The following is a 57,671-nucleotide window of genomic DNA, read 5'->3' as shown; positions in this document are numbered from 1 at the left end:
TCATTCAAGCCGATGCATTGTTTATACACTTGAACCCAATGCAAGAAGCTTTGCAGCAAAATGGTGACTACAACTGGATTGGCGTGCTTAAGTCGATTGAGCAGTTAAAGCAACGCATTGATGTGCCGATGATCGTCAAAGAGGTCGGTTTTGGTATCAGCGGAGCGGTTGCCACACAATTGGTCGACGTTGGTGTGGATGCGATTGATGTCGCGGGGGCTGGTGGTACAAGCTGGTCTGCCGTCGAGGGTTATTGCCAGACTGACAGTAAAATGCAGCATGCAGCAGAACTCTTCCGTGATTGGGGTATGCCTACCGCACGATGTTTAGCGCAAATTCGAGGTCAATACTCAGAGTTACCATTGATTGCTTCTGGTGGGATATACAATGGACTTGAAGCAGCAAAAGCCATTCATCTAGGTGCAAACCTTGTTGGTCAGGCAGGCGCAGTATTGAGAGCTGGCACAATCAGCACACAAGCAGTAGTTGAACACTTAGAGCAAATGGCACTTGAGTTGCGTTTATCTTGCTTTGGCACCGGTTCGGTGGACCTTAAAGCATTAGTTCAAGCTCGACGGATGCACAAACAAACGCTCTATTAACGCATCGAAGTTGACTGAATTAAAATTGTCGATTTTTTAACACTGGCAGTGATAATTTCGGTATATTTCATTCACTGTTTGTAACTGGGCACTTAATTTTATGAAAAATCTGGTACTGCTACTGTTGGCATCTTCCGCTCTTACCGCGTGTTCTGATGAAGTTGGCACCGAAGGCTGGTGTAACGATATGAGCGACAAAGCAAAGACAGAGTGGACCACTGACAATGCTTTGGATTTCGCTAAGTATTGTGTCCTTCAAGATGGCATTGGCAGTGAGCAGTGGTGTAAAAACCTGAAAGACAAACCAAAAGGTGAATGGACGGCGAATGAAGCGACAAGCTATACCAAGCACTGCATTTTCTAAATAAGCTATTCCTATGCGCTATAGCACAGGATGAATCATTACCACGCCGAGCATCACGCTCGGTTTTTTTTCAACTATACCTATGTATGTTGAGGTTGCTTGGGTATTTGGCTTTGTGCTGACGGACATGAACGCAATGCGTTGCTGCTGAGCCCAAGTTTGAAATAAGGATGATCAGCTATAGTTAGAACGTGTCGATCTTTTGAGTGGTGTGATGCATGAAGACAGAAACGACAGTAGTAATTCGAGCGAGTTTTCTCCACTTTATTGAAAACCCTTGTGACGTCGATGATGAATCTGCAAGTTATGAGTATCTAGCTGATGGTCTATTAGTTGTAGAACATGGTCATATTAAGCAGCTCAAGGCGTTTGACGAATCTGACTATAAACAGTACGAACACATTGAGGACTTACAAGGCAAGCTCATTATGCCTGGTTTTATCGATACCCATGTCCATTATCCTCAGACACAAATGATTGCTGCTTATGGCGAGCAGTTACTGGAATGGCTCGAGACTTACACTTTTCCAACAGAGAAGCAGTTTGAAAACAAAGCGCATGCCAAAGCAATGGCAGAGTTTTTTATCAAAGAACTACTCAAAAACGGAACCACAACCGCCCTTGTGTTTTGTACTGTGCATCCGCAGTCGGTTGATGCTTTGTTTGAAGAGGCGATGCGTTTTAACCTGAGGCTTATTGCAGGCAAAGTCATGATGGACAGAAACGCACCTGATTATTTGCTCGATACCGCGGAATCCAGTTATTCGCAAGTCAAAACATTGATTGAAAAGTGGCACAACCATCATCGATTACAGTATGCGATCTCCCCGCGTTTTGCCCCAACGTCGACACCTGAGCAACTCGCTGTCGCGGGACGATTGAAAAAGGAGTACCCCGATGTTTATGTTCATACACATCTATCTGAAAATAAAAATGAAGTGGAATGGGTAAAGTCACTTTTTCCTGAGTACGTCGACTATTTCGATGTGTACAAATATTATGGTTTGGCCGGGAATAAATCCGTTTTTGCTCATGCGATACACCTGTCAGAGCCTGAATGGCATGTGATCAAACAAACGAACTCTGTCGTCGCGTTCTGCCCAACGTCGAATTTATTCCTTGGCAGTGGCCTGTTTGATTTGGAAAAGGCCGAAAAATTGGCGATTCGCTTTGGTCTGGGTACAGATGTTGGTGCGGGCACGAGTTTTTCGCTGCTCCAAACACTAGGTGAAGCCTATAAGGTGGCTCAATTACAGGGTGAAAAGCTCTCCGCGTACATGGGTTTTTACCTCGCGACGCTCGGAGGCGCTAAAGCATTAAGCCTTGATGACAAACTTGGAAATTTTGAGACAGGAAAAGAGGCGGACTTTGTCGTACTCAACTGGTCTGCTACCGATTTACAGAAATTGCACGCTCGTTACTCACAAGGCTTGTCCGATCGATTATTCGCGCTAATGATGCTTGGTGATGAGCGCAATATCCACTCCACTTTCGTCGCCGGGGAATTGGCGTATGTAAATGGTGAATGATTCATTTCTTGTGCCTACAATAATAATTCCATGGCCAGCTCGTACTGTACGTTGACAAACATGTGAGGTTCGAAATGAAAAAGATCGTCTTAACAATGATAACGGCTATTGCACTCTTTGGTTGTGAAGATGTGACAAAGAAGATGGAACAAACACAAGAAGCCGCCAATAAGAGCATTGATGCTGCTCAACAACAAATGGTGGACATACAGGAGCAGGTTGAAGATGTCGATTTTAACCTCGGCTTATATGGGGATGCGGCAATTTCAGCCGAAGGGTTAGCGGCATCGGTGGAAGAAGCTCTGGATGTCGACTTTAGTGATGCCCAAGCAGTTAAGGAAGTAAAAGAGCATATTGCCGTCGCATATCACTGCTTCGTTAAAGATACTTCCGCTTCTACGGCCGAAGACTTGATTAAAAAAATTGTTGCGACTATCAACAGTGAGCAGTCTAAAACGTTAATTGAAGAAGGGGTTGAAAGCGCCAAATTAGTAAAAGAGTGTGAAATGTAAGCGCCAAGAAAAGAGGAGTGGCCTTCAGCGTTTGCTAAGCGGAATTACTTACTTCCACTAACTAGAAGTGATGGTTTAGTATTGCATGGTATCCCCATGATTGTTAAGGCTCAAAATGAAAAAGATTATCTCAACAATGATAATGGCGATGGCGCTGTTTGGTTGTGAAGACGCGACAAAGGCGATCGATCAGGCACAAGAGGCGGCTAACAAAGCGGTAGACTCGGTTCAAGAACAAATTGATATCATTCAAGATCATGTCGATTCAGTTGACTTTAACCTTGAGCAATTTGGTGAAGCGACGGAATCTGTCCAAGCGTTAGCGGCGTCGGTGGAGGAAGCATTGGATGCGGACTTCAGTGATCCAGAAGCGCTTGTTGAGGCAAAAGACGATATTGCCAATGCCTATCGTTGTTTGGTAGAGGCATCTTCCGAGTCAACCGTAGAAAAAATGATGGATAACATTCTGGCGTCTATCAGTAATGATGAAGCTAAATCTCTGATTGAAAAGGGGATTGATAAAGCTAAGGCCGCGAGTGAGTGTGTGATGTAAGCATCACCAGATCAGCAAAAGGAGGATACGATGATCCTCCTTTTTTCATTTATGTCGTTCTGAATGACCATTGATTGTCACCTATCTTCGAGTGATGAACTAAAATTTCATAGTGTTTATAAAAATGGATAAAGGTTCAAAATGAAAAAGACATTTTTTGCAGTGATGATGGCCATGGCGTTGATTGGTTGTGACGACGCTAATAAAGCCGTGGATAATGTACAAGAGGCGGCAACTGAAACCATGGATAAAGTCCAGGAGACCGCCAATGAGGCTACGGAAGTGGTTCAAGAGCAAATGGAAAAGACCCAAGAACAAGTTGATTCAGTCGGGTTTGACTTCGAGCAATTTGCATCCACATCGGAAACGGCTAAGACACTGTCTAATACGGTAAAAGACGCGATGAATGTGGACTTCAGTGACCCACAAGCTATCGAAGAAATGAAAGATCGCATTGCCAACGCCTATCAATGCTATGTTGAATCAACCTCCGAATCGGAAGCCGCAGATGCGATAAATAGCATGATGGCATCAGTGAACAGTGATGAGGTGAAGTCATTGATAGAAAAAGGCATTGAGAAAGCCAAAGCGGTAAAAGAGTGCGTGATGTAAACGGCACGCTAATCGGAAAGAGGGGATGAGGTTATCCCCTTTTTTGTGTTCAATAGCATGCTGTTGTATTGATTGGTCTATGCGCTTGGAGGCCACCCCCTCGCTGCATGGCACTTTAAACTAAGAAGAAAAAATAGAGAAAACAAACGAAGGCCAGCAATGTGGCGGACAGCACTGGATAGAGAATGTAAGAGTCTTGATGGCTAGTGCGCTGGTAGCATAGCGAAACTAGCAAAATGTTATACACCACAAGCAACAGGCTTATCATGGTGCCACTATTGAGATTGAGGCTCGAAAGTTGGGTGAGAAAAAATGCTAACAAAAGGTAGTCGAAAATGATCAGCCAAAGAAAGGCTTTTTTTAAAGCATCATTTTTGTTTTTAATAGGCGCAGGTACGGGCATATTGAACTCAACTAAACAGTCACAGCAACATCGGTTAATTGGTAGAAAAGGTCACGCAGTATCAAAGCCCTGGTGACCTTCTAGGGGGTTAGAGGTTTTGAATTTCCGTTTTTGGTGAGTCCGAATCCACCGAATAACGAATGATTTCCTGGCGAAAAACAGGCTGATTAAACTCTGCTTTTTGTTTTGCTTTTTGTAATTCGCTGTCTTGCTGATTACCAAATAACGTTGCCAACACCTGTGAGGCGGGGGTCGTTAAAACAAATAATTCAATACGACGGTTTTCGCTAGAATCCGGCTCTTCTGGATTAAGCAGGGCACGATCCGACATCCCAGTCACTTGCAAGACACGATCATCTGGCATGCCACCTTCCACCAAGGTGTTTCTTGCCACATCGGCACGAGAAGCGGATAACGCCCAGTTTGATTGTCGACCAAAACGCTTTTTGAACGGTGTCGAGTCAGTATGGCCACTGATGATCAATGGATTGCTGATGCGTTCGAACACGGGGGCAAGCGCCAGTAACAAATCCTCAAAGAAAGGGGTTAATTCTGCGCCTCCACGGCTGAACATGTGTTGCTTGTAATCATCTTGCAGCACAATGCGCAGACCTTGCGGGGTAATGGTGACATTAACGTTACCCTGCGCGCTGATTTGTCCCACGACTTCATCAATTACCTTAGCGAGCAGAGCGAGTTGCTCTTGGGTATCGAAATTGCCTGGGATAAGCGAGTCAATCTCTGGGCCATCGCCGTCACCTTGGAAGAAAGAGCTGACGACGTGGTTAGAGTTGTGCTTACTTGGCACAGAAGAGTCCTGTGCCAGGTCGATAGGAGAGATACTTTGCGAGGTATCGAAAGGGTTACCGTAGCTCTTATCAAAAACACTCGAACTATGAAGGTGCGCCACAATGGCTTTACGCTCTTCCTTGTCGACCACTTGCATGACCCAAAGGACAAGAAACAGCGCCATTAACGCGATCATGAAGTCGGCAAATGCGACTTTCCACGCACCACCATGAAACTCATCATGGTTATTTGCTTTTGCGCGTTTGAACACCACATGCTCTTGTTTTTGCATTATCCCTCCTGCTCAGTTAGCCACTTCTCCATTTGGTTGAAAGTTGGTTTGATGTCTAACTGAATGTGTTTACGACCAGCGTCGATAGCAAGCAATGTTGGCTTTTTCGCTACGTAAGCAACCAGAGTGGCGCGTACACATTCGAAAGCCGTCATGTTTCGTCTAACGCGTTGAGCCATAGCGTTACTGAGTGGATCTAAACAACAGTAACAACCGAAAATACCAATGAATGTACCAACGAGGGCGGCGGCAACATGATAACCAACCAACGCAATTGAGCCGTCAATGGCTTGCATGGTGATAATGATGCCACCGACTGCCGCAAGAATACCGAACCCAGGAAGTGCCTCTGCCGTGCGCTGCATAGAGCGTGAAGGTAAAAGCATCTCGGTTTGAATCGCTTCGATTTCTTGTTCTAATAGTCCCTCTAATTCATGAGGCGACATTTGTCCCATTGCCATTAAACGTAAATTGTCGGTAATGAAAGAAATGAGACGATGATCGTTACTGATTTTCGGATAAGCGAGGAAAATTGAGCTCTGTTCTGGTGATTCAATGTGCGAATCCAGAAACTTAAAGCCACGGCTGCGAGCGGTTTCGAGCAGGTTGTTGAGTAGCGCCATTAGCTGCATGTAGTACTCATACTCTTGACGCGGGCCAGAGATGGTCGCACGTACTTGCTGGCGCATTTCTTTTAACACTTGTGGCGGGTTACCAATGATCAGTGAGCCTGCTGCCGCACCTATGATGATCAAAAACTCGGCTGGCTGCCAAATAGCGCTGAGTTTACCGCCTGCCCACATGTATCCGCCGAAGACACACATCAGGACGGTAATGGCTCCAAAAAACTTTTGCATCTTGTGACTCCTAAGAAGACATTAATTGGTTGAGTTGTTTTAGCGCTTGTTTGTGCAACTGACAGATGCGAGGTGGCGTCAGATCGAGCACGAGCGCGATTTCATGGAGGTTGAGCTCATGTTGATAGAACAAAGTGAGCAATAGTTGATCGCGTTTCGACATTTTTCCCAGCGCAGTGTCTAAGCTACGCCGGATGTGCTCATGTTCCATACCGTCATACTGACCACCAAAGTGGCTGTCGCTGCCGGTTTCCATTAATTGATCAAGGCTTTGCATTTCCCCTGCAAGAGCTGCATTTTGACGGTTGTAATAGTCTTGCTCATCAGTGCCGAGTGCTTTGATGATTTCAGCGTCGGTTGGCATTCTGCCTAGCGCTCGAGTGAGGTCTCGTGTCACGTCGTTAAGCTCATGTGCTTGCTGTCGGGTCTTGCGTGAGCGCCAATCCAAACGGCGAAGCTCGTCCAAAATAGCCCCTCGAACACGACAAACGGCAAAGGCGGGGAAGTGCGGATCATCCACATCCCCATAACGACGTCCGACTTCGACAAGTGCAATCAAGCCAATTTGCTGCATGTCTTCAATACTGCAATGTGAGGTCGCATGAACGCGCAGTTGGTTTACGACGCGCTTAACCATGACTTGATGACGCTGCAGCAGTGCATTTTCATCAATCGGGCGCGACGGCGTATTCACTTCCTCCGTCGCGGTATAACTTTCCTGTAAGTTCATCTCCAACATAGCTGTGCTCCGTTATTGCACAACGTACTTGGTCAGCAAAACATCATCGATATCACGTACGATGTCGGTTTTTGCGAACGAAAGCAGTAGGTTCTCTTTGATTTCGCTTTGCAGGATATCAATGGCACCTGCTTGCTGAAGCTCATCAAAAGTTTTGTCGCTGAACAGTTTTAGCAGTGAGTTTTGAACCATCGGCATGTAGGCATCAATGTCCTTAATGCGCTCTGGGCGGCGTGTTTCCACCGCAAGTTCCAGCATCACAAAGTGAGTTTGCTTTTTGCCTTTGATGGTCAGCACCACTTTATCTAATGGATGAAAGCTTGGGCCTTTTGTCGTTGGTTGCTCAGAAGTTAAGAATGCCAACGGTGAATCTTCCAATAAGGCGCTAACGCTAGAGTCTGATGATGAAGACTCTGAACTTTTGTTGAGGTACCAAATACCGCCGACCACAGTGGCAGCGGAAACGAGGGCACTGGTGATGATCATGGTGATAAACAGGGCGATCATTTGTTGTTTGGTCATAACCTTTTTCCTCGATGATGCATTAGGCTTGAGTGTTCAGCCAATGCTCTGAATCGTTTGTTGTATTAGATTTGAAGGCGTTGGTTTCACGCGCGGTAAAGACGTTTGCTTCTTCTTGAGTGCCGTCATGAGAGTGTCGCTCTTGACCTTGATCCGAGCCAACGTTGACGTCTACGTGAACGAAGTTCTGCTCTTGCAGTTCAGTTCGAAGGCGCTCAGACACTTGCATCAGTGCCTCACGGGTTGCGGCGGTATTGGCGTTGATTTGTACGCTCAAGCGGTCGCCTTCAACACGCACCAACAAATCCAATTTGCCAAGCTCTGGCGGGTCGAGACGAATCTTGGCTTCTTGCAGGTTTTGCTGAGCTTGTAAAGTCACGCGATCTTGCAGCACTTGCATCATCTGCTCGCCCCATTTACCGGAACTGGTATCCACGCGAACGGCCGCCCACTCCGCACCTTGAGCTTGAGTTGCTGCAAGCGGTGAGGTTGGATTTGAATGTTGCGCTGTTGTTGTCTGCGATTGCGTGTTGGCTGCGAATATTTGCCCGTGAGCAGATTGATTCAGCAACGGTTGCAAATCAGAAGCAGAAACTTTAAGCGAATTTGCCGCGCTCGCTTGAACACCACTTTGGTTTTCTTGCGTAGGGGAGGTAAGCATTGAATTGGCTTGGGCGCCCATGTTTGCACTGTGCGAGGTGCTATTTGCCGACACTTGTGCAAGCTGGTTGGTTTCGCCTTGCTTAATCGCCGCCTTACTTATCCCTTGCATGAGAACTTGCGCTTGCGTGGCCAGATTCACCTCTGATGAAGCATTACCTAGTAACGTTTCATCAGAGGTGTCTTCTGTGTGGAGCTCTGGTGAACTGACGTCAGGTTGCATCGCTTCCGCTGGTGAGGCTTGCGTATTTAAGCGAAATCCGGCAACGGTGATAGACGCGTTGGTTTGACCCTGTTGAGTGACCGTGGCTGAATTTGCTAGCGAAACGCCTTGCTCTGAACGCGAGTGAGAGATCTTCCCTACGGCGGTAGATTGAGAAGGTAAACTCGCAGGCATTGAGTTGGTGACCATCATTGCGTTAGCTCCATCGTCATTGCAAGTTGATACGCCATGGCTCGTTCCTGTTGGTCGTTAACCATATTCATCTCTTGCTGTAGTTCGCTGGTGGCTTTCTCGAGTGCAGCAAACGCAGTTGCATGCACCGTTTTTGCTCGCTGGATTTCCGGTGCGAGTTTCATATCGTTCAAGAAAGGCTTATGACTGATAAGCAGTTCGCGCAACTGTAAATCGTAGCGTTTTAGTGCTTGCCAATCGGCTGTTTTAGTAGCGATTTGGATCAGTTTTGATAAGTGGCGAAATCGCTCCGGCGACACTTTATGCTTGCTGTCCAAAGTTCATCCATCCTTCTCGAACGTTACCCATCACACGCTCTACGTTGTCCAAACGCTCTGCGTCATTTTGAGTGCTGCCGTAATACAACTCGACTTGGCAGAAATCGTAGAGTTGACGCAAGTTCTCGGCGATCTCTCCGCCATTCTCTTCATCCAATGCGCTGCTTAAGCCGATAAGGATGTTCATGCACTTGTTAATGCCAATTCCTTTTTCTTCGAGGCGATTCGCAGCAAGGTGACCGCGAATACGTTCAATTTCATCGAGTAACCCATCGATCAGCATGACGACGAGTTGGTGTGGATTAGCGGATGCTGCTTGAGCATCCAGATCGACCTGTTGGTATGAGTCGTAGCCGGAATCCATGAGCATAAGTATTTCTCCTAAAGCGTTAACCAAACAGCGACATGGTTTGGTTCATTTGCGTCATTAAGGTGTTCATTTGAGTAAATTGGGTGAGGTAGCGGTTGTACGACATCTCGTACTTGCGCTCTAAAGAGACTTGTTTGTCTTCAATGCGGTCCATATTGGCTTGCAGCGCATCTTTACGAGAATTGAACGTGCCAGACGAGAACTTCAAAAACGGTTCTGCCATATCATCGAGTGAGTCGAGCAGGGCACCATCACCGTTAAACATTGCTTCAAGCGCAGCGCTGTTACTCTTCTGTGCTTCGGCGAATTTGTCTTGGTCGACTTTCATTTTTCCATCGCGATCGATAGTGATGCCGACTTCGCTCAAACGCATGCCGCCATGTTCGCCACGAACAAGCGCATTTAATTGGCTTTCAATCGAACGTAGCGTTGGGTCACTGGCTAGAACGCCACGCGCTTGGTCTTCGCTACCAATTTGTGTGTACTCATCTAGCGTAGAAATAAGGGCGTTGTAGGTGTCGACAAACTTAGTGACTTGCTCATTCGTGCCTTCAAGGTCTGCACCGACTTCCATCGAGATAGGGGCTTCACCTGAGTTTTGTGCTTTGGTGACCGTGATGTCGACACCATCGATCACACCTTCAAAGGTATTGCTTGAGTTAGTCAGTTGCAGCCCTGTACCTTCCGCGCCAAGCCAGATAACAGCATCTTGAGGTTTACTGATTTCTGTTGTGTTGGTGAACGCATCTTCAAACCACGCTTGTCCTGTGCCAGTGGCACTGACATTGATGCTGTTCGCAACGCCTGTCTCGGTACTGGAGAGCATGAAGTGTGTTTGGCCATTTGAACGCACAAGCGTGGCATTCACGCCTGGGTTATCAGGGTTGTTGTTGATCGCGCTGACTAGGTCCGTCACGGTCGCTTTACCATCGCCGTCAGTATCCACCGTCGACATATCTAACGTCATGGTTTCACCATTGATGGTGAACTCTAACGTACCGGTAGTTGGGACCTCGGTAGTGGCCTCCAAGTCTGCAGGCATACCGGTAGAAATCTGATGTGAAGTAGCCACTTGCTCAACGAAAATCTGGTAGTTACCGACTAATGCGTTGGCATCGGCACTCGCGGTGAAAAAGCCGTCTTGAGAGGTCGTTGCGGTATTTTTGATGATGCTGTTTGTGCTGCTGTTCATCTCGTTAACCGCAGATCGGAAGTCACGCAGCGCACTTTCGACTTTACCTAGAGCAGCCAACTGTGTTTGGTAACGATCGGCTTGCAATTGGTAACGTTGCTGAAATGGCTGAACGTCTAACGTGGCGAACTGGGTTGCCATGGTAATTGGATCTAACGAACTCATGAGGTCGCTCCCTCTCTCATCTGTATTTGGCTTTTCTATGCCAGTAATAAATACTCAATCGCAAGATGTGTGCCTGATATCTATATCTATATAAAACAGTATCTTACGGACTATTCTGTGTGTTGGGAGGAAGCGACTTTTCCACCTTGCAGGTTCCGCTTTCCCCTTGATAGCTAATGGGGTTCCCAAATAAAAAAGGCGACCAAAAGTGGTGAAAGATTTAATCCAATGGAGGGAAGAAAAGCGAGGCATGAGCGATATGCATAATGCGCAAATTTAGGCGTTTACTGTTAAGGGATTCAGATTTTTCTGATCCTGTTTGAATGCAAAGGTTTGCTATCTTATGCCCCTGCAATTTTTGTGGTTGCTAGCGGCTGGCTATTCCCCCCTAATTCGACTAAAAAAGAACGACAATAATGAATGACTTTGTTTTACGACTGATGAAGTGTGCTCGTGCATATGAGGCTTTCATCGGTACCAAACTGCGCAGTAAACAGAACATTAATGCCGAAGAGCTGGTGAGCAGCCGTGTAGAGACGTTTTCTCGATTTCCAGAGCTCAAAGCGTATGAGCCACATCGAGGTGTGGAATCTGTCGAACTGGAACTGTTCAACAAGTTTCTTCTCGCTAACAACGAAAAAGCCTCCCGGATACGAGGAGGCTTTGATTTTTTGGACGAATTAAATTTTGCGCGTTATTAGCGAATAGTGAGTCTCTATTAACGCAGTAGCGACATTGCCATACCTGGTAGCTGGTTAGTTTGAGAAAGAACCGTTGTACCAGCTTGCATTAGCATTTGGTTCTTCGTCATGTTTGAAGATTCAACAGCAAAGTCAGCGTCAGTGATACGGCCTTTCGCTGCCGATGTGTTTTCAACCATGTTGCCTAGGTTCACTACAGTGTGGTCTAGGCGGTTGATTGTAGCACCCAATCCAGAGCGTGCTGCACCTACTTCATCAATAGCTGTAACTAGAGCGTCCATAGCTGCGCTTGCATCACCAGTGCTGCCAATGTCTAGGCCAGGAACGGTTGCGCTGAGAGCGGTATGTGCCGCAGCAACATCAGTATCTACTGTTGTAGCTAAGTCTAGAGTTTCTGCAGAAGAAGAACCGATTTGTAGAGTAAGACCACCCGCTTTAATACCAGTAGCAGTAATCAATGTATCACCAGCGTATTTGGTGTTATCCATGATGTTTTGTAGCTCAGTACCTAGTTCTGCAAATTCTTTTTGAAGAGCATCTTGGTCTTTTGCTGTGTTTGTGCCGTTTGCAGACTGAGTTGCTAGGTCGTTCATGCGGTACAGAATGTTAGTTGCTTCATCGAAAGCACCTTCCGCTGTTTGTAGCATAGACATACCGTCTTGTGCATTACGCATCGCAACGCTCATACCGCGAGTTTGAGCTTCTAAACGGTTAGAGATCTGTAGGCCAGCTGCATCGTCTGCTGCAGAGTTAATACGGTAACCCGTGCTCAAACGCTCCATTGCTGTGTTCAGTAGGTTACTAGTGTTGCTTAGCGTGTTTTGAGTAACCAGCGAAGCGTAGTTAGTGTGCATTGATAGAGCCATAATCTGTTCTCCTTGATTGTTCAATGTGGGACTATCGCCCCGCTCACTAACTAGAGGCGGTCGGTTGGTTTTAATGATTAATTGGAAATTTAAAAATTTTGCCAAAATCGCCAATTTTGATGGTTTTTGGTGATATCTATTCCAGAAAACTCGTATTTTAAGGCTGTTCAGACATAAAAAAGGGCGAGTTCTTATTTCTGAACTCGCCCTTTATCGTTACCCTATTTATTCATCGTCGAACGATTTAAACGACAATGAGGTGGGAATATCACTGAAATAGCCAAAGTAATAATTCGCACCGAGTAAGCGGTAGCGATTGAGTTCATTTTGGCTGGCGACTCTCCCTGCTACCCAAGGAAATTGATTGTGACGAAGAAAGCGCGCGATAGGCAGAAACGCGTGCTGATCTTGTTTGTTTTCCATTGTCACGGATAGCTTAATCATATCAGGTTTAAACTCTGCTATGCGTTCGAAGTGCACTTGTCTGGTCGCGATTTCAAACCATAACGCATACGCGTTGTCTTTTAACAGCTCAACCAAAGTGGTGACTTGCTCGTGCAGGCAAAGGGATTCATCGGCTTGTAAAGAGGGCACGACATGTTGAAATGCTGCCTTGTGGAATTGAATCATCTGATTCAAAAAATGGCGGCCTGCTTGCCATAATAAGGCGTCGATCCGAATAGGCACAACGACATTGCTGATAAGATCCGGATGAAAGGTATCGAGCTGGAACTGAGTTTGGCGCAGGGCTAAATACAAGCTGTATAAATCTAAGCAATATTGCATTTGCTCAGACAATTCAAACTGATAAACACTCTGCTCGCCACGTACACCAAAGCGCAGGGTGAGGTGTTGGTATGCCACCTCACCGGTTTTGGTTTTACGGATGGCTTGACAGGCGTGTTGAATGTCATTGTGTTTGAGCGCATCAAACACCAGTTGGTCGTCGTCCGTGACAATATGTTGCAGTGCGAGGCCGCATAAATAATCGTACATCGCTGTTGTTGATATGAGATTAGCCAAGGTTTCCTACCACGTTGATCTGTTTATTTTCTGGAATTTCATTGTAAGACAGTACCGCCAATCCTTGGGTAAAGGTACGTGCGTAACGCGCCAGCAGTGGTCGCAATTGGGGCATCACCAGTAAGATGGGTGGCAAGCCTTGTTGTTTAAGTTGCTGACGAATCAAAGGCAAGTTCTGTTGGAACTGACTAAGGATGTTTGGCTCTATTGGGAAGCTATCGAGCATGACAGCGCCTGCTGTTTGGGCTTGTTGTAGAGAAGCCATCAGCATGTTCTCAAGTTCATCCGATAAAGCGTAGACATTCAGTTCGTTTTTTTGTCCTGCGACTAAGTTCACCAGAGTGCGTTTCAGCGCGCAGCGTACATCCGCCGCAAGCAAAATTGGCTCTTTGGTATTTTCAGAAGACTCCAACATGGTATTAGCGATGGTACGAATGTCTTTCAGTGGAACTTGGTCAAGCAGAAGCTGACGGTAGACCTTAAGTTGCTGTGCTGGGGTCAGTGCAGCGGCTAAGGCTTCGGCCAATTTGGGTGCTTGCGCAGTCAAACGTTGAGTCATGGCTTCAACGTCGTCATGGGTGAACAACTCAGCCAAATTGGTTTTCATGATTTTGCTGATGTGTGTCGCGATCACCGTACCATCGTCAACCACCTGATAGCCCATGTTGAGCGCTTTGGCTTTGTCTTGATGTTCAATCCAAACGGCAGGCAACTGGTAGGCAGGATCGCTGCCAAGAATACCATCGACTTCGCCATAGGTTTCACCAACGGCAATCGCCATGAGACGTTCTGGCTCGATAAAGCCTTGTTCAATAACTTCACCGTTCAACGCAATGGTGTATTGGTTTGGTTTTAAACTTAGGTTGTCGCGAATACGCACTTCTGGCAGCAAGAAGCCCACTTGCTCAGAGAGGTTACGGCGCACGCCACGAATACGCTGTGCTAAAGGCGCACCTTGTTCTTTGTTGACCAAGTGAACCAAACGATAGCCCAACGCAAGAGACAGCGTGTGGACATGAGGAATATCGTCCCAAGTGAGTGCAGTTTCTTCTACCTGCATCGCATGAGAGAGCGCCTCCACTTGGTCGATTTGGGTATCTTGCACCGGTTTTTTGCTTTGTCGCCACCCTGCAAATGCCAACACGGCGGCAAAGGTGAAGAACGCAAGATGAGGCATACCCGGGACCATTCCAATGATTGCCATGATGGCCGCAACGGTATACAAGGTTGCTGATGTCGCGAGCAACTGCTTATGCATGGTTTCCGACATGCCGTCATCGCTGTCGTTAATGCGCGTCACGATAATGGCGGCCGCGGTTGCTAGCAATAGTGATGGAATTTGTGCAACTAAACCATCACCGATAGTCAACAGGGCATAAGTCTTGAAGGCTTCTGACGCTGGTAATCCGTGCTCGAACACACCAATGCTGATACCACCGATGATATTGATGAACAGGATAAGCAGACCCGCAACCGCATCACCACGAACAAATTTAGACGCACCATCCATTGAGCCATGGAAGTCGGCTTCGTTCGCGACTTCTTTACGGCGCTGACGGGCGGTTTCTTGGTCAATTAAGCCTGCGTTTAAATCGGCATCGATGGCCATTTGTTTGCCTGGTAGAGCATCCAAGGTAAAGCGTGCCGAGACTTCGGAAATACGCTCACCACCTTTGGTGATCACAACAAAGTTAATGATCATCAAGATGATGAACACCACCATACCGACCACGTAGTTACCGCCGATCACCACTTCACCGAAGGCTTGAATTACCTTACCAGCAGCATCGCTGCCGTTGTGACCTTCAAGCAATACGATACGCGTTGAAGCCACGTTTAGAGTGAGGCGAAGTAAGGTCGCGACCAGCAAAATGGTTGGGAAAATCGAAAAATCGAGAGGTCGCTTCGCTGTCGTGCTGACCAGTAATACCAAGATCGCTAACACGATATTGAAGGTGAACAGCGCGTCCAATAGCAATGGTGGTAAAGGCAAGATGACCATTGCCAATACCATCAACAAGACGATTGGAATACCAATGTAGCCTTTAGTGGAAGTTTGAAGGTGTTTTAACCGGTTAAACATACTCTGTGTCCTTGGGTAAACGCGGGTTAATCAGTGTTGCAAATGCTTTGGAATTGAAAAATGAGGCAAAGGCGTCGGTTCCTTTCCGTCCCCTTTACGAAAGGCTTTCAACTGCAAAACGTAAGTTAAAATATGGGCCACTGCGATATAGAGTTGGCTCGGAATGGCCTGCTCAATCGCTGTGGTGTGATAAATCGAACGAGTCAGCGGCGGCGAGTTGATGATCTCGACTTTGTTCTCGCGGGCGATGCGTTGAATGTGCATCGCGGTTTCATCGACGCCTTTTGCCACCACAAATGGTGCATCGGACAGCGACGGCTCGTACTTCAATGCCACGGCGTAGTGGGTCGGGTTGGTGATCACCACGTCTGCGGTTGGCACCATTTTGTCGATTTTACGGCGAGCAAACTGCTGCTGAATTTGGCGAATGCGTTGTTTAACTTCTGGTCGACCTTCGTTGTTCTTGAACTCCTCTTTGAGTTCTTGTTTGGTCATGCGCAGCTCTTTGAGGTGCTCCCAGCGTTGGTAAGGAATATCAAGTACCCCAAACAGCAATAGGGCGAACCCCATCAGCAGCAGACCTTCAAACAAAATCGACATGATCAGTGAGAAGCCTTGGCTGAGTGGTAAGTTTTGCATGCCAAGTAGCGGCTGTAGATGGTTGTCTAGGTAGCCATAAAGAATGCCGAAGATGACGAGTACTTTAAAAGTCGATTTGACCAATTCCACAAGTGAGCGAGTAGAGAAAATACGTTTAATGCCAGAGATAGGGTTCAGTTTGCTGAGTTTTGGCATGACGTTCGCAAGGCGGAACATCCACCCACCCAGCACCATGCTGCTGCCAAAGGTGACAATGATGATTACTGAGAAGAGGGGCAATAGCATCTCAATGATCACCGCCAAGCTCTGACCAAGGTGTTCCACCAATTGCTTTGGGTTTTCCAAGTCGGCTTTGGTTAGGGTCATGTTGTAACGGAATACGCCAGACATGCTTTCCCAAATACTGTTGAGTTGGGAATAAAAAAACATCGCAACGGCTAGGAAGATAACGGCGGTAGTGAACTCTTTTGCGCGCGGAATTTGCCCTTCCTGACGGGCTTTTTTGACCTTCTGGGGCGAGGCTTTCTCGGTTTTGTCTTGAGACGACTGTTCGCTCATGCGCCCCCCAACATAAAGTTATTCAAGAAACGAATGGTGTCGTGAACTAACGCGGTATAGCGACTAGGCACGCCAGAGACAGAGATCAACACGCTGAACAAACCTAAGAGCATGGTCATGGGAAAGCCCAACGCATAAACGTTGAGTGATGGCGCTGCTCGGTTCATCACACCAAAGCTGATGTTGGCGAGCAGCATAGAAACGATCGCTGGTAACGCTAAGGCAAGCGCAGAAGCAAACATCCACCCAAAGATGTTCACAACGCCTTGCAAGGAAAGGGCGGAGATACCCGATCCCACAGGCCAAATGACAAAGCTTTGAATGACGATATCGATAACCAATAAATGCCCTTCAAGTGCAAGAAACAACAAGGTCGAGAAGATAAGGAACATGCGGCCTAGAATCGCCACAGACAAACCATTAACCGGATCGTTCATCATCGCCATACCCAAGCCCATTTGTAACGAGATAGTCTGGCCGAGCATGGTGAATACATTGAACAACATATGCAGGATTAAGCCGAACATCAGGCCCCATATCGCCTGTTCGAACGCTAAGAAAAGCGAGGTCATCGAGAACAGTTCGACTTCTGGCATTGGTGGCATAAGTGGTGCGGTGATCACCACAATCGAGAGCGCAAGCAAGCTGCGAACCCAGACTGGAATCAGCGCGTCACCAAAAAATGGCATGGAAATGAATACGGCACCGATGCGAAAAAATGGCCACCACAGCTGACCTAGAATCACGGACAGTTCCGCAAACGTGATCGCCATTAGCCGATCATCCCTGGAATATTGTGGAACAAGAAATCAAACAATTCCATGATTTTACGTAGCATCCAGTGACCCGCAAAAATCACCATCAGCAGCGTGACTAACAAACGTGGCAGGAAGCTGAGGGTTTGCTCGTTAATTTGCGTGGCAGCCTGAAATACCGCAATGCAAAGACCAACAATCAACCCCGGCAAAACCAAGACGGCTACCATCAAGATGATCAGCCAGACGGCGTCAGAAAATAGTGTAACGGTGAGTTCTGGTGTCATGTTGCGCTCCCATTACCCAAAGCTGGCGGATAGTGTGCCGACAGTCATCGCCCAGCCATCCACCAGAACAAACACGACAAGCTTGAATGGCAGCGAGATGATCAGTGGTGACAGCATCATCATACCCATTGCCATCAACACACTGGCAACGACAAGGTCGATGATCAGAAACGGGATAAACAACATGAAGCCGATTTGAAATGCGGTTTTCAGCTCACTGATGACGAAAGCAGGCAACACGACAGCAAATGAAATATCTTCGACGTTTTGGTCGATAGGCTCGTTGGCAATACGCAGCATTTGCTCCAACGAGCTTTGGTGGGTTTGTGCCAACATAAAGTGACGAACAGGTTTTTCGGCCACCGAAAACGCTTGCATCAAGGTAATTTCACCCTTGTCATACGGCTTGAAGGCGTTGTCGTAAATATCGGTCCAGACAGGGCGCATGATAAGCAGCGTCAACGTTAGTGCAATGCCGACCAAAACTCGGTTTGGCGGACTCTGCTGCAAGCCTAACGCCTGACGCAATATGGCTAATACTACGATAATGCGTGTAAAGCTTGTGGCCATCAAGATGAAGGCCGGCAAGAAGCTGAGTGCCGTCATTAGCAAGAGGATCTGTAGCTTAACACTGTATTCTTGCTGCGTGTCACCGTCGGAAACGGATAAGATGGTTAAGCCATTGTCTGCCGCCATGGTTGGCAGCGTAAACAACAGTAAACCAAGTAATGTAATCACCAGTAAAGGCAACCGACACTGACTGTCACTCAGAACATTCATCGCGCAACCCACCTGAATTTATCGGCCAACGCCGCTAAGCGCAGAGTCATGGACATCGATCAGGCGTAGGCCATATTTGTCGTTAATGACCACGACTTCTGCTTGTCCCATCAGAGAACCATTTACTTTCACATCAAGAGGTTCGCCATTGAGTTTGTCCAGTTCAATCACTGTGCCTTCACCCGCTTTCATCAAATCGCCTAGTGGGATTTCTTTACTCGCGACTTCTAAGGTAACGGTAACAGGAATGCTTTTAAAAAAGCTCAAATCGCGTTCTGTTACCGGTTCTGCTTGGAATGGTTGCTCTGGGGCAAAGTCTTCTAGCTGAAAATCGTCAAAGTTCAAATCATCGGCGTCGAATGCTGTGGTTGCTTGGGCTTCGCTCATCGCTGCGATTCCTTATCTGGGTTAAAAATCAAAACAAGTTGATCGTCTTGCTCGGCAATACGACCAGTGAAAAGTGACTGATTGCCAATACTGACTGGCACAGTATTGAGTAACTCTATCGGTAAAATATCATTCGGCTTCAGTCCGATAACATCACTCAATGCCATATTTTTTTTACTGAGTACGACATTGAGTCGAACAGGCGTTGACGCCAGAGAACGGCAAAATGGCTGATACAGGTCGACATCGGATTGTAATTTCAATTGATCTATTAAGGTTTGAATCAACTGACTATCCAATTTGAGATGAACCGCACCTTGGCAGTCATCGAACGCGATAGAAAGCTCGGCATGCAGTCCGATGCCTCTTGGCGTTTCGTACTCGCAGGCTTGCCACATTTCTTGAGGTGCTAGCCAGTTGATGATGATTCGACTAATACGCTCTTGAAGGCGCAAGTCACTCGCAGTCAAGCTTGTAGAGTCGCGCTCTGTTGCCGCACCGTAAAAACGGTCAGCAAGCTTGATTAATGCTTGTGCGTCTCCGTGGATATACACCATGCCGCCATCTTGATGCTGATAAATGGAGGTTTGGTCTTTATCCAAGAAAGTTGGTGAAAATCTGTGTAGCTCTACTGAAACTAAGTTTGCTTCGATTTTGTTGGTGCTGAGCCAATTTTGTAATTCATTGGTTAGGCTAGAACAAGATTCTGAAATCAAACTTTCGAGCTTTTCTCGAATGATATGAATAGGTTTGCCTAATAATTCTACATCAAGAAGTTTGATGTCGGAAATAGGCTCGTTGTCTCTGCTTTCCATTTATATTTTACCGTGCCTTAACATTCGAAGTTGTTTTAACTTAATAGCGTGTAGTCTACACAGAGTTTTTTACTAACCTTTAGTTTCAACTTTAAATAATGTGACTTTAGTTCATATGTTGATTTGCGGAGGCAATGAGGCACTTTTCATAAAAAATAAAAAGAGTTATTTTTGTCCTATAAATTCAAGATAAGAATATAAGTTCATGTGTTAATTATCTGGAATGATCGGTTAAATTCACAGCAATTCTTGAACACAAACATCATGCGTTACTTTCTGATCATGAAGCCATTCATTTATAGGTACGAGTGGAAATTCGTTCTTTGTACGCTTATTGACCACTTTCAATGTTTTAGAATAGGGAATCAATATGATTAACTATGCCAGACACCCTAATATGATGGCATATTTGAGAAATCTAACTAAGTCAAGGTTATGTAAGAAATACGTTTTAACAAAAATATCAAAACTTATATTTGTCATGATTATGACATGGTCAAAATTAACCTTGGCAGGTGAAAGTGTCATTGTTCCTATGGATCTATCGAGTTGGGATTATAAAGGAAATCAACTTGAATGCAGATTAATTCATACGGACATTCCATATGGGAAGTTTTACTTCCGGGCGGAAACTGATAATCGCCTTTTTTTTATTTCAGAAGTAAAAGATGGCGATGAAAAATGGAATAGCGCTTCTCTTCAAACTCAAAGTGCCCCATGGAATGGTGAGCTGATAACGAATTTATTAGCGTCACAAACTGCTCCAGAAGCAACGCGTCGATTTGAATTCGTAAAAGGAAGTGAGTTACTTCTTGATGGTATTACTAAAGGAAACTGGGTTACACTGTCACTTATGGGGGGTGATGCTTCCTCGCTTTCCGAGCTGACGTTGCCAACCATTCAAATTCAACCTGCTTTAGCGTCATTTAAAGCGTGTCGTGAGCGGTTACCTAAATTGTCTTTTTCGCAAGCACGTGATCTGGTCCTGCCTTTCCAATTTGGGCAAAAAACACTGACCCCATCTCAGTTAGAAACGATTGCTGCGTTATACAGTTATGTGTCTGCTGATAACCGAGTCACTAAAATCCTTGTAGATGGGCACACAGACAACGTTGGTTCCGATGTAGTTAACCTCACTATATCTCGTCAACGCGCTGAACAAGTTGCCAAAGCCCTTGTCGGCAAGGGAATCGATGCCAACCTCATTGAAGTGAGAGCGCATGGTTCTCGCTATCCGATTGCTAGTAATAACACCAGTGCAGGACAAATGAAAAATCGTCGGGTGACGTTGCGCCTTGTTCGAGACAACGAGCGCGTTATTGCTAAAAACCATAAAGAATTGAAACAACACACTCAACAAAAGAAGGTCAAGGTTCAATGATGACGAAAACGGATATTTTGTTGGTAGAGCCCAATGAAAGTCTTGCTCAACCCGTATTGGATGTACTTGAGAGTGCGGGTTATTCCGCTCGACATTCTCGTACAGGCCGAAGTGCACTATTAGAAGAGAGAGCAAGCATTACCTTGGTCAGTTCAACACTACCGGATATGTGTGTTCGTGAGTTTGTAGTGTGTCACCAGAGGCAACGAAACGTAGGTGTTGTGATTGCGATTGTCGATCAAGAACAAGGCCTTCTCGCGGCAGAAATCATGAATTCAGGGGCGACTGACTATCTATTGCGTCCATTTGAAACCAATCAACTACTGAATTTACTGAAACGTGTTGAAGCACTGGGTAAACCATTGGCTAATATAGTGGCCGAGTCTTGGCGTAGTAAGCAGGTACTTCAATTGGCACATCGCGCTGCCTGTACGAACGCGAGTGTATTGATAACGGGTGAGTCAGGCACCGGGAAAGAAGTGCTCGCACGTTATGTGCACGAGCACTCTCCACGTTTGGATGGTCCTTTTGTTGCAGTGAACTGTGCGGCTATCCCAGAATCTATGCTTGAAGCGGTGTTGTTTGGTCATGTGAAAGGGGCATTTACTGGCGCGACTGGCTCCCAAAGCGGAAAATTTGAAGAGGCCAATGGTGGCACGATATTACTCGATGAAATCGGTGAAATGTCTCCAGCAGTGCAGGCCAAACTATTGCGTGTTTTACAAGAGCGCGAAGTTGAGCGTGTCGGCAGCCATAAAGCGATTCAATTGGATATTCGCGTGATTACTGCGACAAACAAAGACCTACGTGAAGAAGTGCAAAAAGGCACATTCCGTGAGGACCTCTACTACCGTCTTGATGTTTTACCTTTGCACTGGCCTCCGTTGCGCGAGCGTAAAGAGGACATTCTACCTATCAGTCAATTCTTTATCGAAAAATACCAAGACAGCAGCCGTTGTCGTTTGTCTCAGGATGCGATCTCTGCGCTGTGTCAGTATCACTGGCCAGGGAACATTCGTGAACTCGAAAATGTCATTCAACGTGCGTTAGTGATGCGTCACGGTGACTACATCACTGCCCATGATCTGATGCTACCGATTGATTTTCTCGTTCGAGTGCCTTCTGCGGAGCCAACCTCAAGTTTTGGTCACGTTGAGGCAAAGAAGCAGGCGGAGTATCAATTTGTCTTGGAAAAATTACGTCAGTTTGGTGGAAACCGAACCAAAACCGCAAATGCTTTGGGCGTATCTACCCGAGCGTTGCGTTACAAGCTCGCAGCAATGCGTGAACACGGTATTGATTTACAGTCGGCGCTAGGCTCGGCTGCCTAAAAGGAGAAACAGTAAATGGCAAGTCAACCTACCAATGCGATCTCGGCAGAGCAATTAATGCTGTCGAAAATGGAGATCATGAGAACTCAGGTTCAGCAGCCAGAATTTGTCGTAAGTGCTAACCCGATCGACAAGCAATCTCTGAATGCACCGTTATCGTTTTCTCAAGCAATGACCAGTGTGTTGGATTCGGTGAACCAGCACCAATCGGTGGCCAGTCAGAAAATGACAGCGGTAGAAACGGGGAAAAGTGATGACTTGGTTGGAGCAATGGTGGCAAGTCAAAAAGCGAGCTTGTCTTTCAATGCACTGATGCAGGTACGCAACAAGGTTGTGGCCTCTTTTGACGATATTATGAAAATGCCGGTGTAATCTATGTCAGAAATTACTCCCCAAGTTGCCGGAAACACGGCAATGCCTATGAGTTCAACACAAACGCTATCCTCTTCAAAAGGGATGGATGATGTGAAATATAAAATCAGACAGTTGTGGTCAAGCAGCCAGCGTAACCTTGTGTTGTCCGCCGTATTGGCAGCCATTGTTGCCGCGATTATTGTGGTCGCGTTGTGGAGTTCTTCTCAGAGCTTCCGACCGCTATATAGTCAGCAAGAGCGTTTCGATATCGGTGAAATCATCTCAGTGCTTGAAAGCGAAGGCATTAGCTACCGCATGCAAGAACAAAACGGCCAAGTGTTGGTGTCGGAGGGTGAAGTTGCCCGCATCCGCATGCTGCTTGCTTCGAAAGGGGTGAAAGCGAAATTGCCAACGGGTCTGGATTCATTAAAAGAAGACAGCTCGCTAGGTACCAGCCAGTTTATGGAAACGGCACGTTATCGCCACGGTTTAGAAGGTGAGTTAGTGCGCACTATCATGTCGCTAAATGCAGTAGCGAATGCACGTGTCCACCTTGCGGTTCCTCGTCAAACCTTGTTTGTGCGCCAAAACACGGAAAACCCTTCGGCTTCTGTGATGTTAGAGCTTAAGCCGGGGGAAGATCTGAAGCCTGAGCAGGTCGAAGCCATCATCAACCTAGTGGTTGGCAGCGTGACAGCAATGAAGCCTGAATTTGTCTCGGTGATTGACCAATACGGTCGACTACTGAGTGCGGATGTGGCTTCTGCTGAAGCGGGCAAAGTGAATGCGAAATACCTTGAATACCAAAAGAGTGTTGAGAAGCAAATCATCCAGCGCGCGGCTGACATGCTGACGCCGATCGTGGGGCCAAGTAACTTCCGCGTACAAGTTGCGGCGGATATGAACTTTAGCCAAGTCGAAGAGACACAAGAGATCCTCGATAACGCACCGGTCGTTCGTAATGAACACACTATCCAAAACAACTCCGTTGACCAAATTGCATTAGGTATTCCGGGCTCTTTGAGCAATCAACCACCTGTAACCGGTGAAACGCCAACCAACGATAGCCAGAACACCAATGCACGTTCAGAAGTTAATCGCCAATATGCGGTAGGCAGCAGTGTGCGTCGAACTCAGTACCAACAAGGTCAAGTTGAAAAGCTCAGCGTGTCAGTTCTGCTTAACTCGCAAGCCGCACCGGATGGTGTCGCATGGAGTGAAGCGGATAAATCGCAAATCTCAACCATGATCATGGACGCGGTGGGTATCTCGAATGCACGTGGTGACAGCTTGAGTTTGATGAGCTTTAACTTCACCCCAATTGTGATCGACGCGCCGCCAGCACTGCCTTGGTGGCAAGATCCAACAGTTCAGCAGCCCTTACGTTACGTTATTGGTGGCATGTTGGGTCTGGCGATGATTATGTTCGTTCTTCGTCCACTGATCATGCACCTAACTGGCGCAGACAAGCGTTCTTCTGAGTTGGAGTTCGCCCCGCCGCAAGATGAACCAAGCTATGATAATTTACAGACTCGTGAAGAGTACGAGTATGAAGATGTACTTAATCGTCGCCTATCCGAGAAAGGTATAGCTCTGTCTTCTGGACTGGATGTCAACAGCGATATGTTGCCACCGCCAGGATCACCACTAGAGATCCAACTTAAACACCTACAGCTTATTGCAAATGAAGAGCCAGAGCGTGTAGCCGAGATATTGAAACAATGGGTAAACATCAATGAACACAGCACAGTCAACGTCGAAGCAGACGCTTAGTTATGTAGAACAAACCGCACTGGTGCTGCTCGGCATGGGTGAGGACGCGGCGGCGAAGGTGTTGCAACATTTTAGTCGAGACGAAACACAGTGTGTTACTCGTGCAATGGCGAAACTCAACGGCATCAAAAGTGAGTCTGCTCGTACGGTGATTCAGAACTTCTTTGAAGACTTTAGTGATCACAGTGGTATTCGCGGTGCTTCAAAAGAGTACTTGTCGAATACGCTGCGCAAAGCGTTGGGTAATGATTTAGCGAAAGGCTTACTTAATAACCTATACGGTGATGAAATTCGCAACAATATGAAACGTTTGCAATGGGTTGAAGCGGAAACATTGGCGCGGTTTATCGTCAATGAGCATCCGCAGATGCAGGCGATTTTCCTGGCTTACCTACCCGCGGATAGCTCTTCTGTGGTATTGAAGCATCTGCCTCAAGATTATCATGATGAGATCTTATTCCGCATTGCACAACTACAAGACATTGACCATCAAGTAGCGAATGATCTGCACGAATTGGTGGAACGTTGCATTGAGAAAGTGTCCGCTAATCAGAGCGTACCCCTGTCGGGCGTCAAACAGGCGGCCGACATCATTAACCGTTTTGAAGGTGATCGAGCGTCGTTGATGGAAATGCTTAAACTTCACGATGCCGATGTTGTCAATGAGATCGAACAGAACATGTTTGACTTCATGGTTCTCGGCCGTCAGCGCGAAGAAACGATGGATATTCTTGTGCAACAAATTCCACTAGAAATGTGGGCAGTGGCGCTAAAAGGATCTGAGATTACGTTGCTGCAAGCGATCAAACGCTCTATGCCACAGCGCATGGTAAAAGCACTAGAAGATGAGATGGAGTCACGTGGTGCGGTGGCATTAAGCCGCGTTCATCGTGCACGTAACGACATCATGCAGATGGTTCGCGAACTGGATGATGCAGGTGAAATCCAGCTGGTTCTTTATGAAGAGAAAACGGTGGAATAACACAATGGCAGAGAGAAGATCCACTATCATGCGTTTACCTCCGAATGGTTATCGTTTACATCGATTCCCTCCGTTAGCTAAGCCAGTTACGATTGAAGATGATTTTGTATCGGAAAGCCAGAACTGGCAAGAGACTCAAGTTGATATTCAGCAGCAATTAGAAGTTGGTTTTCAACAAGGCTTGCAGCAAGGTCACGAGGAAGGTCTACGTCAAGGCATTGAGCAAGGTAAGCAGAAAGGCCTTCTAGAAGGGCAGAAAGAAGGTTTTCAGAAAGGTTTCGTATCTGGAGAGCAATCGGGTAAACAAAGCTTTTTAGAGGCAGCAAAACCGGTCAACGAACTTTATCAAGCCTTGTCTCGTTGGCAAAGTGAGAAAGAGCAACAGCAGCGTCAAATGATCTGTGAACTTGTTCAGAAAGTCGCGCAACAAGTGATTCGAGCGGAACTCACACTCATGCCTCAGCAGATTTTGGCGTTGGTGGATGAAACCTTATCGGCTATGCCGGGTAAAGCAGAAACGGTGACGGTGCATTTGAATCCGCAAGATCTTGAACGGATCACGCAAATCAATAAAGAGTTGTCAGCGTCATGGAAGTTGGTTGCGAACAGCGAATTGCCGGTAGGTGGTTGTCACTTGGTGACGGATGATGCAGAGGCTGATGCGAGTTGTGATTCTCGATTACAAATTTGTATGGATAACGTAAAGCAGCATTTGCTGGACGAAGTTCCTCTCCCTTCGGTTGAAGTAGAAAATGAGTAGCACCTTAAGCCACGAACTATTGAATGAACGTTTGAGCGATGCATTAGCATCGCTCGATTCGATCCCTGTCGCCCGAGTTACCGGTCGCCTAATCAAGGTGAATGGGCTGATGCTACAAGCAGTGGGGTGCCGATTCAAACTAGAACAACGCTGTCTAGTCGAAACAGCGGAAGGCGATATGATTGAAGCGCAAGTGGTGGGCTTTGAACATACGGTTGCTTATTTGATGCCAATACGACGTTTAGGTGGGTTATTTGCTGGCGCAAAAGTGATCCCACTGGATGGCGACAGCACCGTACAACTTAGTTCGCAGTGGCTAGGGCGTGTGGTTAATGGGTTAGGCGAACCATTTGATGATGGTGCGCCACTTAAGGGCGGTGATAGAGTTTCACTTGAGCCAAAACCGATCAACCCGCTTAAGCGTAGGCCAGTTGATACGCCGCTAGACGTTGGTGTCCGTACTATTAATGGGCTACTGACTGTCGGTAAAGGCCAGCGCATTGGTCTGATGGCCGGCAGTGGTGTTGGTAAAAGTGTTTTAATGGGTATGATCACGAAAAACACCGAAGCGGATGTGATCGTCGTTGGTTTGATTGGTGAGCGAGGACGAGAAGTTCGAGAATTTATCGAACGAAATTTAACCCCAGAAGCACGCCAAAAAGCGGTCATTATTGCAGCACCCGCCGATGAATCACCATTAATGCGTTTGCGAGCGACGTTACTTTGCCATCGCGTAGCAGAATACTTTCGTGATCAGGGCAAAGACGTTTTATTGTTGATGGACTCGCTTACTCGCTATGCCATGGCGCAACGAGAAATCGCGTTGTCACTTGGCGAGCCGCCAGCATCGCGTGGTTATCCGCCCTCGGTATTCAGTGTATTACCGCAACTTTTAGAGCGCGCAGGGAACAGTGAAAACCCTCACGGCAGTTTAACCGCAATTTATACAGTATTAGCTGAAGGGGACGACCAACAAGATCCAGTGGTGGACTCAGCTCGGGCAATATTAGATGGTCACGTTGTTCTTTCTCGTCAATTGGCAGAGCAGGGGCATTATCCCGCTATTGATATCAATGCATCGATCAGCCGCTGTATGAACGCATGTACTCATGAAGCGCACAGCGCTATTGCGAACAATTTCCGTCAGTACTATTCCAATTATCTGCAGGTGAAAGAGTTATTGCCGTTGGGAGGATATCAGCCGGGGCAAGATCCGGAGTTGGATCAGGCCGTTTCGATGTACCCGAAATTGCGTGCTTATTTGCAGCAATCAGCGAATGAAGCGGTAGACTATCCAACCAGTTTAACCGCGTTGGCACAGATGTTTCAAAGTGGGCAATAGTGCATGGAAGCCAAGTTAAAAGCCGTCGGCAAACTGCAACAAATGGAAGAAAAGCAGCGCGATAGAGTAGGTCAGAAGTTGGATGTCATGCGGCAGCGACACGCTCATTTATCGCTACAGTTGGCGCAGTTATCGGAACTGAAAGCGCATGCAGGGCATTCCGCATTGACGACGCCGACACTCAATAGCGCCACATTAATGAACCTTAATCGTGTCGATCACTTGCTGCAAAAGATGCTCCGTCACCATGAGCAAGAGGAAGCGCTGATGCAAGCAGAATGCGCCTCGGTACAAAAAACACTAGAGAACAAGCATGCTCGCATTAAGGGACTGGAAAAAGTGCTTGAACGCTGGCGCCAAAAGCAGAATTACGAGAAAGCCAAAAAAGAACAAAAACTGATTGAAGATATTATTAACTCGCGGCTAAAGCGAAGAACGTTATAAACGCCCTTTTATGTTCATTTAAATTTCATCTAATCTAATCTCTAGCTTCTTTTCAGGCTCAAAATGTGTTTAAAAATGTAAGTAGTGGTCTAGGTTTCGCCACACCGTAGCCTTGCGCGTAGGTGATACCTAGGTTTTTCAATATCTCTATATGTTTTTCAGTTTCCACAAACTCAGCAACAGTCTCTAAATGCATGTCATCGGCGACATTACAAATGGATTTCACGATCAATCGGTCGGTTTCGCTATTTGGTAGATTGATGACAAATGCACCATCAATTTTCAATATGTCTAATGGCAGTTTGCGCAGATAAGCGAAACTCGCATACCCGGTGCCGAAATCATCAATCGCGATTTTACAGCCCGCCGTTCTCATCGCGACTAACGTATCAATCGCCTGTTGCTCATTCTGGAATGCGGCAGATTCAGTAATTTCAAAACAGATACGGGAAAGTGGGATGTTAAACGCTTTAGCTTGGTTGATAATGCTATCCGCTAAGTGTTCAACCCCAAGCGTTTTTGCGGTTAAGTTAATCGCGCATTTTTCAATGTGGCTCCAATCGCGAACAGACCCGCTCAGCATTTTAAATGTATTATCAATAACCCAGTGGTCAAGTTCAACTTCTAAGCCGAACTGATTGATAAGAGGAAAAATCTCTGCAGGGGAAAGGTAAGTGCCATCGATGTTTTTTATCCTCAACAACACTTCGAAACTGCATGCGTTGTCCTGTTTGCCATTTAACTTAGCATAAGGTTGGCAATAAAGTTCGAACATGCCTTTTTTAAACACTTGTTGAATAAAGCTTAGTTTGTCTAATCCTCTCACTGGTACGTGATGCGCATCTAACCAGCGTATTGACTGGCCGTAACTCGGTTGCTGATCGCAAAGTGCAGACACGGTTTTCTCTATGTCATCGTCCAGTGAAGCATGAGTACAGTGCAATGTTGGCAGCACCAGCGATATCGATGTGCCTTGCCAATAAAACTGGAATTCATCAAGGTATTTAGTGAGACGGTTTAAATTAGAGTTGATGCGGCTATCGCGCAAAGCGTAACCAAGAATACCGATAGAGAAAGGTGGACGGAAGCAATGTGGTAAGCTGGTAATGCCTTTACATAAGTAATCATGAAGTTGTTGAATAAGCTGGGTCTTCCCTTCATGGTCCAAGTCAGATATTTTCGAAATCGTTGGAGCTAAATCTAAGTACACTAATACCAATGAACCGTGGAGCTCTAAGTCTTCTTTTAGCTGTGCAATGTTGTACAGGCCAGTGTATGGGTCGATTCGCTCGTACTGGATCTGCTTCTGAGCAAGCTCGTAGCGACGAATGGATTGACTGCCTAACAGGTACGCCAACGTCGTTGTTACGGCGGCAATCACGATCCATTCTAAGAAGTTAGCATAGTGCCCGTAGTTGAGATTTACCCGATGTATCTCATTTTGGATGATAGTGAGAATGGCAACAGAACCGAGCAAAAGAGGGCGGATTAATCCGTGTCTGCCAAAGCCCGATACAATGACGATCAACAATAGAAAACAGAGTATATTGGCAAGCAGTGGGCTTGAATGAGAAACCGCCACGGCCATAATGACCACGCACATGCCAAGCCAAGCGATGTAGCCTAGTTCTCGGCTTGATGAGACGCGCAAGTTGTCATCCAATTGAGTTATCCCGTTAGTGCGATCTTTTAGTAAGGCGTTCAGTGCGACATGCAGAAGTGGAGTGACTAACAGTTGGGTAAGATACAGCCCTAACGCAGAATAGACGAAAAACGTGCTGCTGGTTGGTGCATCATTAAACCAGTACTTAAGTAATGAGAAGGTTATCGCCCCTAGGATGGGTAGCATGCAGCCGAAAACGATGAAATATAACTTCATCGCCGAAAATACCGTTGAATGCTCTTGTTTATTTAGTAGTAGCTTAAACAGTTTGCAACAGATGAAATGTATGAGAATCGTTGTGGCAGCAATGACAGCTGAGGTGTCAAAGGCTCTATTGGTGTATAAGTAATAGACAAGAAGTCCCAGAAAAGTGGGGGCTAATGCTTTACTATCGTAGCGGAAAAAGCAAACCACTAAGATGGCGCTAACAAACGAAATAACTTGATAAGTATCATATGCGATGACGAAAAACGAAGACAGTGCAAAAGCGATCATTACACTGGTGAAGATCGCAATGTTAAATTTTACAGCATCCACCACGTGTTTGATTTTAAAAGTGTTAGTCATTTCATTTCTCGGAGCTCGTCTGCCTATATACCCAAGTGACTTCAAGATGCAGGATTCAGATCGTTGTCATTGATTCGAGTCCAAGGGAGCAATGCTATGAAATAGCCTGCTATTTCTAACGTGTTTGACTGACGTTTCGTTTGACTAGGAGAGAAATAGTAAGCAATAGCACTAACCAACTTGTCGAACCGCCACTGCTGTTTTGATCGCTATTGCTGATCGTGTCTTTTGGTTCAAAACCGGAATCACCTTGACTGTGGTAGTCTTCGGTCTTTGCTAGTGAGGCATCATAACTGGTCTTATTACCCGCACTCGTTTGTGCTTCAATCCAAGACGTATAATTAAGTATTTCGGTAAAGACACTTGGAATGTCAGGTGATTCACAGATGCTCGAGCCGTAGCTAACAATCCCGATTTGTTGGTAAGTTCCGTTAGCATCTTGGTAAGTTAATGGGCCGCCAGAATCACCACGACAGATACTGGTATAGGTTTGGTTTGGGAACCCATTGGCACATAAGCTTTCCTGAGCATTATAGCCAGACACTAATGAGGCGCATTGAGTGTCAGTGAGAGGTTTGACTTCTGCCCAGAGTAAGGCGTTTGGTCCGGTTTCATCATTTGTCGACGTTTGACCTAAACCGAATATCTGATATTTAGATTGGCTGCTGTAATCACCAAAGTCTTGAGGTAGAGTAATGGACTCGACATTGTCGGTGATTGGGTGACTAAGCTCCAAAATCGCAATATCGTTGAGCCATAAATCACTGGCATTGTAGTCTGGGTGAATGGTAATTGTCCGGACGTCTTTAAATTCTTCAATATATACGTTGTCCATTGTGGGGTTCTTAACCAAGACACGAAGGTCGTCGATAGTCCACCGGTCAGTAAAGACATCTGACGTCACACAGTGAGCGGCAGTCATGATATAGCGGTCGTTGATAATTGAACCGCCACAAAGGTTCGAGAACTGTTTTTCACCAGAACGATGGAGAATGATACGGGCGAAAAATGGGAGTTGATTCTTTGCGGCTGGCTGTCCACCGATGATAAAGGCTGAAACCCCCGGGTTGCGCTCCGTGGCATTTTGAACGGCTGTAGCGAGTGTGGGAACGAGTAAGCATACGGTACCGAGTAAGACATTGATAAGTTTCATAAGACCTTTCCTTGGAGCTTAGTGTATATGTTGTACTTTATACTAATTTTGGATTCAATTTGGTCAAACAAATGATTCTCTGTGTATACATTCGCAAAATTAGTGCATTTCATCGTCAAACCACTTGGAAAGCGCTTACTATTACGCCTCGCTGTTTTTCTTGTGCTTGCTCCTGTAACCCCACGTCATCCTGCACCTTAAACTCATTTGGGTATACAATGGTTGCAACTGTGCACTCAAGAGAATGAATGATGGAATTAAAAGTTGATACTCATACACATACCTATGCGAGTGGCCATGCATACAGTACGTTGATTGAAAACGCTAAATTGGCAAAAGTGAATGGTCTGGATATGTTTTGTACCACTGACCACGCGGAATCAATGCCGGGGGCGCCTCACTACTGGTTCTTCTCAAACCAAAAAACGCTTCCTCGCTTTTTAGATGGAGTGGCGATTATTCGCGGTGTGGAATCAAACATTCTGAATACAGAAGGGGATATTGATATCCCGTCTAGTGTTGATCTCAACCTTGATTGGGTGATTGCGAGCTTTCACGAACCCGTCTTTATTCCCGCAAATAGAGCCATTCATACCGAAGCCTTGATTAATGTGATTAAAAATGGTCGTGTAGATGCGCTTGGGCATTTGGGCAACCCGAATTTTGACTTTGATTTTGACGCCGTATTAACGTGTGCAAAACAGTATAATGTGGCGATTGAAATCAATAACACCACACTGAAAGGCAACAGCCGCGTTGGTAGTGTGGAGCGTTGTTATGAGATTGCGAAAATCGGGAAAGAACTCGGTGTGTACTTTACCACGGGCAGTGACGCACATTTCTGTCATGATGTCGGTAATTTAAGTTTAGTCAGTGAGTTGATGGATGGTGTTGGCATTGACAGCTCTAAGGTGATCACTCACTCGACTGATCAGTTTTTGTCATTTCTAGAACGACGTGGCCGTAATCCTATCGTAGAATTTGACGAGATTCGCACTGCATAAACCTGATTACATTTTTGCCTGTGCACCAGCGAATAGATTGCTTTACACTGCGACTCCAATACTTGAGTAACCTTGGTTATGGGTATAAAAAGCTGACTCAGAATACGGCACACAATGGAGAAGTAAAAATGTTACGTCCTGTAGTTTTAGGGTGTGTGGTTGCGTTAGGCTCAACATACGCAATGGCAGAAGCCGTCGATTTAAAACAAAATATGAAGCAGATGAAAATGGATTTTAAACAGGCAGCGGGAGCATCGGATGTCGAAACCATGAAGTCTGCCATTGATAGCTTGCAAGCAATCGTCGAAGAATCTAAACGTGGTAACTACCCACCAGAAAAGTTTGACCTTTACCTAGAAGGTTTTAATAAACTGTCTGTCACGTTAGATAATATTGAATCAGACCTCGACGCAGGTAAGCTAACTGAAGCGAAAGAGCAATTGCGTGAAATTGATGGGTTACGTGAAGAGTATCACGACAAGCGTAACCCAAGTATCTGGAGCAAGCTGTTCGGCTGAGCGCTCAGGCAATATTTAAATGAATACAAAAATCAGCCTGCCATTTGGTGGGCTTGTTGTTTCTTCGACGTCCAGCTCTTGCTTCCTCCCCTAAATCACTCTCAATACTATTGTGCGGTTATCGCCAACTTCTCTCGTTACTAAGTCGATGACTCGGTAGAGAAATATGACCTGAGCTTGTCTCTTAGCCAGATATTGGCAGGACTGTGTTTCATCCGGTTATGGGTGAGTAGCCGATATTTCACAGGAATGTTGGTGAAAGGAGCATCAAGCACTTGCAGATCGAGTCGCTCTGCAAATTGGTCAGCGATACTTCTTACCGTCGCTACTAAGTAATCACAGTTTGAGACCATCGTCATTTGAGACACCAATGAATCACATTCGGCAGCGACTTTGCGCTCCCCAATCGACTCTTTAGTAAAATAGTCAGCAAGATAAGCGTCCTCTCTTCGCAGTTTTAAGGTGACGTGCTTTTCAGCATAAAACTGCTCAAGCGTCAGTGAGTTTTGTATTCTCGGGTGCGCTTTTCGAGCAATGACGCAAATCTCATCATTTAAAAAAAACTCAGAGAAAAAAGAAGGTGCGGAGTAATTCGCGAAGTCGATCGCCAAGTCGGCTTTTTGTTGATTGAGGTTATGGATCAGTTTTTCTTCACTAGAAAGCGTAGGGTGTAACTCAATCTCAACCTGTCCTAGGCGAGTATCGGCCTCTATCTTCGGCAGTAGCATTAACATTACGGGTTCAGTGGTATAAACCACAAAACGACGTGAGTTCTCTGTGGAGAAACGGTCTATTCCTTCCAACGCATTTCGGATTTGATTGAGTGCGGGTTCAACTTGACGGGCTAACTCGTGAGCCTGATGCGTAGGCTCAATGCCTCGTCCTGAGCGAACGAAAAGTTGTACGCTTAGCTGCTGTTGAAGTCGTTTCAGCACCCCACTGACTCCGGGCTGAGTTAAACCCATGATGTCCGCTGCAACCGTGATTGAACGGTGCTGATAAACCGCAATAAACACGTGAAGTAAATTCAGGTCGATATTGGATCGTTGCACAAGCTCCTCCTCTTAAAACATAACAATATGTGATGTTTTAAATAAAGTTTCATGCATGTATTTTGATGTGTCAACGAATTAAAGTAGCCTCATATCGAAAAACGAGACACCACGAGGCTCACTATGACTAACCGTTTTGCACCTTCAGCGATTTCACTTGCACTACTCGTTTCTTTTTCTGCGATGGCGGATTACGCCAGCTTAGATACTTACCAAGGTAAGCCAGCGACGGAACATACTCAGCGTGCAAATGCGACGTTGGCGAAAGATCTACCTTGGCAAGACGTCAGTGCATTTGATCGTACGAAGAAAGGGCTCATTGCCGAGTTTGGCACTCATGAAGCGGGCGAGCTAAAGAACCGCTTTGAATACATGTCAGACATGAGTGTGGAGCAATTACCTGCATCGGTTAACCCATCGATTTGGCGCCAGGGAATGTTGAACTACGCCGCTGGTGGTTTGTATAAAGTGACGGATGGGGTGTATCAGATTCGCGGTGCAGACTTGTCTAACATGACCATCTATCGCACTGATAATGGCTATGTGATTCACGATCCTTTGCTATCGAAAGAAGCGGCAGCGGCGTCATGGGCATTTGCCAAATTGCATCTGCCAAAGATTAATGGCGAACACAAAATTACGGGCATGATTTACTCGCACATGCACGCAGATCATTTTGGTGGTTCACGCGGTATTTTTGAGTCGGGTGACTTTGTTGAAGGCGCACCAATCTATGCACCAAATGACTTTATCAAAGAGCTAGCGGACGAAAACGTGATTGCAGGTGCTGCAATGGGGCGTCGTGCCAATTACCAATACGGAACCACGTTGGATAACAATACTCAGGGCATCGTTGATAATGCGCTTGGTCTCGGCACTTCTCGTGGTGAAGTCACCTTGGTTACTCCGACACAAGAAATTGAAGAACGCGAAAAAGTCGTCACCATTGACGGGTTAGAGTTCCACGCGATCAATATGCCGGGGGCTGAGGCGCCTGCAGAAATCGTTCTTTATATTCCCGAATACCGCTCGTTGAATACTGCGGAATTAACCTATGACGGTATGCACAATATCTATACTTTCCGTGGTGCGAAAGTGCGTGATGCACTAGTTTGGACCAAGTATCTGACAGAGCTGAAGTTACGCTACGTTGATAGTGGCTTGGTTGATAACATTCATGCCGCTCACTCTGCACCAGTGTGGAATGATGGCAAGACAGAAACCAACGAAATTGCGGATTACATGACGCTCCAACGTGATAACTATGGCTTTATCCATAACCAAGCGATGCGTTTAGCGAACCATGGTGTCACCATCCATGATGTTGGGCGTGAGATTGAAAAAATCGTTCCTCAATCTCAAAAAGACACTTGGCACACAAACGGCTATCATGGCTCATACAGTCATAATGCACGAGCAGTTGTGAACCTGTACCTTGGTTACCATGACATGAACCCAGTGAACACCAATCCACTGCAAACCAAAGCGAAGTCGTGTGTTTATGTTGAAGCCGCAGGTGCGGATACCTTATTCAATGCAGGACAAGCGCACTTTCAAAAGGGCGAGTACCAAGAGGCATCACAACTGTTTAATGACCTTGTTCAGTGTGAGCCAAGCAATATCGACTACCGTTTTGCGTTAGCGGATAGCTTTGAGCAACAAGGCTACCAGTCTGAAACCATGGCTTGGCGTAACTCTTACCTGCAAGGCGCCGTTGAGCTTCGTACTGGAGACATTCAGCCATCGATTAAACTGGCATCTCCAGATGTCATTGCGAATACGCCAACTGGCATGTTCTTGGACTTCCTTGCAGTTCGATTAAATGCGGAGAAAGCAGAGCAAGCAGGCCTCGATTTTAACTTTGGTATTCACCACCCAGACTTAAATGAGTCTTACTTTGGGGAAGTGTCTAACTCCAATATGGCGAACATCCAAGTTGATAAGCTGCCAACCACAGATGTCACGCTGCAAATCAGTAAAGCGGATATGACTGCGATGGTACTAGGACAAGCAACGTTGGATGAACTTGTGAAATCCGGTAAAGCGAAGTTAACGGGAAATGCAATCCTTATTACCCAGCTGGCTAACACATTGGACGATTTTGATGGGATGTTTGAAATTCTTCCTATGCCAGCAAAGTAATTAGCGCATAGTCGTAAAACAAAGCCTCGGTGCGCCGAGGCTTTTTGTTTTCTACTGGGGCGCACGTACCGTAGTGTTTTCCCCTTGTTTTATTCAGCGGTTAGCCAACAAAACCTGTGAGATAGCAGTCACTTATTAACCTTGTTTTTGAGTTCATACACAGAGTAAGCTAAACAGTTCGATTTGAACACCGTTAGGCAGAGCAAGGTCAAGCTTATAGGAGTCTCTGGCTTTGCGATAATTTTCAGCAATGACTTTTAGCCCCAACACTTGGGTGTAAAAGCGTTTCGAAGTTGGGTAATCACTGCAAATGATCGCGATGTGGTGAATGGCATTAAACATGACGCAGTTCCTTCGACCTCAAGTGTTCCTTCATAAAATCGATAAACACGCGTAGGCGGGCTGGCATGTATTTGGTTTGCGCGTACTGCATCGCAATAGCGCCGTGGTAGTTACTCTTAATCATCCAATCCGACAGCACTTCAACCACTTCGCCACACGCAAGAGCCTCTTTAATTACAAAATCGTGGAAGATGCCAATCCCCAACCCTGCCTTTACGCCGTTTAAACGCATTTGAGAATGATTAACGGCATAGCGACCACTGACGGCAATCGAGTGAAACGCTTCCTCTTTGAAGAATGACCAGATGTTGTCTTTGTCGTTCTCTGCCAGGTAAATACAGTCGTGCTGTTCAAGCTCAGTTGGATGCCCTGGCATACCGTGTTTGGCGAGATAATCTGGAGAAGCACACAAAACTAGATTGGTCTTGCTGATCTCTTTTAAAACCAAGTTTTCGTCCGGCTTATCCGTGAGTTTGAACGCCACATCAATACCTTGGCGGAACAGGTCAATCTCACCATCTGCGGCGCGTAACTTCAGCTGAACATTTGGGTAACGCTGCAAAAAAGGTAAAACAAACGGCTGAAGCACCGAATTAAGAAACGCTTCTGGTGCTGCGACGGTGAGAGCACCTGCTGGCTCAGTATGTTCTTCTGCAGAGAGCTCCACTGCTTGCTGCGCTGCGTTCACCATAGCAATGCTCTGGGCATACACTTTTTGGCCAGCTTGGGTGATGAGCAGTTTACGCGTGGTGCGTTCAAACAGTTTTACTGAAAGGGCTTGCTCTAATCGTGTGATCAGCTTACTTAAAGCAGAGGGCGTTACACCGAGCTTTTTGGCTGCGGCAGTAAAGCTGCCTTCGTTTACTACTAAGATAAACGAAGCAAGATCAGGAAGTAGAGCAATGAGCTTTGGGTTAACCATAATGATTCAGTTTTGCGTAGCGAAATGACGATATTGTCTGGCGCAACGTAGCTTGGTTCAAGTGTCGCCGTCTCGCATTAGCGATATTTTATTAGAAAAGCCGTTAGGATCGGCAAACCTGATTCACCAAAATGGTATTGCTGCCAGCAACGATAAATCGCGGTCTCGTGATCAGCGATTAACTCAAGTGCGGCTTTCAAAGTGGTGGACTCTTCTGTTGTGCTGGTCTGTACCTCAACTTGTTCATACCAGCGACGGTATTTCACTTCATAAGGTTCGACCCAAGTGAGTAAGGTTGAAACCAGTTCGTCCCATGGTAACGCGATCCACTTTTCTGCATCTGCGAGGCCTTTTTCAAGCATCTCTTTATGCCGACTCTCGATGTCCATTCCTCTGGTGGTCAGAATGGGTTTGAGCTTCTCTGCGGTCAGTTCTTCTACCTTCATCAAGGTTTCCCAAAGTTCATCTCGCTTGGCGCATGAGTAGTTATTTAAGTAGTGATTGAAAAATGCGATGCCATAAACTTCGCCATAGTAGGCAGAAAGCACGTGATGAATCATTGTGAGAGCCGTCATGAGAACCGTGAATCACGCATTGTAGGAGGGATTAGCACTTAGAGTAAATAGCTGAGTCGCACTATGACATTACTGGCTCAGATATTCGATAGAACTTGTGAGAATTTGATGAAGTTGCTGATAGATTTGATCGTCATTCTTAGAGTCAAGAACGCAAAATGTTCGAAGCGTAATACTTAACCTACACGAGTCACGGACAAAGAAGCCCCTATGACGAGTTATGAATATCGCCCAGTGAAGCTTGGTACGTTGATGGCTGAGTGTACCAAGACGATGTAATGCCAGTTTTCACATTAAGGAGTGGTGTTGAAAATTGATGCCGACAAAGGGATTCAAACGGTCTGTGATAAAGGTTTAGTGGAGCGCTTAACTATTAACCTATTGGAAATGCGTTGCGTCACAGCCCAATCGGAACAGAGGTGAATTACCAAGCTCACTTAATTGAGAGTGAGTCACGAATTTATTTCACTTTTACCAATCATATCGAGAAAAGTGCTCCCACAGGCTCATTGGGCATTGGAACGAAAATTGTCCAATCGATATTGATGCTACACCATAGCTATTTAGTAACGAGTACAACCAAATCTACCTGTTAGCAACAGTTCATCCTTAGATCGTTATGATGTTGGTGGTGAATCTCTAAGTAATCTCTGGCTGCGTGATTCAGTGACAGATCAGCTCTCTACATATTGATGTCGTTTGGGTATAACGACAGGTAGCTTTCTTTCCCATGTTGTTAGCGTGTAAAAAACATTAATAAATTGCATTAAAACAACACAAAGGATGGGTCTAAATAAAATGCATATCATCACATATTTAATGTGACACACTGAATAATTAACTTTGGTGTCGATGTTGCCATTTTGAGTTAACAAAATTCAATTTAAGCTGTTGTTTACGGATTGTTAAATTATTGTTCGATATATTATTCGATGGGTGTTTGTGGGAGTATTTTAATGTGTGTTTAGTTGTTTATTTTATATGTGTTTAGTTGTTTATTTATTAAGGGGAAAATTGCTGCTTATCTCGCCATTATTAGTGAAAAGTGGAACCGGGGTCACTTAATTGCAGTGAAAATGCCTAATTAATTGGGTGAATAGGTAATAATGTATTGGTAACAGATAGTTACGGTCTCATAATTAATAATATGGCTAAATTTCCGACAAGGACCGAAAAATGAGCGACAAGGAATCTATTCAGACTAATTACAGCCGACGCAACTTTCTTAAAGGCGCAACTGGCGCAGTTGTAGCTGGCGTCAGTGCTTCCGCATTTTCTGGCGCTGTTCAAGCAGCGGAACCGAAAATTGATTGGAACAGCGGCACACTAGGCAAAAAAAATGATAAGCACTTTTGGAATAAAGTACAAAAGCAGTTTGTTTTAGATAAACGAACGACTTACATGAATATCGGTACCACAGGGTCGATGCCAAAGCATGTTTTAGAAGGTTACGAGCACAATAATATGTTGGTTGCGAAATACCCTTGGGACATGAAAGGTGAATTTGGCGGTTTTCCTTATGTATCAGATATGATTGCCGACATTGCACCGGGCTTTGGTGCGAATGCGAATGAAATGGTACTATGCCGCAATACCACCGATGGTTTATGTTCGATTATTAACGGCCTACATTTCGAGCCAGGTGATGTTATTCTGACCACTCACCATGAGCATATTGCTGCGACATCTCCAATGAATGTGGCGAAACACCGCTTTGGTGTGGACGTGGTCGAGGTTCAACTTCCTGTCTTTACAGGTACAGAGAGTGTGACTGAAGAAGATTACGTTCAAGCTTTCCGTGATGCGATTGAAGCGCACCAAAATGTACGCTTGATGGTTTTTTCTCATATCACTTATAAAACGGGTACGACTCTGCCTGCTAAAGCGATCTGTTCTTTAGCGAAAGAATACCGTATTCCAACTTTAGTTGATGGTGCTCACACTGTTGGTATGTTTGACTTAGACTTCCACGATATGGATTGTGACTTCTATACAGGATCTGGTCATAAGTGGCAGTGTGGTCCGGGCGCAACAGGTATCTTGTATGTACGTGATAACGGCAACCGTTTGAATGAGTACTGGAGCGATCGTGAAAATCCATTGTGGTTGATCAACTCTTCTCTTTCTCACTCAGATTACTTAGGTAAGCAGTTACAAATGCAATACGTTGGTAATGATAACTACCCAGCAAAACAAGCGCTTGCGGATAGTTGTCAAATGTGGGATGAAATTGGTCGTGACCGCATCCAAGCGCGTGTACTAGAGTTGAGCGCTTTATGTAAGAGGCTGCTTAACGAAGCGTTACCACATGCTCAGATGTATTCGCCAAATGTGGAAGGCTTAACCAGTGGTCTAACAACGTTTAACCCATTAAACGATGTGACAGATAATGAGCGACTGACTCTGTTCCGCGACCGTCTTCGTGAAGAATATGGCTACATCATCCGCACGACAAGCTTCAAATTATACAAAGAGGACGCATACGAAACGCACGCACTGCGTATCTCGACCCACTTGTTCCATGATGAGAGCGATGTTGAAGGTCTGGTAAAAGCGATTGCAGATCTTTACTACTCTTTCTAATTCCATCTTAGGTTGGTATTCTGCGCCCTTAATTGGGCGCTTTGTAAATGAAAAGGTATTCATTTATGTTAGGTAATACACGCAAACGTAGCTTGGCTGCGATGGCAATGGTCGCATTGGCTTCACCTCCCGCTTACGCGAATGAGCTACAAGCGATCAAAGAGAGTGGTGTATTGCGCCATATAGGAGTGCCTTATGCCAATTTTGTGTCTTACATTAACCAAGGTGAAATGAAGACACTGACTGGTTTAGACGTTGAAATCATCAAGGGCTTTGCTGACTCTTTAGGCGTGAGCTATGAATATGTTCCGGCTCAGTGGAATAACATGATTGGTAAGCTAACTGGTCGCCAAGTGCATTATAAGGATAAGCAGTTGGTGGAGGGGGAACAGGTGCCAATTGAAGGTGATCTCATTGCGAATGGCGTTACGATTTTAGATTGGCGCACTGAAGTAATCGATTACTCATACGATTACTTTCCATCAGGCGTATGGCTTGTGGCGCGAACGGACTCTTCTTTAACACCAATCAAGCCAACAGGTAAAATCGAACGTGATGTCACTGCTGTTAGAGAGATGATTTCAGGTCGTGAAGTGCTGGCAATGGAGCACTCTTGCCTCGATCCTAACTTATATGATTTGTATGACACTGGCGCAAAAGTGATTCTGCCTGATGGAGCGCGACTTTTAAACGAAATGGTCCCGGCAATAATGAAAAACGACGCTGAGAGTACATTACTCGATGTCGCGGATACGCTCATTGCTTTAGAGAAGTGGCCTGGAGAAATCAAAGTGATTGGCCCGATTTCGGAAAAGCAGAAAATGGCGGTAGCATTTCGTAAAGATTCGTCAGAATTAAAAGAAGCTTTTAACCAATATTTAATCTCTATGAAGAGAGATGGATCGTACCAAGCTTTGGTCGAAAAATATTACCCATCGATTTATTATTTCTATAATGACTACTTCTTAGAAGGTAATAAGTAAGGCATATGATTAAGTCTGGAAATATATTATCAAGTAATAAAATAATCACAATCAGTGCGATACTGGTATCGCTCTATTTAGGCATGATTATTACGGTAACGAGCTTGGGGCAAAATAAGTTAAGAGAATCCCAGCATAGAGAATTAGAACTAAAAGTAAAGAGTTATGCAGGAACGCTTAATAATCTATTTACGATAGCGAGTGAAGATATTGATAATTTGTCGACAGACAAAACAGTACAAACGTTTTTTGCAAACTTAGCATCCGGCATGTCGATGGAATATGGTTTGGGGGCAAGCTTAGTTAATTTGGAACGTAAACTGAACAAAAAGACGGCAGCCAAAGCGATTAATGGTCTACCGATTTATACACAGTTAAAACTGGTTGGCCTAGATGGGAAAGTCATCGTGGCTTCTGGGCCAGATTTTAACCGGAATGTTTATAGCGTTCACCTTCTTGACAATCATCAGTGTGCGGACAATATCGTCGCGACCAGAGACAATGGTAAAATACTAATACAAGTTATTAAGCCCGTAATCCTATCCACCAAGACGGTAGGTTATCTAATTGCAGATATTAATGAAAACGTGGTTATTGATCAGCTGACAAACCAAGAGCACGAGCATAGTTATGGCCGAATGGTGCTGAGAATCAATGATCTCGACATGGATGTGTGGGATTCTCTGAACCAAAAGTTGAGGGAAGGTGATACCAGTGACAGTAATGAGAACTTACAAGAGTTACAAGAGAAAATCTATTTTGAAATTCCTGTTGGTAGCCACCGCGACTTCAAGCTCATGGCCTGGTTTGAATCTCTGACTGAACGTGAGTTATATACTTCGAAAATATTTATTTCAGGGTTAAGTGTATTAGCGATCTTGATTGTCATTGGTTTGTTGTATGCGTTTAATCTTAATAACACTCGTGTTGAGCTGAATATAAAACTCGAAGAAGAGAAAAAGCGCCAAGATATTCTTGCGCAGAAAAATCAACGTTTGACGAGTGAAATTGAACGTCGTAAATCTTCAGAGTTAGAACTGGCTTATCAAGCGAAGCATGATGTGCTCACGGGGCTACCGAATCGAACGTCTGGTGCGGATCGTTTGGAACTTGAGCTTTCTCGAGCGCAGCGCAGTGATTCCAATGTATTAGTGATGTTCATTGACCTTGACCATTTTAAGCAGATCAATGACTCCATGGGACATTTTGTTGGTGACGAGATTCTAAAGTTAGCCTCAGAAAGACTCCAGCAAGCTGTGCGTAAAACGGATCTACTCGCACGTAACGGGGGCGATGAGTTCTTGTTGGTTATTCCGGAACTAAAAGACACCGACAGCGCTAAGCGTTTTGCGACAACGGTGTTGTCTGTGTTTAATGAGCCGTTTAGTTGGCAACATCATGAGTTCTTCCTGACGGCGAGTGTGGGCATGTCGGTTTTTCCGAAAGATGGTGACAATGCTGAACAATTGCTCGCTTGTGCTGATATGGCGATGTATCGTGTCAAACAGGATGGACGGAATGCGTTCTGTTTTTATGACCACAACATGAACCATGATTTACAGCGTTTCCTCGATTTAGAGAGTCGTTTACGTCACGCCATATCACATGATTTATTAGATCTTTATTACCAGCCAATTATCGACTTGGAAAAAGGCGCAATAGTGGGGGCTGAAGCATTGATGCGATGGAATGATGAACAATATGGTTTTGTGAGCCCTGAAGAGTTCATCGCTATCGCTGAGAAAAACGGCTTGATTCATCAATTAGGTGAATTTGCTATTCGCGAGGCGTGCCATCAAGCCGCACAGTGGCAAACGATTTCACCTGTCGTAGTCTCGGTGAATTTCTCTAGCGTGCAATTCCGATATTGTGATCGTTTGTTCGAGCAGATCAAACAGCACCTAGAGGAGTCCGGATTACCTGCCGAGAAATTTGATGTGGAAGTGACCGAAAGTTTGTTGTTCAACCACAGTCAGGAGCTCATTGATTTGCTTGATAACCTCAGAGCGCTGGGGGCGAAACTCACCATTGATGACTTTGGTACGGGTTACTCGGCTTTAAGTTATTTACAGAAGTTTCCGTTTGATCGCCTTAAGATTGACCGCAGTTTTCTGCAAAATATGTTTGAAAATGACTCCGATCGTGAATTAGTCAACGTGATCATTGCAATGGCGAAAGCGCTGAATCTGAAGATTGTTGCCGAAGGCATTGAAGAGCAGCGTCATGTGGACTATTTGAAAAACTTAAACTGTGAGTTTGGCCAAGGTTTCCACTATAGCCGACCAGTGCCTGCAGAGGAGTTTGAAGCACTTCTCAAACGACCAACTTGGTCATAACTCCTTTTATTACAGCCTGATAGGAAAGCATTAATCTAATTTGTTCCTCAGATTCATTAATGCTTTTCCACCTTAAGGGATAATCGTTTTTTCCTGCTTGAATTACACTACACTTAATTGACAAGTGAACGCCTGTGACCCCCGTCATTCAAAGGCTCGCTCTCATTCTAATCGAGTGAAAACTCGACAAATTAAACAGGAAGGAATTGCCGAATGTCTTCTGCATTTTACCAACAGATTCAGCAGCAAATTGAAGAAGTGAAGGCGGAAGGCCTTTACAAAGCAGAGCGTATTATCACGTCCCAACAGAAGGCTGAAGTTAAAATTGCCAGCGGTGAAGAAGTACTTAACTTCTGTGCGAACAACTACTTAGGTCTAGCTAACCACCCTGCGCTTATCGAAGCGGCGAAAGAGGGTATGGACGAGCATGGTTTCGGTATGGCTTCGGTTCGTTTCATTTGTGGTACGCAAGACATCCACAAAGCGCTAGAGCAAAAGTTATCTAAGTTCCTCGGTAAAGAAGATACTATTCTTTACACTTCTTGTTTTGATGCGAACACCGGTCTGTTCGAGACGATTCTTGATAAAGAAGACGCAATTATCTCTGATGCACTGAACCACGCGTCAATCATCGACGGTGTACGTCTGTGTAAAGCCATGCGTTTCCGCTACTCAAACAACAACATGGAAGAGTTAGAGCAACAATTGATCGCTGCGAAAGAAGCGGGCGCTCGCCATACGCTAATCGTAACGGATGGCGTGTTCTCTATGGACGGTGTAGTCGCTAACCTTCCTGCTATCTGCGACCTTGCAGACAAGTATAGTGCGCTAGTCATGGTGGATGACTCACATGCCGTCGGCTTCATGGGTAAGAATGGTGCAGGAACGCATGAATACCATGATGTGATGGATCGTATCGATATCATTACTGGTACGCTGGGTAAAGCAATGGGCGGCGCATCAGGCGGTTACACTTCTGGTAAAGCAGAAGTGATAGACTGGTTACGTCAGCGCTCTCGTCCATACCTATTTTCTAACTCTGTTGCTCCTGCAATCGTAAGCGCTTCTATCCGCGTTTTAGACCTACTAGAAGAAAGCGGCGATCTGCGTGATCGCTTATGGGAAAACGCAGCACACTTCCGCGCACGTATGGAAGGTGCAGGCTTCACGATGGGTGGCGCAGACCACGCGATTATTCCTATCATGCTAGGTGATGCAAAAGTTGCTGCCGAGTTTGCTGAACGTGCCCTAGAAAAAGGCATCTACGTTATCGGTTTCTCATTCCCAGTGGTACCAAAAGGTCAAGCACGTATCCGTACTCAAATGTCAGCTGCGCACTCTCGTGAGCAACTAGACCGTGCAATTGATGCGTTTATCCAAGTTGGTCAGGACATGGGCATCATCTAAGATTCTAGGACCAAGGATCTTTAGTTAAGGTTATATTATGAAAATTAAAGCACTATCAAAGCTAAAGCCTGAAGAAGGCATTTGGATGACTGAGGTTGACAAGCCTGAAGTCGGCCACAACGACATTCTGATCAAAATTAAGAAAACGGCTATCTGTGGTACAGACGTACACATCTACAACTGGGACGAATGGTCGCAAAAGACCATTCCAGTACCTATGGTTGTCGGCCATGAATATGTGGGTGAAGTGGTTGCAATTGGTCAGGAAGTTCGTGGCTTTGAAATCGGTGACCGCGTATCTGGCGAAGGTCACATCACTTGTGGTCACTGCCGTAACTGTCGTGGCGGTCGCACTCACCTATGTCGCAACACAATCGGTGTAGGTGTAAACCGCGAAGGTGCATTTGCAGAATATCTAGTGATCCCAGCGTTCAACGCGTTCAAGATCCCTGAAGGGATCTCTGACGATCTAGCGTCTATCTTTGACCCGTTTGGTAACGCTGTACATACAGCGCTGTCTTTCGACCTCGTTGGCGAAGACGTGTTGATCACAGGCGCAGGCCCAATCGGTATCATGGCAGCAGCAGTAGCGAAACATGTTGGTGCTCGCCACGTAGTGATCACTGACGTAAACGAATACCGTTTAGATCTTGCTCGTAAGATGGGCGTAACGCGCGCGGTAAACGTCGCTGAAGAGAAACTAGAAGACGTAATGTCTGAGCTAGGCATGACAGAAGGCTTTGACGTAGGTCTAGAAATGTCTGGCAACCCTTCAGCATTCAACTCAATGCTGAAAACCATGAACCACGGTGGCCGTATTGCGCTACTAGGTATTCCACCATCAGACATGGGTATCGACTGGAACCAAGTGATCTTCAAAGGCCTGATCATCAAAGGTATCTATGGTCGTGAAATGTTCGAAACTTGGTACAAGATGGCATCGCTGATCCAATCAGGCCTAGATCTCACGCCAATCATCACGCACCATTACAAGATCGATGACTTCCAAGAAGGCTTCGACGTCATGCGTAGCGGGGCTTCTGGCAAAGTTATCCTAGATTGGGAGTAGGGTAGTACAAGGTTAACATAGTCTTTTTGCTGTTTACGCGAATACTGGTTATCCGAACATGTGAATGGCAAAAATAGCCCTGTTTAACCCATCAAAACGTCCCAAAGATAAAAGAAAACGTCCCGAGAAATCCTTGGGACGTTTTTCAATGTATTGCATTGATACGTATGAATTAAATACTAAAATATTTGTCTGTTGATACTGCTTTTCTGTCGGAGAACAATAGTTTGTTATGAAATGTGGTTCTTTCAAGATCCTTATAACGGTATGAACACGAAAGTGTGATCATTTTTAAACGCGCTGCTACCAACAAGGTTTTAAGAGATGACAAAATAGATTGATCACATAAAGATTGTTCACTGAGCTAGAAGTGCCCTGAGTTAGAAGTGCCCACCGTGAAAGTTCTGGACAAAAACGAGACAGAGTAAAAGCTCTAATGCATCAACATTTGATAATCACACCTTATCAATCAACTCTTAATTTCTTCAGATAAACGAAGTGCATCTTCCAACTCAACACCCAAATATTTGATGCTGTTTTCGATCTTTGTGTGCCCGAGTAGAAGCTGAATCGCTCGAATATCGCACTACAAGGTTTCTCGACAGCGATGTTTATTGGTGTGTTAAGCGGGACGTGGTCGTCTATCTCAATTGGTACCATTTTGCCAGAATGGCTCAAGTTAGAACCCAAACATTATTTGCCCGCAGAGATCGATTCAGCACCTTAATTCAGGGTTAGAATCTTGCGTATAAAAGCACACACTGCATGAGCAAGTGTGTACTTTTTAGTTTTAAGGCCCTAGAACCTTGTCAAATGCCTGAGCTTACAGCGTTTTTAGGAAGCCATTGATCTTATCGTCGTGGAACTTAATGGTTTCTTCTGTTGGATGTACTGCATCTTTGTGAGTGAAGTACACCAAAATAGCCATTTGTGCGGTTAGTCGGTTTTCAGCTTCATCGAACGCAACCGAGTATTCACTCTCAAGCGCACCACGCGTGACTTCTTCTTTGTCATTCGCTGGCAGGCAATGAAGCAGCATTGCGCCAGGGCGAGCCTTTGCCATCAACTCTTCTGTAATAACATAGTTCGGCATAAATGCAGCCAAGCGCTCTTCTTTCTCATCCATCTGAGTAACCCAATAGAAGCTATCGCCGTAAACCACATCACAATCGCTGATACGCTCTACGTCATCAGTGATCTCAATTGTGCCACCTGACTCTTCGCAGAAGTCTAGCGCCATATTGATCCACTCTTGTTCCATGTGGTACTTCTTAGGACCAATCTGCTTGAAGCCCATGCCGTATTTAGCGCACGTTAGCATCAAGGAACGACACACGTCCGTTGCATCACCCATGAATGCCAGTGTTAGGTCAGACAGTTTACGACCATCTGTTATGTGCTCACGAATGGTAAACAGGTCAGCCAGCATTTGAGTTGGGTGGAAGCGAGTGTCCAAACCGTTGATGACAGGTACTGTCGACATCTCTAGCAGGCCGTCTAGTGTCTCAGGGCTGTTAGTACGCGCCATAATGATGTCACACATGCGAGAAAGCACGCGGGATGTATCATCAATCGACTCTTTACCACCAAGGTGGATGTCTTTTGGAGATAGGAACAATGCATGACCACCCAGTAGCGTTGCTGCTGTCTCGAACGATACACGAGTACGAGTAGAACCCGCTTCGAAGATCATCCCAACCGATTTGCCTTTAAATAGCTGAGGGATTGCATTGTCGCGACGAGCTTGTTTTAAGTAAGTCATCAGCTCCATCATGTTGTCCATCTCTTCTACCGAGAAATCTTTCATCGACACCATGTGTTCTAGGTTTGCTTTTTTCAGTTCAGTCGCACTTGAAGAAGGTAATTTCATAATTCAGTTTCCTATTATTTCTTATTCTTGGCACCTCGAACCCGAGGTGCGTAGGTTTTGGTTAAAATCGATTTTTATAATTAGATTGCAGGTACTTGTTGGGTAATGCAGTGAATGTTGCCGCCACCGAGCAAGATCTCGCGAGCAGGAACACCGTTGACTTCATAACCCGGGTATAAGTTTTCTAAGATGCCCTTAACGTCGTTATCAAATCGCTCATCTAGTAGCGGCAACACTATCTGGTTGTTTGTGATTAGGTAATTTGCGTAAGAAGCCGCTAAGCGCTCACCCGCCTCACGTTCCATGCCTTCCGCGATATCAATCCCGGCGGCTTCATCAGCCGACATGTAAAGAGGGCCTGGCATTGGCAGTTTGTGCACCTTGATCTCGCGACCTTGAGCATCCGTTTGGCTCTTGAGGTAGTTGTATGCCTCACGGCTGATTTCGTACTGTGGGTCGTTCTCGTCATCGCACCACGTCAGTACCACTTCTCCTGGCTTTACAACATGAAGAATGTTGTCGACGTGACCGTTGGTTTCGTCGTTGAACAAGCCGCGAGGTAACCAAATGACTTTTTCAACGTTGAGGTAGTCGCAAAGCGTTGCTTCTAGTTCTTCTTTGCTCCACTCTGGGTTGCGGCTTTCATGCAGCAAGCATTCTTCTGTGGTATAAAGTGTGCCATCACCATCCACCTGGATTGAGCCACCCTCTAGAACAATCGGTGCACGGTAGCGGCTGTCGCGCTTGGTTTCACACATCTTTTGAGCGACTTGGTCATCGTGATTCCAAGGAGAGTACAGTCCATCGACTAAACCACCCCATGCGTTGAACTCCCAGTCCACACCGCGGCGTTCGTGATTGTCGTTAACTACATAAGTCGCACCGATGTCGCGCATCCAAGAATCATCCGTTGAGATTTCTAGCACTTGAATGTCTTCTGGCAGGCGAGATACAGCGTTGTCGTATTGGTCTGCGCTAACCAGCATGGTTACTGGGGTGGTTTTGCTTATTTGCTCTGCGACATCAGCAAACACCTTTTGTGCTGGTTTTGCGCCGTTGCGCCAGTTGTCGGTGCGCTCAGGCCACGCCATCCATACTTCGCTATGAGGCTCATGCTCACCTGGCATTCTGAAACCGTCTTGTTTTGGTGTTGTGTTAACTACTTTTCTCATGATCCCAACTCCTGACTAAGCCTGAGCTTCTTTGTGTTCTTGTGTGTTTTGTTCTTCTTCAGCCATTGCTTTCTTGCGTTTTAGTGCGCCAAGCAGAATCCATTCACCTGCTAAGATGGTGGCGATAACGCCGGTTAATACAGGGCCGGTGTAACTCCAATCTGCGACGGTTAGGTCTAGTGCTTCTGGGAAGATAAACAACACAACAGCTTGGAAGATTACGAAGAAACAAACAATTGAGATAATCCATTGGAACGCTGGGCTACCCGGAACTTTGAACGGACGCTCGCGATCTCCATCCACTACGCGCAGTTTTAGGTACGCAGGGAACATGAATAGGTATGGCAGCAAGAAGATGCAGCTTGAGAAGGCGAAGATAGACCAGAACAGATCATCATTACCTTGAGCAAACAGCGCGTAAGAAAGAATCACAACCGTTGATACGGTACCAGTAATGTTGTTTGCGCCTACTGGTGAACCACGTTCTGATACTTTCGCCACGGGTGCCGGAAGTTCGCCCTCTTGCGCCGCCTCTGCTGCTGCACGGCTTGCGCCCATTGTCCAACTCACCATGTTGCCAATTAGCGTTAGCAGAGCGAAGGTACCGAACAGGTAAACCATGATGGTGCCGAATGTGCCGCTTCCAAATAGTGTTTTGAAGGTGTCGATAAGACCCGCAACCAAACCAATGTTCTCTACTGGCAGAGCCATCAAGATACCCACTGTGCCGAAGATGTAGAGGAATGCGGTGATACCAATGGAAAGGAAAACCGCTTTTGGCATATCGCGCACGTCTTTCATCTCTTTGCTCATTGTTGCAACAAGTTCGAAACCCATTAGGTTAAAGACGATTGCGGGCAAGAAGTTCACTGCGGAATCTAGGCTTGGCACCATAGCAGGGAGAGTAAATTCGTTCGCCACGCCATTTTTCATTGCGTAAACAAAGCCGCCGACACCCAGAGTACCTATTACCAAGATCTTAAGTACGGCACCTACATTGGTTACCCAAACACCGATATCAGCAGAAACGTTACAAATCCAAACCGTCAACCAAGTCAGTACGATACAGATAACGATCTGCCCCCATAGTGATAGGTCAGGCATGAACAGCTCTGCAAACATTCCAGCGAACATGATGTATACCGCTGGCATCCATAGCCCCACGTTAATCCAGTAGAACCAGGTAGTTCGTACTGCCCACTTAAAGTTGAACGCTTGTTTGACCCAGTCGTAGATACCGCCTTCACCTGGGTAGGTTGTACTGAGTTCGGAAGTGATTAACCCGTAAGGGATTACGAAAAAGATTAGCATGAGCACCCACCAACCAATGGCGCTAACGCCAATACTTGCGGATGCGGTTAATGTGTCGACCACTAGCACTGCACATAAGGTGAACAGCGCGATACCGGTGACGCCCATTTTTCCTTGAGTTTCGTTACTCATAGTTTCGCTCCTTAATACCTGTGATACCCAAGTTGTCGCACTTGACTGCATCTCTTCGAGTGTTGTGGTGCGTGTCTTCGAGTAGGACAGTGTGCTCGCTTGGCTGTATGGAACTTATTTAACGGGAAATCGGAATAATGAACTTTGATGAAAACTTAATATCGGTTTTCATGCACTTAACTCAGGCGGAAAATAAAACAACGTAGACAAAAATGGAGGAATTGACATTTAAAAGGTGAATAGTTGATTTTAATCAATTTTATAGACTTGTTACTGAGGGTATATGGAAAACATTCAATGTGGATGGAGATCACAAATCGTATTTTAATTGATAAAACCAATATATTTGTGATGTCGATATTATTAATCGTGAGTAGTGTTGAATTAATATCGAACTGTGATTTTTATCTCCACCCAATATATTTTAATAAAATAGAGTGTGTTGGTCTTGTTTGAATTGACTCATTCGGAGAAACCAATATGTCAAAGCCAATTATTGTTGTCGCAGTTGGCGGCAACGCACTCCTCCAGCGTGGCGAGGTAATGAGCTGCGAGAACCAACAAAAAAGTATCGCTCAAACTGCGAGCTCGCTGGCTCAATTAAGTAAAGACTACCGTTTGGTGATCGTGCATGGTAATGGCCCGCAAGTCGGCTTGCTCTCTTTGCAAAATGACGCCTTTACAGATTGTCCTCCTTATCCATTTGATGTGTTGGGTGCGGAAACACAGGGCATGATAGGTTACCTGATTCAGCAGGGCTTAAATGCTGCTATCGAAGATCGATACACGACCACAATCCTGACCCGCATAGTGGTCGACGAGAACGATCCGGCCATTGCAAACCCAACCAAGTTCATTGGGCCGGTTTACGATGAGCAGCAAGCGAAACAACTTGCTGAAGCGAATAATTGGATAGTGAAGCCAGATGGTGCTCATTGGCGACGCGTTGTCCCATCTCCAATTCCGCAGGAGGTACTGGAAATCAAAGCTATTCAAGACCTTCTTGAGAAAGAGCATCTAATAATCTGTGGCGGTGGTGGTGGCGCACCAGTGGTCGAAAAAGACGGCGCGTATGTCGGCTTCGAGGCAGTGATTGATAAGGATATGACCGCAGCACTTATCGCCCAGCAAATTGGTGCCGAGCATCTACTGATTCTGACTGACGGTACCCATGTCTGCTTGAATTGGGGGGAGCCAACCGAAGAAAAGCTTGAACATGTAACGGTTGCGAAGATGAAGCAGTACAATTTTGCTGCGGGCTCTATGGGGCCAAAAGTGGATGCGTGTTGCCAATTCGTTTTGAAGACTGGTCAAAAGGGCCACATTGGTGACTTGTCATGTGCACTAGAAATTATCGAGGGTTCATCGGGTACTCACATTTATAGGTAGTCCTGGTTGGTAACAATTAAGACAACTCTCATTAAAGTAAGAAGCATAAAGGGTAGGTGAATCAAAGTTTCCAATATTGAATTGTATCTTTATCGCTAATCCCTTTATGTTTTATAAATCCACTCAAAAAAATTAAAAGTTTACGCATGCGAAAAGTAAAAACACAAGAAAAGCTAATAAGAATAAATGATGCTGTTGTTCAACTTATGCAACGTAGAGAGGCGACAGATATATCGATGTATGATGTTGCTAAAGAGTGTGGAATGGCAACCTCAACCATATATCATCATTATCCAAATATTGAGAATTTATTTCATAGCTTGCTTGATGATGTATTTATTGATTTTGATTTGTTATTAGAAAAATGTATTGAAGATTCTAAAATATCTCATTGGACAGATATAAATAGAATGATAGAAACGGCTTATGTGAATTATTATAACAACAATCCTATCGCCAAAAAACTGATTCTCGGTCGTCATACCTTTACCGAGCTTGGTCATGCGGACACTGAGCATGATTTGTTGTTAGGTCAACAAGTTGAAATGATCTATCGCAACTACTTTGATATCCCTAAGCTGCCGCAGCCAATCAATATTTTTGCCATTTCCCTACAGGTGGCAGATAAAATTTACTCCCTTTCCTATCGTCAATATGGCTACATCACACCTGAGCTAGCGCAAGAAGCGCTGCGTCTGACAGAGTCTTACTTAAAGCTTTACATCCCTAATATCTGTTCTCGTACAGAGGCATAGGTATCTACACAAATTGAGCAAAAAAATGAACGGGCGAACTCTTTCATCCTGTTGATTTCCTCTGTCGTGTAAATGTTTAATACTTCGCACATTTGCAAGAAAACCCAGAGGCCTGCAAGTAAGGCTGAATGTATCACTGGCTTTGAACGCTTCGTCAAACGCCCACTTAATTTCACTAAAAAACCTTTAAATTCATTCGCTTCTTCTGACTTGTCTGAGTAAAGCTTGAAAACGAGCGTGGTCGCAACACTGGCTACAATTAATCGTTTGAGTATCAATTCACCCGTTGTCTGTTGCCATTTCTCAAGCTGATGACCATTCGTTTTCAACAGTTTGAACCATGACTCAATGTTCCAGCGGTGGCAATACCACATCGCTATCTCTGTCGCATCAACATCGAAAACATTTGATAATAAATACCATCTTGAGAAGTGGACCCCAATGGTTGGACACATAAGCTAATTCCTTAAGTGGTTGATCCAGCTCATGCTGCGTATCTCTGTCTGCCGAAGTAGGCTTCATCAGGGGTAAGGTTATTGAGTCCCTGATGGTTACGCTCCTCATTATAAAACACCATGTAGTGACCGATTTCAAGCTCGGCTTCACGAGGTGTGGTATAAGCTTTTAAGTAAATCTCCTCATATTTCAGGCTTCGCCATAATCGTTCGATGAAAACATTGTCGATCCAACGACCTTTCCCATCCATGCTGATCCGTACATTATGGTCGATCAACTTCTGTGTGAACTCAGTGCTGGTAAACTGACTGCCTTGATCTGAGTTGAAGATATCGGGTGGTCCGTAGTGCTTAAGCGCTTCTTCAAGAGCTTCGATACAAAAGCTAGTATCCATGGTGTTAGATAACCGCCAAGACAGCACCTTACGGCTATACCAATCGATGATGGCAACAAGGTAGAGGAACCCTTTAGCCATCGGGACATACGTGATATCGATTGCCCACGCTTGGTTGGGGTAAGTAACTTCGATGTCACGCAATAGGTAGGGATAAACCTTGTGTGCTTTGTTCGCCAGTGTCGTTTTTGGCTTGGGATAAATCGCTCCAATGCCCATTTCACGCATGATCCGAACGATACGCTTGCGATTAACCTTATGGCCTTTTTTAGCCAGCTCAGTTCGAACACGCCTACTGCCCATGAACGGATACTGAAGGTGAATTTCGTCAATCATACGACGCAATTCAATCTCCTCAGCAGAAAGTCCGATGGGCTGGTAATAAGCCGTAGAGCGAGCAATATTGAGAAGCTCGCACTGGCGCTTTATCGGTAGTTGGGTGGATTTATCCAGCGAACTCTTTCGCTGTGCTCGATCTAACGACCGAGCACTTTCGCCAAAAAATCATTTTCCATGTTCAATTGACCGATCTTAGCGTGGAGTTTGTCCACTTCTTCAGAATTGTCTTTGCCCAACTGACTTTCAGAGGCAAAGATCATGGCTGCATTTTCAAGCAGCTCTTTCTTCCATGTTGAGATCTGGTTGGGATGCAGGTTGTACTTCTGTGCTAACTCAGCGACAGTTTTATCACCTTTAGCGGCAGCCAATGCCACCTTAGCTTTAAATTCGGGAGAGTGGTTTCTGCGTTTTCTAGTCATAATCTGCTCCAGTATTTCTGGGTACTATCAAAACAGATCAATCACTTAAAGTCATGTCCGAAAATCGGGGACCACTTCTGTCGCTACACGGTCGACACATACCATTCATTATTATCACGCAAGTGGGTGGAAAATGGTTTCGACGAGCACCCGACTCCTCATGTGCTGAGGCATAGTCATCACGTCCGGTATATTGTGTTTGATATCTTACTTGCATTGAGTGGGCTGGAAATAAATAAACACGGCATATCTGGTTGTATTGAACCTGAAGCAGTGGAACGCCTTGTTTCTACCATGATGATGTTGAAACGGTGTTTGGCACAAATAGGCATCATATCAAGTAATCATAGTAAGTTTAATGGCTCACTAACACAGATTAAGAATGCCTTTGCGAAAGCAGGAGTATTCTTGAAAGTAAAAAAGGTGAGAATTGGTAACGGAGAGCGGATTCGCAAATTATTTGTTGATGAAGAAACAATGCAAATCATCCATACGGTTAGTAAGCAATTGCACTAGTCGAATTATGCTAAGGGTGGTCCAAAATGGAGGTTTTGTTTAATAGAAACATCCATTTTGGACCATCCTCACTATTTATCTAACAGTATTCCTCCTGGCAAGCATTAGGTAAATTTGCCGACGTAATAGGTTCTGAATTTCGACTATGGATAAATCTTTATGCTTGAGAAAAAGAGCAGTCAGGGAGCAAAGCAATACGGGAACTCTATCAAGTAGTAGTAGTTCGGTCTTTGTGCATTCATGCCACTTACAGCCTATAGATAGGGCATTCGCAAACCCTTGGTAGAAATCCCCTTGCAGTAGCCAAACATCCTCTATCAATAAATTATCAGTCTGTTGAACAATAGTATTGAGCCAAACCTCAGTTGCAATTGCTGCGAAATTGTTCAGATTCATAGCGTCATCTCCATATAGGTGTCGGTGCTATGAGTATTTCTTCAATTACAAAGCCGACAAATCGCTGCACTACCTGTTAGCGAATGATTCGATTAACACGTTTATTCGAATTAGAAAGTGATTTGAATATTGATGTCTTTCAGATCATAATATGATTTGATTAGTGATAACTTTCGAATCAAGGTGTTGATATGTGGATTTGGCAGCAGTCTAATTGGCCTCAATTTAGCTGGGATAGAAGTGTCGTAGAGCCACTACTTAGACAGACACGCCTAAATCAAGGCATTTTACTTGGCAAGATGACAAGCCAATCTCAAGACAAGAAAGAGAGTATGCTTGATACCTTGCTGGCTAATATTGTTCATTCCAGTGCGATTGAGGGTGAAAAGCTCAACGCATTTTCTGTGCGATCTTCATTGGCTAATAAACTTGGCCTGACCGAAGAGCGTCCTTTCCCGACGACCGAGCAAACCGATGGTTTAGCTGAAATCATGCTTGATGCTATCGATAACCTTGATGCTTCCCTTACGTTAGAAAGGATCTTGCACTGGCACGATAAACTTTTTCCTGAAAGCTACACCATGTTTAACCCGGTGGTTGGCGGCCAATTAAGGGGCTCTGCACCGATGCAAGTGGTATCTGGGCGAATTGATAGACCAATTGTTCATTTTGAAGCGCCTGGACGTGAGATACTAGACGCTGAGCTCGCACAGTTCATAGAGTGGTTCAATGTGTCAAAGCAAGACGTCACTATTGACCCGTTACTCCGAGCGGCAATCACACATCTATGGTTTGTGACTCTGCACCCATTAGATGATGGTAATGGTCGAATCACTCGTTTGCTTACAGACTTAGCGTTAGCCCAGGCTGAGCAGCAATCGGTCCGCTTTTATGCGATGTCGGTAGGCATTCTGGCAAACCGCAAAAGTTATTACGAGATCTTAGAGAGAACCCAAAAGGGTGGTGTAGATATAACAGCTTGGGTTGTTTGGTTTTTTAACACCCTAAATGAAACGTTTGACGAGGCTTTAAATGAGATAGAGCAAACGGTATTTAAAACCAACTTTTGGCGTAATGTCGACCAAACGCAATTAACTGCAGAGCAAGTGAAAGTATTGAATAGAATGCTTGATGGCGACTTTACGGATGGGATCAATACATCTCAATACCATAAAGTTGCAAAGGTGAGTAAGCCTACTGCAACTCGCCACCTAACTACGCTCGTTGAGCAAGGCTGCTTAGAGAAATCTGGGGCAGGGCGAAGTACTCGATATGTACTGGTTAAGCGTGATTAACATAAGCTTGTTGAGGCAACAGCTCTATCACGTTTTATCCTGTCATTAACTGCACTAGCTATGGGGTCGTAGCTCGGATTTGCCCCAAAGTGAGCTAGAGTCGGATTTAACTTAATCTCAATTCTTGTGGTATGGCTTACTTTTCCTCATGCTTAGAACTCTAACTTGGTGGCCAAATTTGCTAGTCCACTACAGATTGCGCATTAGATACAAGGGAGTGCTAAAGGGCGATTAGGGTTAAGAAAGCGATACCTCTAATCCCTCCACGTGAAGAAGCCGCCTTCTGAGAAAAAGGTAACCCACATAGTCTGGCGGTTGGTTGCCAAAAGCTCTATGGTTCGAACAAAAAGTGGAACCGAAAGTAAGGTTACCACAGGCGTTCATTGTCGGAGACAACTATGTATGGCGCAAAACAACTAATAGGCGCATTACTCACGCTTCGAAATTACAACGCACAAGTTAGGGAGACATACGCCACGATCAAAGCACTCAACAAGTTAACAGGGATAGGCATGCCCGAAACTCAACATATCGTTTGAGAATCAAGCTCATTATGAGTACATACCTTCTCTTTGAATTAAGAAAAGCCGTTTGAAGCTTTAGTCGCGCATTCGTATTTGTTGTCGAATTTCCTCATAAAACTTGCTTGCCACCTTTACTTCCATTTTTTTTGTGTCTATACAGTTTATTTGTGGTTGAGTGAATAGCCACCAAATCAGTAGACACTTAATAGTTATATAATTCAATAAACTATGAGGTGTTATCATGAGCGGAAAACGCTACACAGAAGAGTTCA

Annotated in this window: 54 protein-coding genes and 6 pseudogenes (1 of these 60 running past the window's edge); 30 read left to right on the top strand and 30 right to left on the bottom strand. The window is 45.4% G+C overall.

Annotated features, from left to right (window positions below):
* The 6 genes from fni to ACVA54_RS09475 form a co-directional block, all read left to right on the top strand.
* Window positions 1-602: the 3' portion of a type 2 isopentenyl-diphosphate Delta-isomerase gene (gene fni / locus ACVA54_RS09500; protein WP_119464313.1), read on the top strand. It extends 436 nt beyond the left edge of the window; only the last 602 of its 1,038 coding nucleotides appear in the window; its start codon lies off the left edge, out of view; its stop codon occupies window positions 600-602.
* A gap of 100 nt (window positions 603-702) precedes the next feature.
* On the top strand, window positions 703-966 hold the full coding sequence (locus tag ACVA54_RS09495) for a DUF3012 domain-containing protein (RefSeq protein ID WP_099078257.1): 264 nt from the start codon (window positions 703-705) through the stop codon (window positions 964-966).
* Window positions 967-1,184: 218 nt separating this feature from the next.
* Window positions 1,185-2,495: a guanine deaminase gene (guaD, locus tag ACVA54_RS09490; protein ID WP_099078256.1), complete on the top strand. Its 1,311-nt coding sequence runs from the start codon at window positions 1,185-1,187 to the stop codon at window positions 2,493-2,495.
* 74 nt (window positions 2,496-2,569) lie between these two features.
* A complete protein-coding gene (locus ACVA54_RS09485; protein ID WP_099078255.1) occupies window positions 2,570-3,007 on the top strand; it encodes a hypothetical protein in 438 nt (145 codons plus the stop codon).
* Window positions 3,008-3,122: 115 nt separating this feature from the next.
* Window positions 3,123-3,560 carry a hypothetical protein gene (locus ACVA54_RS09480; protein ID WP_446644349.1) on the top strand — a complete coding sequence of 146 codons (438 nt, stop codon included), beginning with the start codon at window positions 3,123-3,125 and terminating at the stop codon, window positions 3,558-3,560.
* A gap of 141 nt (window positions 3,561-3,701) precedes the next feature.
* A complete protein-coding gene (locus ACVA54_RS09475) occupies window positions 3,702-4,172 on the top strand; it encodes a hypothetical protein (RefSeq protein WP_099078253.1) in 471 nt (156 codons plus the stop codon).
* Window positions 4,173-4,287: 115 nt separating this feature from the next.
* On the opposite strand, the gene ACVA54_RS09470 is transcribed toward ACVA54_RS09475, so the two are convergent.
* The 9 genes from ACVA54_RS09470 to fliD form a co-directional block, all read right to left on the bottom strand.
* Window positions 4,288-4,575, bottom strand: a complete 288-nt coding sequence (locus ACVA54_RS09470; protein WP_099078252.1) for a hypothetical protein — start codon at window positions 4,573-4,575, stop codon at window positions 4,288-4,290.
* 88 nt (window positions 4,576-4,663) lie between these two features.
* Complete coding sequence (locus ACVA54_RS09465) at window positions 4,664-5,656, bottom strand: flagellar motor protein MotB (protein ID WP_446649552.1); 993 nt, start codon at window positions 5,654-5,656, stop codon at window positions 4,664-4,666.
* Window positions 5,656-6,513: a flagellar motor stator protein MotA gene (gene motA / locus ACVA54_RS09460; protein ID WP_446649551.1), complete on the bottom strand. Its 858-nt coding sequence runs from the start codon at window positions 6,511-6,513 to the stop codon at window positions 5,656-5,658. Before motA ends, ACVA54_RS09465 begins: the two co-directional genes overlap by 1 nt.
* Window positions 6,514-6,523: 10 nt before the next feature.
* Window positions 6,524-7,252 carry a FliA/WhiG family RNA polymerase sigma factor gene (locus ACVA54_RS09455; RefSeq protein WP_446649550.1) on the bottom strand — a complete coding sequence of 243 codons (729 nt, stop codon included), beginning with the start codon at window positions 7,250-7,252 and terminating at the stop codon, window positions 6,524-6,526.
* 12 nt (window positions 7,253-7,264) lie between these two features.
* The gene (locus tag ACVA54_RS09450; protein ID WP_099078248.1) at window positions 7,265-7,774 is read right to left on the bottom strand and encodes a flagellar basal body-associated FliL family protein; all 510 of its coding nucleotides are present in this window, start codon (window positions 7,772-7,774) and stop codon (window positions 7,265-7,267) included.
* A 22-nt stretch (window positions 7,775-7,796) separates the two neighbouring features.
* Window positions 7,797-8,849 carry a flagellar hook-length control protein FliK gene (locus ACVA54_RS09445; RefSeq protein ID WP_446649549.1) on the bottom strand — a complete coding sequence of 351 codons (1,053 nt, stop codon included), beginning with the start codon at window positions 8,847-8,849 and terminating at the stop codon, window positions 7,797-7,799.
* Complete coding sequence (locus ACVA54_RS09440; RefSeq protein ID WP_172438050.1) at window positions 8,846-9,166, bottom strand: LafD; 321 nt, start codon at window positions 9,164-9,166, stop codon at window positions 8,846-8,848. Before ACVA54_RS09440 ends, ACVA54_RS09445 begins: the two co-directional genes overlap by 4 nt.
* Window positions 9,150-9,536 carry a flagellar export chaperone FliS gene (gene fliS, locus ACVA54_RS09435; RefSeq protein WP_099078246.1) on the bottom strand — a complete coding sequence of 129 codons (387 nt, stop codon included), beginning with the start codon at window positions 9,534-9,536 and terminating at the stop codon, window positions 9,150-9,152. Before fliS ends, ACVA54_RS09440 begins: the two co-directional genes overlap by 17 nt.
* Window positions 9,537-9,555: 19 nt before the next feature.
* The gene (gene fliD / locus ACVA54_RS09430) at window positions 9,556-10,893 is read right to left on the bottom strand and encodes a flagellar filament capping protein FliD (protein WP_119464315.1); all 1,338 of its coding nucleotides are present in this window, start codon (window positions 10,891-10,893) and stop codon (window positions 9,556-9,558) included.
* A 416-nt stretch (window positions 10,894-11,309) separates the two neighbouring features.
* On the opposite strand from fliD, the gene ACVA54_RS09425 reads away from it, so the two are divergent.
* The gene (locus tag ACVA54_RS09425) at window positions 11,310-11,594 is read left to right on the top strand and encodes a hypothetical protein (protein ID WP_446649548.1); all 285 of its coding nucleotides are present in this window, start codon (window positions 11,310-11,312) and stop codon (window positions 11,592-11,594) included.
* Window positions 11,595-11,611: 17 nt separating this feature from the next.
* Here the strand turns inward: ACVA54_RS09425 and lafA are convergent, their stop codons facing one another.
* The 9 genes from lafA to ACVA54_RS09380 all read right to left on the bottom strand — a co-directional run bounded on the left by lafA (window position 11,612) and on the right by ACVA54_RS09380 (window position 19,748).
* Window positions 11,612-12,460 (bottom strand): lateral flagellin LafA, encoded by an 849-nt coding sequence (gene lafA / locus ACVA54_RS09420; RefSeq protein WP_446644352.1) that lies wholly within the window; start codon window positions 12,458-12,460, stop codon window positions 11,612-11,614.
* Between the two features lie 225 nt (window positions 12,461-12,685).
* Complete coding sequence (locus ACVA54_RS09415) at window positions 12,686-13,456, bottom strand: EAL domain-containing protein (RefSeq protein WP_172438061.1); 771 nt, start codon at window positions 13,454-13,456, stop codon at window positions 12,686-12,688.
* A gap of 19 nt (window positions 13,457-13,475) precedes the next feature.
* Entirely contained in the window at window positions 13,476-15,566 is a 2,091-nt protein-coding gene (gene flhA / locus ACVA54_RS09410; protein WP_446642278.1) for a flagellar biosynthesis protein FlhA, read from the bottom strand.
* A gap of 30 nt (window positions 15,567-15,596) precedes the next feature.
* The gene (gene flhB / locus ACVA54_RS09405; protein WP_099078241.1) at window positions 15,597-16,724 is read right to left on the bottom strand and encodes a flagellar biosynthesis protein FlhB; all 1,128 of its coding nucleotides are present in this window, start codon (window positions 16,722-16,724) and stop codon (window positions 15,597-15,599) included.
* Window positions 16,721-17,497 carry a flagellar biosynthetic protein FliR gene (gene fliR, locus ACVA54_RS09400; RefSeq protein WP_099078240.1) on the bottom strand — a complete coding sequence of 259 codons (777 nt, stop codon included), beginning with the start codon at window positions 17,495-17,497 and terminating at the stop codon, window positions 16,721-16,723. Before fliR ends, flhB begins: the two co-directional genes overlap by 4 nt.
* Window positions 17,497-17,766, bottom strand: a complete 270-nt coding sequence (fliQ, locus tag ACVA54_RS09395) for a flagellar biosynthesis protein FliQ (RefSeq protein ID WP_099078239.1) — start codon at window positions 17,764-17,766, stop codon at window positions 17,497-17,499. Before fliQ ends, fliR begins: the two co-directional genes overlap by 1 nt.
* Window positions 17,767-17,778: 12 nt before the next feature.
* Window positions 17,779-18,546: a flagellar type III secretion system pore protein FliP gene (fliP, locus tag ACVA54_RS09390; RefSeq protein WP_099078238.1), complete on the bottom strand. Its 768-nt coding sequence runs from the start codon at window positions 18,544-18,546 to the stop codon at window positions 17,779-17,781.
* Between the two features lie 18 nt (window positions 18,547-18,564).
* The gene (gene fliN / locus ACVA54_RS09385) at window positions 18,565-18,933 is read right to left on the bottom strand and encodes a flagellar motor switch protein FliN (RefSeq protein ID WP_099078237.1); all 369 of its coding nucleotides are present in this window, start codon (window positions 18,931-18,933) and stop codon (window positions 18,565-18,567) included.
* The gene (locus ACVA54_RS09380) at window positions 18,930-19,748 is read right to left on the bottom strand and encodes a FliM/FliN family flagellar motor switch protein (protein ID WP_446643679.1); all 819 of its coding nucleotides are present in this window, start codon (window positions 19,746-19,748) and stop codon (window positions 18,930-18,932) included. The genes fliN and ACVA54_RS09380 overlap by 4 nt, the downstream gene beginning before the upstream one ends.
* A 370-nt stretch (window positions 19,749-20,118) precedes the next feature.
* On the opposite strand from ACVA54_RS09380, the gene ACVA54_RS09375 reads away from it, so the two are divergent.
* The 8 genes from ACVA54_RS09375 to fliJ are packed head-to-tail and all read left to right on the top strand — an operon-like array spanning window position 20,119 to window position 28,115.
* Window positions 20,119-21,129: an OmpA family protein gene (locus tag ACVA54_RS09375; RefSeq protein WP_446580606.1), complete on the top strand. Its 1,011-nt coding sequence runs from the start codon at window positions 20,119-20,121 to the stop codon at window positions 21,127-21,129.
* On the top strand, window positions 21,129-22,460 hold the full coding sequence (locus ACVA54_RS09370; protein WP_172438060.1) for a sigma-54-dependent transcriptional regulator: 1,332 nt from the start codon (window positions 21,129-21,131) through the stop codon (window positions 22,458-22,460). The genes ACVA54_RS09375 and ACVA54_RS09370 overlap by 1 nt, the downstream gene beginning before the upstream one ends.
* A gap of 15 nt (window positions 22,461-22,475) precedes the next feature.
* Window positions 22,476-22,832: a flagellar hook-basal body complex protein FliE gene (gene fliE / locus ACVA54_RS09365; protein WP_099078233.1), complete on the top strand. Its 357-nt coding sequence runs from the start codon at window positions 22,476-22,478 to the stop codon at window positions 22,830-22,832.
* Window positions 22,833-22,835: 3 nt separating this feature from the next.
* Window positions 22,836-24,587: a flagellar basal-body MS-ring/collar protein FliF gene (gene fliF, locus ACVA54_RS09360; protein WP_099078232.1), complete on the top strand. Its 1,752-nt coding sequence runs from the start codon at window positions 22,836-22,838 to the stop codon at window positions 24,585-24,587.
* Entirely contained in the window at window positions 24,550-25,569 is a 1,020-nt protein-coding gene (locus tag ACVA54_RS09355) for a flagellar motor switch protein FliG (RefSeq protein WP_099078231.1), read from the top strand. Before fliF ends, ACVA54_RS09355 begins: the two co-directional genes overlap by 38 nt.
* Before the next feature lie 4 nt (window positions 25,570-25,573).
* The gene (gene fliH, locus ACVA54_RS09350) at window positions 25,574-26,329 is read left to right on the top strand and encodes a flagellar assembly protein FliH (protein ID WP_119464320.1); all 756 of its coding nucleotides are present in this window, start codon (window positions 25,574-25,576) and stop codon (window positions 26,327-26,329) included.
* Entirely contained in the window at window positions 26,322-27,671 is a 1,350-nt protein-coding gene (gene fliI / locus ACVA54_RS09345) for a flagellar protein export ATPase FliI (protein ID WP_119464321.1), read from the top strand. Before fliH ends, fliI begins: the two co-directional genes overlap by 8 nt.
* Before the next feature lie 3 nt (window positions 27,672-27,674).
* A complete protein-coding gene (fliJ, locus tag ACVA54_RS09340) occupies window positions 27,675-28,115 on the top strand; it encodes a flagellar export protein FliJ (protein WP_446580603.1) in 441 nt (146 codons plus the stop codon).
* Window positions 28,116-28,173: 58 nt separating this feature from the next.
* On the opposite strand, the gene ACVA54_RS09335 is transcribed toward fliJ, so the two are convergent.
* Together ACVA54_RS09335 and ACVA54_RS09330 are read right to left on the bottom strand one after the other, a co-directional pair.
* Window positions 28,174-30,345, bottom strand: coding sequence for an EAL domain-containing protein (locus ACVA54_RS09335; protein WP_446644353.1), 2,172 nt, complete (start codon window positions 30,343-30,345; stop codon window positions 28,174-28,176).
* 115 nt (window positions 30,346-30,460) lie between these two features.
* A complete protein-coding gene (locus ACVA54_RS09330; RefSeq protein ID WP_119464324.1) occupies window positions 30,461-31,498 on the bottom strand; it encodes a S1 family peptidase in 1,038 nt (345 codons plus the stop codon).
* Window positions 31,499-31,749: 251 nt separating this feature from the next.
* Between ACVA54_RS09330 and ACVA54_RS09325 the strand changes: the two genes are divergently transcribed.
* Window positions 31,750-32,502, top strand: coding sequence for a phosphatase (locus ACVA54_RS09325; protein ID WP_172438059.1), 753 nt, complete (start codon window positions 31,750-31,752; stop codon window positions 32,500-32,502).
* 128 nt (window positions 32,503-32,630) lie between these two features.
* Window positions 32,631-33,020 (top strand): cytochrome b562, encoded by a 390-nt coding sequence (locus ACVA54_RS09320; protein WP_099078224.1) that lies wholly within the window; start codon window positions 32,631-32,633, stop codon window positions 33,018-33,020.
* A 140-nt stretch (window positions 33,021-33,160) separates the two neighbouring features.
* Here ACVA54_RS09320 and ACVA54_RS09315 read toward each other — a convergent pair whose 3' ends face one another.
* Complete coding sequence (locus tag ACVA54_RS09315) at window positions 33,161-34,072, bottom strand: LysR family transcriptional regulator (RefSeq protein ID WP_446642894.1); 912 nt, start codon at window positions 34,070-34,072, stop codon at window positions 33,161-33,163.
* A gap of 123 nt (window positions 34,073-34,195) precedes the next feature.
* On the opposite strand from ACVA54_RS09315, the gene ACVA54_RS09310 reads away from it, so the two are divergent.
* Window positions 34,196-36,214 (top strand): alkyl/aryl-sulfatase, encoded by a 2,019-nt coding sequence (locus ACVA54_RS09310; RefSeq protein ID WP_446649547.1) that lies wholly within the window; start codon window positions 34,196-34,198, stop codon window positions 36,212-36,214.
* A gap of 168 nt (window positions 36,215-36,382) precedes the next feature.
* Here ACVA54_RS09310 and ACVA54_RS09305 read toward each other — a convergent pair.
* The 3 genes and pseudogenes from ACVA54_RS09305 to ACVA54_RS09295 all read right to left on the bottom strand — a co-directional run.
* Window positions 36,383-36,556, bottom strand: a pseudogene (locus tag ACVA54_RS09305) (VOC family protein); the annotation flags it as partial.
* Complete coding sequence (locus ACVA54_RS09300; RefSeq protein ID WP_099078221.1) at window positions 36,549-37,478, bottom strand: LysR family transcriptional regulator; 930 nt, start codon at window positions 37,476-37,478, stop codon at window positions 36,549-36,551. The gene ACVA54_RS09300 and the pseudogene ACVA54_RS09305, both read right to left, overlap by 8 nt.
* A gap of 77 nt (window positions 37,479-37,555) precedes the next feature.
* On the bottom strand, window positions 37,556-38,038 hold the full coding sequence (locus ACVA54_RS09295) for a hypothetical protein (RefSeq protein WP_099078220.1): 483 nt from the start codon (window positions 38,036-38,038) through the stop codon (window positions 37,556-37,558).
* 213 nt (window positions 38,039-38,251) lie between these two features.
* Here ACVA54_RS09295 and ACVA54_RS09290 point away from each other — a divergent pair.
* From ACVA54_RS09290 to tdh, 6 genes and pseudogenes are all read left to right on the top strand, one after another.
* Window positions 38,252-38,649, top strand: a pseudogene (locus ACVA54_RS09290) (sensor histidine kinase); the annotation flags it as partial.
* Between the two features lie 580 nt (window positions 38,650-39,229).
* Window positions 39,230-40,636, top strand: coding sequence for an aminotransferase class V-fold PLP-dependent enzyme (locus tag ACVA54_RS09285; RefSeq protein ID WP_099078219.1), 1,407 nt, complete (start codon window positions 39,230-39,232; stop codon window positions 40,634-40,636).
* 65 nt (window positions 40,637-40,701) lie between these two features.
* A complete protein-coding gene (locus ACVA54_RS09280) occupies window positions 40,702-41,619 on the top strand; it encodes a transporter substrate-binding domain-containing protein (protein ID WP_099078218.1) in 918 nt (305 codons plus the stop codon).
* Between the two features lie 5 nt (window positions 41,620-41,624).
* Entirely contained in the window at window positions 41,625-43,955 is a 2,331-nt protein-coding gene (locus ACVA54_RS09275; protein ID WP_446649546.1) for a putative bifunctional diguanylate cyclase/phosphodiesterase, read from the top strand.
* Window positions 43,956-44,168: 213 nt separating this feature from the next.
* Window positions 44,169-45,362, top strand: a complete 1,194-nt coding sequence (locus ACVA54_RS09270) for a glycine C-acetyltransferase (protein ID WP_099078216.1) — start codon at window positions 44,169-44,171, stop codon at window positions 45,360-45,362.
* Between the two features lie 37 nt (window positions 45,363-45,399).
* Window positions 45,400-46,431 carry an L-threonine 3-dehydrogenase gene (gene tdh, locus ACVA54_RS09265; protein WP_099078215.1) on the top strand — a complete coding sequence of 344 codons (1,032 nt, stop codon included), beginning with the start codon at window positions 45,400-45,402 and terminating at the stop codon, window positions 46,429-46,431.
* A gap of 469 nt (window positions 46,432-46,900) precedes the next feature.
* Here the strand turns inward: tdh and ACVA54_RS09260 are convergent.
* A pseudogene (locus tag ACVA54_RS09260) lies at window positions 46,901-47,014 on the bottom strand (integrase); the annotation flags it as partial.
* Between ACVA54_RS09260 and ACVA54_RS09255 the strand changes: the two are divergent.
* Window positions 47,015-47,158: pseudogene (locus ACVA54_RS09255) on the top strand (protein translocase subunit SecF); the annotation flags it as partial.
* Window positions 47,159-47,254: 96 nt separating this feature from the next.
* On the opposite strand, the gene argF reads toward ACVA54_RS09255, so the two are convergent.
* The 3 genes from argF to ACVA54_RS09240 form a co-directional block, all read right to left on the bottom strand.
* Window positions 47,255-48,301, bottom strand: coding sequence for an ornithine carbamoyltransferase (gene argF / locus ACVA54_RS09250; protein WP_446608879.1), 1,047 nt, complete (start codon window positions 48,299-48,301; stop codon window positions 47,255-47,257).
* Between the two features lie 80 nt (window positions 48,302-48,381).
* The gene (gene aguA / locus ACVA54_RS09245) at window positions 48,382-49,473 is read right to left on the bottom strand and encodes an agmatine deiminase (RefSeq protein ID WP_446608878.1); all 1,092 of its coding nucleotides are present in this window, start codon (window positions 49,471-49,473) and stop codon (window positions 48,382-48,384) included.
* 15 nt (window positions 49,474-49,488) lie between these two features.
* Complete coding sequence (locus tag ACVA54_RS09240; RefSeq protein ID WP_446608877.1) at window positions 49,489-50,916, bottom strand: APC family permease; 1,428 nt, start codon at window positions 50,914-50,916, stop codon at window positions 49,489-49,491.
* A gap of 480 nt (window positions 50,917-51,396) precedes the next feature.
* On the opposite strand from ACVA54_RS09240, the gene arcC reads away from it, so the two are divergent.
* Both arcC and ACVA54_RS09230 read left to right on the top strand, forming a co-directional pair.
* Window positions 51,397-52,305 carry a carbamate kinase gene (gene arcC, locus ACVA54_RS09235; protein WP_446608876.1) on the top strand — a complete coding sequence of 303 codons (909 nt, stop codon included), beginning with the start codon at window positions 51,397-51,399 and terminating at the stop codon, window positions 52,303-52,305.
* A 146-nt stretch (window positions 52,306-52,451) separates the two neighbouring features.
* Entirely contained in the window at window positions 52,452-53,060 is a 609-nt protein-coding gene (locus ACVA54_RS09230; protein ID WP_446608875.1) for a TetR/AcrR family transcriptional regulator, read from the top strand.
* Here the strand turns inward: ACVA54_RS09230 and ACVA54_RS09225 are convergent.
* Window positions 53,024-53,500 (bottom strand): annotated as a pseudogene (locus ACVA54_RS09225) (hypothetical protein); the annotation flags it as partial. The gene ACVA54_RS09230 and the pseudogene ACVA54_RS09225 overlap by 37 nt on opposite strands.
* 44 nt (window positions 53,501-53,544) lie before the next feature.
* Window positions 53,545-54,668 (bottom strand): IS3 family transposase gene (locus ACVA54_RS09220; protein ID WP_446608874.1). Its coding sequence is split into 2 segments (ribosomal slippage): window positions 53,545-54,416 and window positions 54,416-54,668, totalling 1,125 coding nucleotides; the frame shifts between segments, so codons are not numbered across the junction.
* A 195-nt stretch (window positions 54,669-54,863) separates the two neighbouring features.
* On the opposite strand from ACVA54_RS09220, the gene ACVA54_RS09215 reads away from it, so the two are divergent.
* The 3 genes and pseudogenes from ACVA54_RS09215 to ACVA54_RS09205 form a co-directional block, all read left to right on the top strand.
* Window positions 54,864-55,184 carry a hypothetical protein gene (locus ACVA54_RS09215; protein ID WP_446608873.1) on the top strand — a complete coding sequence of 107 codons (321 nt, stop codon included), beginning with the start codon at window positions 54,864-54,866 and terminating at the stop codon, window positions 55,182-55,184.
* A gap of 587 nt (window positions 55,185-55,771) precedes the next feature.
* Window positions 55,772-56,875 (top strand): Fic family protein, encoded by a 1,104-nt coding sequence (locus ACVA54_RS09210; RefSeq protein WP_446608872.1) that lies wholly within the window; start codon window positions 55,772-55,774, stop codon window positions 56,873-56,875.
* A gap of 194 nt (window positions 56,876-57,069) precedes the next feature.
* Window positions 57,070-57,414, top strand: a pseudogene (locus ACVA54_RS09205) (IS5/IS1182 family transposase); the annotation flags it as partial.
* Window positions 57,415-57,671 lie beyond the last annotated feature (257 nt).

This window comes from Vibrio sp. PNB23_22_6 (assembly GCF_052877535.1).
Note: the sequence above shows the minus strand (reverse complement) of the source record. Positions and strands in the feature narration are given on the sequence as shown.

Bases quoted from the DNA above. Each gene is read 5' to 3' on its own strand.
- ACVA54_RS09495 (WP_099078257.1), top strand. From the start codon at position 703: ATGAAAAATCTGGTACTGCTACTGTTGGCATCTTCCGCTCTTACCGCG.
- guaD (WP_099078256.1), top strand. From the start codon at position 1,185: ATGAAGACAGAAACGACAGTAGTAATTCGAGCGAGTTTTCTCCACTTT.
- ACVA54_RS09485 (WP_099078255.1), top strand. From the start codon at position 2,570: ATGAAAAAGATCGTCTTAACAATGATAACGGCTATTGCACTCTTTGGT.
- ACVA54_RS09480 (WP_446644349.1), top strand. From the start codon at position 3,123: ATGAAAAAGATTATCTCAACAATGATAATGGCGATGGCGCTGTTTGGT.
- ACVA54_RS09475 (WP_099078253.1), top strand. From the start codon at position 3,702: ATGAAAAAGACATTTTTTGCAGTGATGATGGCCATGGCGTTGATTGGT.
- ACVA54_RS09470 (WP_099078252.1), bottom strand. From the start codon at position 4,575: ATGCCCGTACCTGCGCCTATTAAAAACAAAAATGATGCTTTAAAAAAA.
- ACVA54_RS09465 (WP_446649552.1), bottom strand. From the start codon at position 5,656: ATGCAAAAACAAGAGCATGTGGTGTTCAAACGCGCAAAAGCAAATAAC.
- motA (WP_446649551.1), bottom strand. From the start codon at position 6,513: ATGCAAAAGTTTTTTGGAGCCATTACCGTCCTGATGTGTGTCTTCGGC.
- ACVA54_RS09455 (WP_446649550.1), bottom strand. From the start codon at position 7,252: ATGTTGGAGATGAACTTACAGGAAAGTTATACCGCGACGGAGGAAGTG.
- ACVA54_RS09450 (WP_099078248.1), bottom strand. From the start codon at position 7,774: ATGACCAAACAACAAATGATCGCCCTGTTTATCACCATGATCATCACC.
- ACVA54_RS09445 (WP_446649549.1), bottom strand. From the start codon at position 8,849: ATGATGGTCACCAACTCAATGCCTGCGAGTTTACCTTCTCAATCTACC.
- fliS (WP_099078246.1), bottom strand. From the start codon at position 9,536: ATGCTCATGGATTCCGGCTACGACTCATACCAACAGGTCGATCTGGAT.
- fliD (WP_119464315.1), bottom strand. From the start codon at position 10,893: ATGAGTTCGTTAGATCCAATTACCATGGCAACCCAGTTCGCCACGTTA.
- ACVA54_RS09425 (WP_446649548.1), top strand. From the start codon at position 11,310: ATGAATGACTTTGTTTTACGACTGATGAAGTGTGCTCGTGCATATGAG.
- lafA (WP_446644352.1), bottom strand. From the start codon at position 12,460: ATGGCTCTATCAATGCACACTAACTACGCTTCGCTGGTTACTCAAAAC.
- ACVA54_RS09415 (WP_172438061.1), bottom strand. From the start codon at position 13,456: ATGTACGATTATTTATGCGGCCTCGCACTGCAACATATTGTCACGGAC.
- flhA (WP_446642278.1), bottom strand. From the start codon at position 15,566: ATGTTTAACCGGTTAAAACACCTTCAAACTTCCACTAAAGGCTACATT.
- flhB (WP_099078241.1), bottom strand. From the start codon at position 16,724: ATGAGCGAACAGTCGTCTCAAGACAAAACCGAGAAAGCCTCGCCCCAG.
- fliR (WP_099078240.1), bottom strand. From the start codon at position 17,497: ATGGCGATCACGTTTGCGGAACTGTCCGTGATTCTAGGTCAGCTGTGG.
- fliQ (WP_099078239.1), bottom strand. From the start codon at position 17,766: ATGACACCAGAACTCACCGTTACACTATTTTCTGACGCCGTCTGGCTG.
- fliP (WP_099078238.1), bottom strand. From the start codon at position 18,546: ATGAATGTTCTGAGTGACAGTCAGTGTCGGTTGCCTTTACTGGTGATT.
- fliN (WP_099078237.1), bottom strand. From the start codon at position 18,933: ATGAGCGAAGCCCAAGCAACCACAGCATTCGACGCCGATGATTTGAAC.
- ACVA54_RS09380 (WP_446643679.1), bottom strand. From the start codon at position 19,748: ATGGAAAGCAGAGACAACGAGCCTATTTCCGACATCAAACTTCTTGAT.
- ACVA54_RS09375 (WP_446580606.1), top strand. From the start codon at position 20,119: ATGATTAACTATGCCAGACACCCTAATATGATGGCATATTTGAGAAAT.
- ACVA54_RS09370 (WP_172438060.1), top strand. From the start codon at position 21,129: ATGACGAAAACGGATATTTTGTTGGTAGAGCCCAATGAAAGTCTTGCT.
- fliE (WP_099078233.1), top strand. From the start codon at position 22,476: ATGGCAAGTCAACCTACCAATGCGATCTCGGCAGAGCAATTAATGCTG.
- fliF (WP_099078232.1), top strand. From the start codon at position 22,836: ATGTCAGAAATTACTCCCCAAGTTGCCGGAAACACGGCAATGCCTATG.
- ACVA54_RS09355 (WP_099078231.1), top strand. From the start codon at position 24,550: ATGAACACAGCACAGTCAACGTCGAAGCAGACGCTTAGTTATGTAGAA.
- fliH (WP_119464320.1), top strand. From the start codon at position 25,574: ATGGCAGAGAGAAGATCCACTATCATGCGTTTACCTCCGAATGGTTAT.
- fliI (WP_119464321.1), top strand. From the start codon at position 26,322: ATGAGTAGCACCTTAAGCCACGAACTATTGAATGAACGTTTGAGCGAT.
- fliJ (WP_446580603.1), top strand. From the start codon at position 27,675: ATGGAAGCCAAGTTAAAAGCCGTCGGCAAACTGCAACAAATGGAAGAA.
- ACVA54_RS09335 (WP_446644353.1), bottom strand. From the start codon at position 30,345: ATGACTAACACTTTTAAAATCAAACACGTGGTGGATGCTGTAAAATTT.
- ACVA54_RS09330 (WP_119464324.1), bottom strand. From the start codon at position 31,498: ATGAAACTTATCAATGTCTTACTCGGTACCGTATGCTTACTCGTTCCC.
- ACVA54_RS09325 (WP_172438059.1), top strand. From the start codon at position 31,750: ATGGAATTAAAAGTTGATACTCATACACATACCTATGCGAGTGGCCAT.
- ACVA54_RS09320 (WP_099078224.1), top strand. From the start codon at position 32,631: ATGTTACGTCCTGTAGTTTTAGGGTGTGTGGTTGCGTTAGGCTCAACA.
- ACVA54_RS09310 (WP_446649547.1), top strand. From the start codon at position 34,196: ATGACTAACCGTTTTGCACCTTCAGCGATTTCACTTGCACTACTCGTT.
- ACVA54_RS09300 (WP_099078221.1), bottom strand. From the start codon at position 37,478: ATGGTTAACCCAAAGCTCATTGCTCTACTTCCTGATCTTGCTTCGTTT.
- ACVA54_RS09295 (WP_099078220.1), bottom strand. From the start codon at position 38,038: ATGATTCATCACGTGCTTTCTGCCTACTATGGCGAAGTTTATGGCATC.
- ACVA54_RS09285 (WP_099078219.1), top strand. From the start codon at position 39,230: ATGAGCGACAAGGAATCTATTCAGACTAATTACAGCCGACGCAACTTT.
- ACVA54_RS09280 (WP_099078218.1), top strand. From the start codon at position 40,702: ATGTTAGGTAATACACGCAAACGTAGCTTGGCTGCGATGGCAATGGTC.
- ACVA54_RS09275 (WP_446649546.1), top strand. From the start codon at position 41,625: ATGATTAAGTCTGGAAATATATTATCAAGTAATAAAATAATCACAATC.
- ACVA54_RS09270 (WP_099078216.1), top strand. From the start codon at position 44,169: ATGTCTTCTGCATTTTACCAACAGATTCAGCAGCAAATTGAAGAAGTG.
- tdh (WP_099078215.1), top strand. From the start codon at position 45,400: ATGAAAATTAAAGCACTATCAAAGCTAAAGCCTGAAGAAGGCATTTGG.
- argF (WP_446608879.1), bottom strand. From the start codon at position 48,301: ATGAAATTACCTTCTTCAAGTGCGACTGAACTGAAAAAAGCAAACCTA.
- aguA (WP_446608878.1), bottom strand. From the start codon at position 49,473: ATGAGAAAAGTAGTTAACACAACACCAAAACAAGACGGTTTCAGAATG.
- ACVA54_RS09240 (WP_446608877.1), bottom strand. From the start codon at position 50,916: ATGAGTAACGAAACTCAAGGAAAAATGGGCGTCACCGGTATCGCGCTG.
- arcC (WP_446608876.1), top strand. From the start codon at position 51,397: ATGTCAAAGCCAATTATTGTTGTCGCAGTTGGCGGCAACGCACTCCTC.
- ACVA54_RS09230 (WP_446608875.1), top strand. From the start codon at position 52,452: ATGCGAAAAGTAAAAACACAAGAAAAGCTAATAAGAATAAATGATGCT.
- ACVA54_RS09210 (WP_446608872.1), top strand. From the start codon at position 55,772: ATGTGGATTTGGCAGCAGTCTAATTGGCCTCAATTTAGCTGGGATAGA.